Raw genomic sequence first — 51,441 nt, 5'->3', positions numbered from 1 at the left:
TCGGGAGATGAAAGGCGCCGGCTCACCACGTTGGGTGACGCCCCGGCACGTTCACCGGTCACGACCACTTCCCCGAGTTTTTGTATGTCCGGGGAGAGACATACGGTATGTATGCTGCTTTCTTTGAATACCTCGTTCAAAGGCACACGCCGGGAACCGTAACCCAGGCACTGCACGAGGACCGTATCCATGAAACACGTTCCATGACCGAAAACAATCATTCCACGGGGGGAGCTGACAAGTAACCGTTCCCCGGTCAGGATATAGGCCCCTTCAATGGGAAGCCCGCTTTCCTGGTCAATGACCAGCAGAGTATCGCGTGTACCCGTCGATTGCCGGTCAGCCTGTACCCGTGCTTCCATGGGAGAAGGGAGGGTACATAGGCAGACAACAAGCAGGCACACATACTGGAGATATGCATGAAATGTCATACTTGAAAAAATATAAACGGGTTATAATCTGTTAAGACGGGACATGAAAAGCCCCTGCACGCAATCACAGTGATGGCATGCGAATCCCTCAAGGGAGTTATGACAAACACACAGGGGGTGCACGGAGGAAATGCGGGAAAAGAATGACGATGACATCTGTTTCCCCGGAGATAAGATACCTTACAGGCCTGCCAGTCGGAATATAATCGTATATAAAAATCCCTGCCTCGACAAACGGGGAGAGCGTAAAGAGACAGATGGTACAATTTTCAGGAGAATCGTGACGGGAGTGTCCCTGTTCGTTATGGGATACGCACGAATGTTCCCCGTGAACATGAAAAGCTTTCACGAGGAAAAAGGGCATCAATGTCAGCAACAACATACATGCTATGACAGCCCGCTGTCTCTGTCTTTTTTTCGTACGATCCATTAGTTTGCAAAATTAACGGTTTTAATCATCACTCGCAATACCTACAAATAATGATTTGCAAGCATAAACACCATGTATATTTGTTACGGATACCAGACAGACCGTTTTATTCCTCCAACCAGTCGTCTGAGAGCCCGAAACTCCTGTCACAAAACAATTCAGCCAGACCTGAGATTTGTTTGAAACGGAGTAACTCGTTCTTGTCCATGCCTATGTTGCGCATGATCCAGCTGTCGGACATACCCGATTTTGACAGTTCCGCCACAATACCTGTCATAAGTTCCAGCGAGTGCATTCCCCTGGCCCTGTTATGACGGATAGTCGAGGCCATCCTGTTCGAGATGTCTTTGTTTATGACCGTTACAGGCAGCAATCCGTTCTCGCGCTTGTAAATCCTGACGGATGTTTTCATAACCAGATAGCGGTGGTAACCGTCAACCAGCTCGTAGATATCCTCTTCTTCCCGGTAATAACACACGAGGGGCATCGTGTAACCGTCTTCCCAGATGGACAGTTCCAACAGTTTCATCTCCGGGGGAGCAACGACATTCGGGTTATAGCTGTTGGCCACGATTTTCTCGACTGGCACGGCCTTGACGTTATACGCCGGACTTTTAAAACTTGACATGACAATCACAATTTATATCTTTTCAAAACTCTCTCTTTCATCTCCCTCTCCCGTTTGGTCTGCGTGAAACCCATATACTTGCAGGTATGATCGTTTTTCAGGATGCAGACGCACATTCGTTTGTAAGTGGGTATTTCACGAAATTCAGGGATATCTATCTCGTCTATATACTCCATGCGGACGGGCCTCTTGTCAGTCCGGTATGCCGTGCATTCTTCCACCGTGAACGGTACACCGGCCGCACGCAGCTTCCCGATCGTTTCCTTTCCCAGGCAGCCTCCTTTTTCTCTCCAGAATTTCTGGCTCACCCTCAGTTTCTCCAGGTAGTTCTCCCTTGTCGCCCGGGGAAGCGTGTCAAGGAGGAAGTACATGTACTCTTTCCACGTGAACCCGTCCGGACAACTGATGGAGCGCCAGCCCATCGCAACCGTGTTCCCGTACATTCCGGCGAAACTGACGCCGTTGACCCGGCTGACCATGCGTCCCCAGGTATCCGGATCAATAACTTTATAAAGATGTAGGGTCGAAACGGCCTGTGAGATAAACGGGCTGGCCACCCTCTGGCGGGACAAGGGAATCCCGGCCTGGTAATACAAGTCATACAAACGGTTATAATCCCAACCATACCGGGCATACCCCGTCCACACGTCCGTTGTCTTCCAGTCGTATATCGGGTAGGCGTTATAAGTGTAATATCCTACACGGTGAGTCCACTTGTAGTTGGCCAGCTTACGGTAATTCTTGTCGGAATGAATCGCCCGCCACCGGTTGAAGCTCTCCTGCGTGCGGATCCCCACGAGGCAGCAAACACGCTTGCATCCCTTCTTACGACGTATCCAGGAAGGGAAAAGAGACTGGAAGTCGTAATCCCACAGGCTGTCGTTCCAGAAATCAAAATCTTTCACGGTAAGAGCGGTGCCCGGCATCTGGCGAACCCAGATATTCTGGTACCCCTCTTGCCAGGGACGCCAGTACTGCTGGTACATGGAAGTACATGTGGGTACCTTGAAGGGGACACAACAGTGGAACACTTCAAGGATATCCCGGTTGTTGGAAAACATCCTTTCCACGTACTCCGTGCTCTGGCGGTACTGCACCTCGTAATCCATGTGGAACACACCCAGTTTTCTACCGGGTGCATGCATGCGGATATAATCCATGCACAAATGGAGAAGGATACCGCTATCCTTGCCACCGGAAAAAGAGACATACACGTAATCAAAATAGTCAAAGATGATCTTCAATCTCCGGTTGGCGGCCTCGTGGACATCCATCCGGCACATCATGCCCCACCTCCTTCATGATAACGCATCTTGACATACTTCTTCCACTCGACACAGGGGATAAAATTCTTCATTGAAAAGTCTTCCACGTGGCGTTCGTGTACAACGGCCACAAGGGAACCATCAGAAGAAAAATCATGGATAATACGGTCCAATAACACCTCTATTACAGAGGAGTTATCCCCGCTAATATAGTAGTTATCTATGCAATTGTTTGTCAAGGTCATTTTCACGGGCATGAATCCCAACACCCTTTGCTCATCCATGGCAATGTACCAGACATGGTTACGCGTCGTTTTGAAAGGGTAATTATTATTTTGCCGCAATACGGCCGGGTTCATTACCAAAGGCGCGACAAGGTCAAAAAGCCGACCGTCCAATCCTTGTAACTTCAGAATGTTCATGATTCCAATCCGTTATTACTAAAAATCGAATGTGTACCTATTATGCGTTTGTCCATGATTTCCGGCATTATCATGCCGCAAGCACGTTACAAATGACTATCCGCAAACATGGATATCAATGGGGACGGGAATGATACCTCCTGAGTTTCCAAAAGGGAGAAAAACATAAGAATGAACAATAATGCCACGGGAACGATCTCCACACCCCATTCCCCTATCAGCTCAAAAGTCACGTGCAGGTCACATACCCTTCTTTCCGAAAACATATGACCGGAAAGGCAGGAGCAGAGAACACGGAAAAAACAATTCAAAATTTAGTACATGATATTAAAAAATTATACATTGAAAATCAGAGGAGCGACCCGCCAATCAACTGGTGATTGGCGGGTGCCCTCTGGTTTAAAATAAAAAATCACCTTACCAGATTCGGGTTTTTCTGGGAATCCATATCAGGATATGGAAGATACATCAGATTGTCACTCCATGTCCTGTTCGTATATTCTACAGACTCCTTTACCAAGATCCCGTCGGCGACTTCAACAGCCGTGTTCTCCGCTCTTTCCTTAAAGGTGTCTTTCAGTCTGTTCATACGGAACTGGTCCGCACGGCGTGTGACAAGGGCCACCCAGTAGCCTGCCACCTCCCAACCATGCTCCTTATAAGCCGCTTCGGCAAGGTCATCTGCAGAAAGTCCGGTGAGCGGTTCCAGTCCGGCACGCTCGCGGACATCATTCAGACACTTGAATGCCAACTCGTCCGTCTGCCCCGTCCTGGCCTTGGCTTCCGCATACCACAACAAAACCTCCGAATAACGAATGATTCTATGCCGATGGTCATTACACATGTTCTGACTGGCCGGTTTTGTATAATCATACGGGGCACTGGTATTCACTTTTGACGCAGGATCCCAGTTGACGGAGAATATACTGAACATGGGGTGATGTTCCGGAACGACAGGGGTACCGTCCTCCTTCAACTCCCACCAGTCAACCAACGTTCCGTCTTTCAGACGAATCTTGGGATCATAAGTCGCATCTTTTCTCGGACCGTCAGGAAACTCCTTCCAGAAACGAATTTCACCCCAGGCGTCTCCCCAGCCGCCCAGCGATTCAAACTGGTTACATGAAGTAAGCTCCGAATCCTGTGCCCAATCCACGAACGGTGAATAATTTATGCCGAGCACCGTCTCATTATTATAGTTATTGCTCATAGCATACACATCTTTGTAATCCTTATCGAGCTTATACTCGTATTCACCTCTGTTCACACCCTCAATGACCTCCTTCGCCTTTTCAGCAGCCTTTGCGTAATATTCCGTTTTGTTCATCGGCCAGCCGGCCATAGCCATATACACTGCTGCCAAAGTAGATTTGGCTGCCTGCCGGGTTACATACACATTCACTCCGTTCAGAAAGCGGGGGCTGCCACTGTAACCCGTAGGCAATACGGCCTCAGCTTCGGTCAGGTCCTGCACAATATGACCATACACTTCTTCCACGGGGGATAGAGGTTTGGTATAATCATCGTTGACATTGTCCAGATTCATCGGCAGCGGTCCCCAAAGTCGCACCAGGGTAAAATAAGCGTATGCCCTCCAGAATTTAGCCTGCCCGAGGGCGATATTTATCTCATCTTGAGTGGTAGGTGTTTTAGAGGCCCCCTGTATGATCAAATTGGCAGCCTTTACAATGGCATAATGCATGTTCCACGCATCTTTGACACCCTTGTTGTTGTTTGCTGCGGCAAACTTGTCCATTTCTGCGGCAGGCTGTTTGTTGCTCCCCGAATTGGTCGTTATATCATCCCCCTGCCACTGGGGCAGCTGCATGTTCGTATATACCTGTGAAAGATTGACTTTCTGGTAAAGGGCATATATGCTCATGTTCAATTCATCCTGGGTAGAGAAGAAGTTTTCCGGAGTGAGTTTTCCCCTGGGATCTTCCGTTAAGAAATCACTGCACGACATCAGTGAAAATGACAGGGCAACCATAGTGCCTGCTATTATTTTTATTTTCATAAGTTCTTCTATTTTAGATTTAAAAATTCATCCGGAGACCGAATGTGAATGTTCTTGGGGAAGGATAGGCTCCCATGTCAATACCCGCGTCAACGTCAACGCTGCTGTTCGAGAAGGTAGTACCGGCCGGATCCATCCCCTTGTACCCGGTTATTGTAAAAAGGTTCTGACAGCTGAAAGTAAGCCGCAAATCAGCGAATCCCGTTGTCTTTTTGGGGAAAGTGTATGAAAGACTGATATTCTCCAGACGAAGGAAGTCCGCGTTCTCCAGCCATTTGGTTGAAACCGGCTGCAGATTATTTCCACCTTCGGTCAGGCTCGGGTATGTTGCCGAAGAGCCAATCTTGTCGAATCCCTTCAGATAGGCGTCTGCCAGAGTTACAAAGCGGGAATTCCCTTCGGCCGAAGCCATCGTATATCTTACAAGATTCAAACGTTTGGCTCCGAAAGATCCGTTGAAGAACAGGTTCAGATCCCAGTTTTTATAAGACAGGGAGTTATTCCATCCCAGGGTGAAATCGGGATTGGCCTTGCCGATGACCTTGCGGTCGCCACCGTCTATCATCTGATTTCCATCTACATCCGTGTAAGTGTCATGTCCCTTTTCATCCAAGCCGGTCCATTCATATCCCCAAAAAGTACCGATGGCCTCACCCGGCTTGATAATGGTGGCATAATCAACCATACCGGCAGCCGGACTGGAGCCGTTGATGAAATCATTCTCACCACCGGAAAGGCGTTCCACGCGGTTCTTCAAATAAGTACCGTTCAAGGTGGAGGTCCATTGGAACCGGTCATTCTGCATAATCCGGGCGGTCACGCTCAAATCAATACCACGATTACTGATTTCGCCGTCATTCACCCAAAAAGAGTTACCGCCGACATATCCGGGGATACTTCTTTTAAGCAACGCATCTGTAGTACGCTTATAGAAATAGTCCACACTGAAATTCAGCCGCCTGTCGAACAGGGAGAACTCCAGACCCAGGTCGAACTGCTTGGTCTTCTCCCACGTAAGCTCGGGAGTTGCTATGTCATTTGCCCAATAACCGGTAAAATTACTGTTGGTTCCAAAATTGTATGCAGTAGCACTCATAAGGCCCATGGTCGCGTAAGGACTGATGGCCTGGCTACCCACAATACCATAACTGGCGCGAAGTTTAATGTCCTGAACCGAGGAAACATCCTTCATGAAATCCTCATTGCTCAACGTCCAAGCTGCGGCAATAGAAGGAAAGTACCCCCATTTCTTTTTGGCAAAGCGAGAAGAACCGTCGGCACGAAATGTTCCGGTAAGCATATAACGATCCTTAAAATTGTACATGACACGGGCCACTCCCGACATCAGCGCCCATTGCTCGTAACCATTGTTTGCATCACGAGAGGAAGCCATACCCACATTCCACCAGCCCACACCCTCGGTCAGCAGGTTGTTACCGGTTATACCCATTGTCCTGGTTTCGGAGGAGGTCACCTCATATACAGCCGTGGCTGTCAGATGATGGTCATTCCAGGAACCTGTATATGTCAGATTGTTGGAGCTTTGCAGCATCAGACGATAAGTATCGTTATTGCCCATACCACTCTTGGTCCCCACTCGTTTGGAGCTGAAACTATAACTTTTCCCGTCATAATAGTCCACGCCATTGGTTGTGGTGAATGTCAGCCCCTTCATTATATCAAGGCGCAAATCAACACGTCCGTTGAAAACATTGGTCATTGTCTCTCCCGACTGCAACTTTAGGATACCGACCGGGTTGGAAGCTATGGAATTATAAGTATCGGTGTTATAGTTCCCGTTTTCGGCCATCATCGTCATGGTAGGCGAATAGTTCAAAGCAATCCAGATCGGATTATCCTTACCGGAGGCAAAAGATCCCCCGCGACGCACACCGTGGGAAGCATTGATGTCAGCCGTGATATGCAGCCAGTCGGTAAGCTGTGAGGAAAGATTCGCCTTCGCCTGATAACGCTCGTTCTTCGATTCAATGACCACACCTTCCTGGCTCATGTAGTTGGCGGAAATGTAATATTGGGTCTTCTCGCTACCATTGGAAAGAGCCAACTTGTAATTCTGGGTGATCCCCGTACGGAAAATCTCATCCTGCCAGTCGATGCCCGCCGTTCCGTTCTGATAGGATTGCATCTCTTCGTTTGAGAAATCAATACCTTTGACCTCCTTGAGCGCCAGAGCGTAATCGTATGCTCCAAGGATATCGTATCTCTTATATACATTGGAAACTCCCACTGATGCGTCGAACATAATTTCACGCACACCGGCCTTACCACTCTTGGTAGTGATCAGAACGACCCCGTTCGAACCCCTGGAACCGTATATGGCAGTGGACGATGCATCTTTGAGAACCTGCATCGAACGGATGTCCTCGGGATTGATACCGTCCAAACCGCTTTCGCGGACGATTCCGTCAACCACATACAAAGGGTCGTTGCTTTTGCTGATGGAGTTAGCACCGCGGATGCGGATTTTCACGCTTCCCCCGGGGACGCCGCTGTTCTCAACATGAACGCCACTGACACGCCCCTGAAGAGCGTCTGCAACCTGGGTTATAGGCTGGTCCTTGAAATTTTTGTTGTCCAGCACGGCTACGGAACCGGCCATATCCGCTTTTCTTACAGCACCATAGCCAATAACAACCACCTCGTCAAGGACTTCGGCATCTTCCTTCAAAACGATGTTTAACGGTTCACCTGTCCAGGCTATTTCCTGGCTCTGATAGCCGACATAAGAAACAACAATTATATCCCCTTTTTTTACGTTCCTAAGGGAAAAATCACCGTCAAGTCCCGTAATGCTGCCGTTTGTCGTCCCTTTGACAAGTACGGATGCGCCGATAATGCTTTCGCCATTGGCATCTTTGACAACTCCTTGACAGATATCACTCTGTTCGATAATTTGTCCCCTCAGGGAAGGGTAGTCAGGGAACGCATAAACCTGCATCCCACACAATAGCGAGAGCGACAGAATTGCTCCCGCTGTTTTTTGAAGTGTATTCATAAATTATTTAGTTAGGAAAAAAAGTTCGATAAGAAACATGTTCAGGCGTTATGCTCTTTTCAATACAAGTTCTGTATTCTACCCGGATCATATCTCCTTGGTTGAAACGCTGAAAGTTTCAATAAGGGTATTACCATCTGTTATATATTCTTTTTCCAAACGGTTAACCTCCTTGTCGTCAATGTAGCCTATTACTGTTATATGAAGCCGTTTACCCGCCTCCGAGATACTGGAAACCGAACCGGCACAGGTCATGAAAAACGCATTCCCATTTGTACAACAAGACATAGTTGCCGTCCTTATTTGGGCAGAATAGGAATCACCAATGTATTCTCCCTTGTCATTGTACAACTTGGCGGGACCACCCTTGTCAGCACCACCGATACTTACACTCACTTCAAATGAATCTGTGTCACCGGACTGTTGGATTACAATTTTATGAATTCCTGTCTGAAAATCAGATGCGTTTTCCGTTCGTTCATTGTCACATCCTACAAATATAAATCCGGCCAAGAGCAATACAACACTCCATAATGTGAATTTACTTTTCATATTTATATTTACAACAATAATTGATAAAAATAATATATCTATAAATCTTGCCAAGAAGAATATTAATCATCTAAGGCAAACAAATTATCTAATTAACAACAATATATTTATTGAATATAATACGCGGCCCATTATTCATTGTGCAAATGAAAAACAAAATAAAATATTATTGATTATCATTTTAGCCCTATAATTTATCAATATGGCCTAATAGTTTGGAATATATAAACAAAATATTATACAATAAGATAAATACATCAAATAAAAATACCTTAGATTTATATTACAAAGGAGATGATTATGGCAAATTTCTATGTTTCATGTAATGTGTCAAAGTATAATAAGAGAAATAGAGAGGAGCTGTAAGGTTATTTTAGGACAAGTCAGGGTGAGAAGTAAGAGAAAAACGACTTTTTCCAATCATTGGATGCGTAAATACCCCAATTTGATAAGGGATTATATACCAAAGGCTCCCAATCAATTATGGGTAAGCGACATTACTTATATTGAGATGGCAGGGTGTTTTGCTTATCTAGCACTTGTAACAGATGCCTATTCTCATAAGATCGTTGGTTGGGAGCTTGCTCCATCACTTCGTGCTTGCAATGCTCTTGCTGCCTTGAAAATGGCTTTAAATAGTTTACCGGAAGGATATTCCGGGCTTATTCATCATTCAGACAGAGGAAGCCAATATTGCAGCGCCAGTTATGTTAATTTGCTAACGCAGCATAAGGTACAAATTAGCATGACGGAAAGTGGCGATCCACTTGAAAATGCAATAGCAGAAAGAATAAATGGCATTCTGAAAACAGAATGGATATACGATGTTAAGCTAAAATCATGGCAGGAAACTATTAACTTCATTAGTCGAATTATTGATTTATATAATAATCAAAGACCGCATCAGAGTATCAGTTATATGGTTCCTGCCTTGGTTCATCAAACAAATATTAAAACGGAACGCAAATGGAAGAATTATTATCGAAAGAGGAATGTACTTAATGAAGAAGTCTCTATCTTTGAGCCGAAGTGTAAAGGCACAGCAGGACTAAAACACTCAATTCCTGATAATGTCAAGCTCATATAGGACAAAGTAATATAATCTGTAAAGTTTTTCTAGGACAAGATAATTCATTGGTGCAAGGTGCAGCTATATCTGTATATAGCTGCACCTTGCACCAATGAATTACATCCTAAAAATCAATAATTTACATTTTTAGTAACAAGAATAGGTGCAAATCCTTTTTTGCACTTATTCTGTTACTTACACTTTTCTTGTTTTTTTCCGTTTACACAGAAAACTAAAAATCTCCTGTTTTTTTCTTTTTCGGTCAAAATTAGTATATTTGTATCAGTTCTAAAAGTGAAGCAAAGCAATGCACTGAAATTAGCACCGCTACCAAATCGCTACCAATTACCAGGCTTATCGCTCTTTACGCTTTATCAATCAGCCGATTAAAAGAAAATCTTAGTTTTTCCACAAAAAATATTCCGGTGAACAATCAGAATGCCATTCAGATTGTGATGGAAGAAGATTCTGAAATTCTGGAAGAAGTAGTGGTTGTGGCTTACGGTACGCAGAAGAAGATATCTTCTACGGCTGCTGTATCAAGCATGAAGACAAAAGATGTAGCGCAAAAGCCGGTTATCAATATTTCTAATAGTTTGGCGGGCCGTATGGCGGGAGTCATTGCAAAGCAAGGATCGGGAGAACCGGGAGCTGATGGTTCTGATTTGAGAATCCGTGGTGTGGCTACGTTAGGCAACCAATCTCCATTGGTCGTAGTGGATGGAGTTCCCCGTGACTTTTCACGTATCGATCCGAATATGATCGAGGATATTACTATCCTGAAAGATGCGGCTGCCGTAGCTCCTTATGGTATGGCCGGTGCCAATGGGGTAGTATTGGTGACTACAAAAAAGGGAAAAAGCGGTGCCCCGGTACTTTCATACAATAGATATATCGGTTTTCAGAACCCGACCCGCATCACTGACCAGGTTAATTCGTATGAATATGCTTTGATGAAAAACGAAGCGGCTATGAATGCAGGTTATCCCAATTATTATGCTTACTCACAGCATGATCTGGAAATGTACCGGAAGACCTGTGCCGGAGATCCGGATGCCGATCCTGACCGCTATCCTAATAGCAACGGTCTGCGTGACTTGGTACAAAACAATTCTGTGATTACGAATCACAACTTACAGCTATCCGGTGGTAGCGATAAATTCCAGTACTATGTGTCTTTAGGATATTCTTATCAGGAAGGAATGTGGAGCACTACCGATTACCAGCGTTTCAATTTGTTGGCTAATTTAAGCGTGGATGCCACCAAATACACGAAAATCAGTTTAAGCCTGGGTGGATGGCACGAAAAGAAGAATTATCCGGGTGCCGATACAGGCGACATCATGTATCAGGCTTATCGTACTCCTCCTATCTCAGCTATTCAGTACTCGAATGGTCTGTGGGGACAATATGTAGGTAAGTCACTTTTCGGGCTGACTTATCGCAGCGGATACCGTCAGGAGCCGGCCGACCAACTGAATACTTCTCTCTCTATAGAGCAGCAACTTCCCTTCATTCAAGGGTTAAGCATCAAAGGAGTAATCAACTACGACCCGTATCGTGTGAAGAAAAAGAAATATCTGACACCGATACCTGTATACACACTGGATGCATCACAAACTCCGTATCAATTCATGGAAGGATTTCAGGGACCGGAAAAACCGAATCTTGAACAATCATTTGAAGAAAGCGTGAGCATGACTTATCAGGGAATGATTAATTACTCACGGACTTTCGGCAAGCATACGGTTACCGGACTCGGAGTTATTGAAGCACGCGAAAGAAACGTATGGAACATGAGTGCCAAACGTCTGAACTATAATATTGACATGGATGAAATCAATGCGGGAAGCAGTGACCCTGCCGATATCAGCAACGGCGGTACGTCCTGGAAAGAACGTCAGGTAGGTTACGCATTCCGTTTGGGGTATAATTATGATAACCGTTATATGGCGGAAGTTTCCGGTCGTTATGACGGACACTACTATTTTGCTCCGGGCAAACGTTTTGGTTTCTTCCCTGCTTTCTCACTGGGATGGAACTTGCGGGAAGAATCTTTTATGAAGGACATCGAATGGATGGATAAACTGAAATTACGCCTTTCTTATGGTGAGTCCGGAAACTTGGCTGGTAGTTCTTATCAATATATGAGTGATTATGGATTTGGAAATGCTGTAAATCTTGGCGGCGTACCTATGATGGGTATGTGGGAAAACTTACAGGGAAATCCGAACATCACTTGGGAAAAAGCCAAGAAGTTTGACTTCGGTGTGGAATTTTCCGTATTGAACGGTATGCTTTCTTTGGAAGCTGACTATTTCTATGAGAAGCGTTCGAATATGCTGATGGCTCCGAATGCATTGGTTCCGGCAGAATATGGTATTCCTTTGTCACAGGTCAATGCGGGAAGTATGCACAATCAGGGTATTGATTTATCTCTGAATTTCAACAAGCGTATCGGCAAAGACTGGATGATCAGTGCAAAAGGTACTTTCACTTTCGCACGTAATATTCTGGATGAAGTATTTGAGACGGAAGCTACCTTCAATAACCCGAATCGTCGCAGAACAGGACGTCCTGACGGAACAATGTTCGGATACAATGCTTTGGGGTATTTCACTTATGATGACTTCAATCCTGACGGTTCCTTAAAGGCAGGCATCGCTACTCAACCCTGGGGGCAGGTATATCCGGGTGATTTGCGCTACGAAGATTTAAGTGGTCCTAACGGCGTGCCTGATGGAAAGATTGACGAGCATGACCAGACTGTAATCGGTTTCTCTAACTGGGCGCCCGAAATTATTTTCGGTCTGGCTCCTACTGTTCAATGGAAGAACTTCGACCTGAACGCATTGATTCAAGGGGCTACCCGTACCAGCATTTCATTGGGTGAGACTTTGGTAATGCCTTTCTTTGATTCTGGTTCGGCTACTAAGTTACAATTCAGTGATCACTGGACGCCGGATAACACGAACGCACCCTATCCCCGTCTGACCAGTGAAGTAACGGTGAATAACCATCGTCAACCTTCTTCGTGGTGGGTACGTGATGCTACTTATATCCGTTTGAAGAGCATTGAAATCGGTTATACCTTGCCTCGTTCGGCACTGAACTTTATTGGTATCAGCTCTGCCCGCGTATATGCTTCCGGACAAAACCTCTGGACATGGACTCCGTTTATGAAAGAGCTGATCGACCCGGAAGCCAAATCCGCTAATGGCAAATACTATATGCAGCAGGCTGTATATGCTTTTGGTTTGAATATTACTTTTTAATTAGTTAACCATCATAACAAGATAGAATATGAGAATACATAATATAATAAAAACAGTTTGCCTGGCAGGCTCATTAGCCTTGCTGTCTGCCTGTGAAGACTGGCTTGAAATAGAGCCGAAAGACCGTTTTGGAGATACAACGGTCTGGGGATCGGAAGAAAATGCCGATATGTTTCTGAATGATATCTATAATCAGTTGCCGCATCTGAACAATGAAACACAGAATCTGGACCAATATTCGGATAATTCATACGTAGGTGCGGAATGGATGAATGCCCGTACAACGATTTATACCGGAGCATTATCTCCTACCAGTTGGATACCCGGCCCTTGGGATATGTGGAAATGGGGACGTCAGAACAATGACGACGCCAAAGGACAGTATGAACGTATCCGCTCCTGTAATCTGTTCATTACAAAAGTAACAGAATCCGATTTCTCGGCAGATTATAAGAAAGAACGTCTTGCAGAAGCGCGTTTCTTGCGTGCCTGGTTCTATCATTATCTCTGGATGGCGTACGGTGGTGTACCTATCATTACGGAAGTGCTGGATAATAACGTGAGTACGGATATCTTTTATCCGCGTGAGACTGCACAGAAAACATTTGAGTTTATCGACAAAGAGTTGGACGAGATTAAAGATGATCTTCCTCCACGTCGTAGCGGTTCCGATCTGGGACGTGCTTCCAAAGGAGCAATTCTGACGCTGAAAGGATGGGTGGAACTGTTCCATGCCAGTGAATTGCGTAATCCGGGTAAAGACAAGAAACGCTGGGAAGCAGCTGCGGCTACCTTGAAAGATGTAATTGACTTGCAGGTCTATCGTCTGCAACCGACTATTCTTGACCTTTGGACAGAAGCTACCAACAATAACGATGAAGTGATCTTCGACTTCCAGATGTCTAAGCAGAATGGCGGGCGTCGTGAAGGCCTGTTCGGTCCGGTGTTTGTAAAAGGAGTACAGTCCAGTTGGGGAAATATGCAGCCTACACAGGAACTGGTTGACGACTATTGCATGGCAAACGGATTGCCTATCACTGACCCTGCATCCGGTTACAATAAGAATAATCCTTATAAAAATCGTGAGAAACGCTTCTACCAGAGCATCCTGTATGACGGATCCATGTGGCAGGGGGAAGAGATTATCACTCGTGTAGGCGTAGGTAGTCCCAATGAGATTGATACTTCTTCGGATAGTGACGTTACGAATACGGGATACTATACTCGTAAGACGATTGACGAATCCGTGAATGGAGCGGACAATCTGCAAATGAGCAACGGAATGGCAAATTATATTTTCTTCCGTTATGCAGATGTGTTGCTGATGTATGCAGAAGCTTCTTTGGAAGCCGGAGATAAACCGACTGCCATCGAATATCTGGATATGGTGAGAACACGTGGAGATAATATGCCTTCTATCAACGATACTTATCCGCAGGGAATCACAGAAAATCAGTTGCGGGAAATCATTCGGAGAGATCGTCGCATAGAACTGGCGTTTGAAGATAAGCGTTGGTGGGACATTCTTCGCTGGAAGATTTGTGATGGTGAAAACGGAGTGATGAATAAACCGATTGGCGGTATGAAAATAGAAGATACCAATGGAGATGGTGTGTGGGAATACAATTATCATGAAGTTGGTAAACGTACCTTCCTGCCACGTATGTATTATCAGCCCATTCCGCAGTATGTGATAGACAAGAATCCGGTGATCCGCGAGCAAAATGGTGGTGAAGACGGATGGGTAAACGGGCAGAATCCCGGATATTAATAAAGAATGTAAACCTTGAAAGATTATTCGTATGAAACTAAATAGATTTGTCATGGCGGCAAGTGCGGTACTTTGTTCGTTTGCCTTGCTGAGTGGATGTAGTGATGATGATGTTTGTAAAGTATATATTCCGGAAGCCAAAACTTTGCAGATTAAAAACTTCGATTTGGGTGAAGAACTGAGAGAAGTATTTCATGTGGCTGTGACTGCCAGTGACTATGTGACCCGTTCCGGTAAGGAAGTGGGAGGAGATGTAAAGGTACAGTTGACTGTGGATGAGGCGAAGGTGCAGGAGTATAATTCTTTGTGTGGGACAGACTATCCTTTACTTCCTTCCGATTGCTATACGCTGACAACAGAAACTGTGATTCCGGCCGGGGAGAGTTCTTCTGCCGATCTGGTGCTTACGGTAAATGCACAGGGAAAAATCCAGCCGTTTGATTCTTATTTGCTGCCGGTCACTATCACTTCGGTAGAAGGTGCGCAGGCGGATCATATTCAGCAGACGGTATATTACCTTTTGAGTGGTGCGGAAGATGTATGGGCGATGCCATTGGCCGATCGCAGTGCATGGCAGGTAGTAGAAGTTTCTTCGGAAGAGACGAGCGGCGAAGGATCAGAGAACGGTCACGCTATCCACGCTTTTGACGGACTGAAAGGAACTTTCTGGCATACACAATGGAAAGGCAACGAGCCTCAGCCACCACATCATATCGTAGTAGATATGGGGCAGGAAGTGAAAATGCTGGGCTTTCAGTATGTATCCAGAGATCATGGTGAAGCATGGCCGCAGGAGATGACGATGGAAACCAGTCTGGATGGCTCGAAGTGGGAGTCGGCAGGAACTTACAGCGACCTTCCTGCGGGGGCAAAAGAGGAATTCCGTTCCTATTTTCCGGGATTTAAGCAGGCACGTTATTTCCGTCTGACAATAACTGCCGTGTATAGTGGCAAATGGGCAACAGCGGTAGCAGAGATTAATGCGATTTCTATTATTAAATAACAGAAAAAACGATTACCATGAAAAAATACATTTATATACTTTTGACGTTCTGTCTGTTAATCTCCTGTATGGAAGATCCGACGGCAGGTGTGGTCGTTCCTAAATATACTCCGTCTACCGAGAATCCGGGAGGTCCGGGTGAAGAACCGGGTGATGGGCTGATAGATCCGGCAGAACCGCTGGACAGGGGATTTATACATCTGAAAGGTCGTGAACTGAAATCTCTGAACTCTATTTCCATCACAGGGCTGAATGATGGCGAGAAAGTAATTCTTTCCACTTTGGCAGGGCTTGCAGCAAGAGTGACGGGCGATCAGGTTTATATCAATGAAGGCGGTCCTTCTTCCGTATGGTTGAAGCAGATGCAGAACAAGTACGGAATTCCGGTAAATACTTATAACGCTTTGGCTCCGTTGGTGCAGCATTATGTCGAAACCGGAGTGATCAAGGGATATATTGTCTATACGCCCTATTCGGAAGGACAATCTCATTCGATCAATGTAGCCACTTCTTTATGTGGTTTGCTTCGGGGGATTGCGGTACCGGAATCTCTTGTCGATAAGGTAAAGGCAATGGGAGTGACAACCGAACTTATGGACGTAAGGTCTTATGATGAGAAGTGGTTGTACGAGAATTATAAAGACCAGTTGGACAAGAGTCTGGCAGCCGATATGAAACCGGAAATCTTCCATCACCTGCGTGATTATATCACAATGACCAATGCTTTTGCTTTTTATGACTACAATGCGCGCGGGGATTGGTCATGGCGTACTTCTATACTGAAGGATCTGGATAAAGGAGCTTATTGTTTCGGTTATTATGATCTGGATGAATGGGGCATGGTGAATAATGCTTCTCAACTGGGTGTTTCTATGTTGCCGACCGATCAGGCGGCTAATTTGGCCACGTTGAGTAGTATATATGATACAACAGGACTGAAACAGCGTCCGGCAACTAAAGAAGTGGTTACCGAAGAGAATGTGCACTATGTGACATTCCTCGTCAGTGACGGTGATAATATCGCGTTTAACCTTTGGGGACAACAAGGATACATGGATCATGACCTGCACGGCCAATTCCCGCTCGGATATACCATTTCGCCTTCTCTGTACGATTTGGCTCCGGCTGTTTTACGCTGGTATTATGAGAATAGCAAAGAAGGCGATTACTTTGTAGCGGGTCCGAGTGGCAGCAGCTATATATTCCCGAGTAAGATGTCGGATGCCGACCTGGACGATTATCTGGCTAAGTTGAATGAGTATGTCGATAAGTCAGGCTTGAATATCTGTAATATTCTGGATCAGAAGATTATGGATAATCCGAAAGTTTACAATAAGTATCTGGCTCAGCCTAATATCGATGCGATTTTCTACACAGGATATGGAGAAAAAGGAGATGGAAGAATCAAATTTTCGGATAATGGCAAGCCGGTGATTGAGCAGAGAAGCGTATTATGGGAAGGCATCGACGGTGGCTCGAACAGAGGTGAAGAATCGACTGTCATTTCTCAGATCAATAGCCGCTCTGCCAATCCACATAGTGCCGACGGATATACTTTTGTATTTGTACATTGCTGGACAAAGAACCAGCAAAGTATCAAAACCGTCATTGATGGATTGAATGACAATGTGCGTGTTGTTCCGGTCGATCAATTCGTGCAGCTGGTGAAACAAAATCTGGGTCCTAAATAAACGAATATACTCGTAAGTTATTTATTATGAACATAAAAGTATTAGTTGCATCGGCAGTTGCTGCGTTCAGTTCTCTGCCGGTCATAGCTCAACAAGCGCCAGCTCCTTGCGGGTTGGTTCCGAGTGCCCGTCAACTTGAATGGTACAATCGGGAGATGATCGCCTTCTTTCATTTTGGAATCAATACATTTGAAGAATATGTGAATGAAGGAGACGGGAAGGCAAGTACGGCAATTTTCAATCCAACAGCCCTGGATTGCAGGCAGTGGATGCAGACATTAAAAGCAGCGGGGATTCCCGCTGCTATTCTGACTGCCAAGCATGCCGACGGATTTTGCTTGTGGCCTAGCAAGTACACAGATTATAGTGTGAAGAATGCAGCGTGGAAGAACGGTAAAGGAGATGTAGTCCGCGAGTTTGTCGATGCTTGTGAAGAGTATGGATTGAAGGCGGGAATCTATCTGGGACCTCATGACCGTCACGAACACCTTTCACCTTTATATACGACCGAACGCTACAAAGAATATTATGCCCACCAGCTTGGCGAACTGATGAGTGATTACGGCAAGATATGGGAAACATGGTGGGATGGCGCCGGAGCCGATGAATTGACAACGCCTGTTTATCGTCATTGGTATAAGATTGTCCGTGAGAAACAGCCGGATTGCGTTATCTTCGGTACAAAGAATTCTTATCCGTTTGCTGATGTCCGCTGGATGGGGAATGAAGCGGGAGAAGCGGGTGATCCTTGTTGGGCGACGACTGACTCAGTAGCTATTCGTGATGAAGCTCAGTATTACAAAGGTTTAAATGAGGGTATGCTGGATGGTGATGCGTATATTCCGGCAGAAACAGATGTTTCAATACGTCCCAGCTGGTTCTATCATGCCGAAGAGGATAGCCGTGTGAAGAGTGTCCGTGAACTTTGGGATATCTACTGTACCTCCGTGGGGCGTAATAGTGTATTGCTTCTGAATTTCCCGCCCGACAGACGTGGTTTGATTCATTCGACCGATTCGCTGCACGCCGCCTTGTTAAAACAGGGGATTGATGAGACTTTCAGTACGAATCTGTTGAGAGGAGCCAAAGTGAAAGCGACCAATGTACGGGGCGCAAAGTATAGTCCGGAAAAAATGCTGGACAATGAGAAAAACACTTATTTTGCCGGAAAAGACGGAGAGGTAAAAGCGGATATAATTTTTACCTTGCCCAAAACTATTGAGTTTGATTGTCTGATGATCGAAGAAGTTATCGAATTGGGACATCGGACGACGAAGTGGAGTGTGGAGTACACTGTTGATGGCAAAAACTGGATCACAATTCCGGAGGCGACGGACAAGCAGGCCATTGGTCATAAATGGATTGTACGTCTGGCACCGGTGAAAGCAAAGCAGGTACGTTTGCGTATTCAGGACGGTAAGGCTTGTCCGGCTATCCATACTTTTGGCGTATATAAACAGTCACCGGTTTTCAAATTATAATATAAATTAGACTACTAAATGATGCAACGATTAAAAATCTTGGGAAGTGCATTGATTGCACTGTCGTTTTCCGCCTCTGCGGTTGTGGCGCAGCAGTTTGATCCGAAGCAAGGATATGAAATCCATACGGTCAACGGATTAGTGCTGGACAATCAGGAGAGTCTGGATACGAATACGAAAATATTTATCAGTAAGCAGGAGGCAGACAAAGAATCGCAGGTCTGGAACCTGATTCCATGCGAACAAGAGGGATGTTATACGATAACCAGTCCCTTGACTCAAATGAATGTAGATAATAGTGGTAAAGGAAAAGTAGAATGTTCCGTGATTCAATGGTCGGCAGACCCTAAAAATCCGAATCAGCAATGGAAAATAACGGCTTTGCCGAATGGAAATTACGTATTAACCAATGTCGGGACTGGCTATAACTTAGGATTTCCTGATGCCGGACTGGTCGGAGAGCCTGTCTTTCAGTTAGAACCGGAAGCTTCGAAAAGTAACCAGCAGTGGCAGATACGGAAATCGAATCTGAAAGTAGTGGCGGAAGCCTTGAAAACAACGAGTCATAATGACTGGGAAAATGAACGTATCTATGCAATCAATAAAGAAGAAGGCAGGGCTACATTTATTCCTTTCGCCAATTCGGAAGAGATGAAGGCGGATCCCGCTTATACCCGTCCTTGGGAGCGTACCCGCTCTTCCCGTTATCTGCTGTTGAATGGAAACTGGAAGTTTAACTGGGTGAAACAACCTTCGGAACGTCCGGTGGATTTCTATAAAACGAGTTATGATGTCTCTGGCTGGAAAGAGATTCCTGTTCCCTCCAACTGGGAGATGCACGGATATGGTACACCTATTTATACCAATATTACTTATCCCATCCGTAACAATCCTCCTTTTATACAGGGGCAGCGTGGATATACTGTAGAGAAAGAGCCGAATGCGGTAGGATCTTATCGCCGTGAATTTGCTCTTCCTGCCGACTGGAAAGACAAAGAAGTCTTTATCCATTTCGATGGAATTTATAGTGCAGCTTATGTATGGATCAACGGTAAGAAAGTCGGTTATTCGCAAGGGTCCAGTAATGATGCAGAATTTCGTATCACTCCTTACGTCAAAGCGGGTAATAATACGGTTGCCGTGGAAGTTTACCGCTGGTGTGACGGCAGTTTCCTTGAAGATCAGGATATGTTCCGTTTAAGTGGTATTCATCGGGATGTTTATTTGGTAGCCAGTCCGAAAGTTCGTCTACGTGACATTCACCTGACTTCTCAGATCAGCGACCGTCTGGATAAAGCGGAACTGAAAGTGAAAACGGATGTGCATAATTACGGAAAGAAAGTACAGGAAGCTACCGTACGTGTCTCTTTGCTGAATACGGAAGGAAAGCCTGTGAGTTCGTTTATCATACCTACCGGTAAGATAACTGGTGGACAGGAAAACGTCTGTGAAGGTACGACTACGATTCGCGACCCTCGGTTATGGAGTGCTGAGACTCCTTCTCTGTATACCGTCCAACTGGAACTGCTTGATGCCGCAGGCAATGTGCTTGAAGCGACGAGCCAGCAATATGGCTTCCGTAAGATAGAGATCCGGAATAATAAGGTGTATATCAACAATGCATTGATCCTTTTTAAAGGAGCCAATCGGCATGACATACATCCGCAGTTTGGAAAAGCTGTTCCGGTGGAAAGTATGATAGAGGACATTCTTCTCTTTAAGCGTTTCAATCTCAACACGATTCGTACCAGTCATTATCCGAACGATCCGAAGATGTATTCGCTGTATGATTATTATGGCTTGTACGTCATGGATGAGGCCGATATTGAGTGTCACGGCAATATGTCGCTGTCAAACCGTGAAAGTTGGGAAGGAGCTTACGTCGACCGGATGGTGCGTATGGTGGAACGGGATAAGAATCATCCTTCGGTCATTTTCTGGTCAATGGGCAATGAGTCCGGTGGTGGTCGTAATTTTGAGGCTACCTATCAGGCGGCCAAAGCGATAGACGACCGTTATATCCATTATGAAGGAATGAACGATGTGGCCGATATGGATTCCCGTATGTATCCTTCGATTGAAAGTATGATCGAACAGGACGAGCACCCCCGTAACAAGCCTTATTTCCTTTGTGAATATGCTCATGCGATGGGCAACGCCATCGGTAATTTGGAAGAATACTGGGATTATATTGAGCATCATTCGAAACGTATGATCGGAGGATGCATCTGGGATTGGGTGGATCAGGGCATTAATATGCCCGGACAGCCTGCCGATCATTATTATTTTGGAGGCAGCTTCGGTGATCGCCCTAACGACAATGATTTCTGTTGTAACGGGATTGTGACGGCTGATCGTCAGGTTACTCCTAAGTTGTGGGAAGTGAAGAAAGTCTACCAATATATCACATTGGAACCGAATGCTGAAAACAGTATCGGCGTTCGTAACCGCTATGCTTTCCTGAATCTGCATGATTTTAATCTGCGCTATGTGATTTTGAAAGATGGTGTGCCGATAGCGGAAGAAGAGTTCAGCCTACCCGATGGTAAGCCTGGAGAGCATCGTGCGGTGCAGATACCTTATTCCCGCTATTTAACTTCAGAAGGTGAATATTATTTGAACCTTGAAATAAAACTAAAGAAGGATTGCGTATGGGCAAAAGCCGGACATATCGTAGCTACGGAACAACTTTTGCTTCAAAAATCCCCGAATACCGGGCTACAGCCGGTAGCAGTTTCCGCCTCATCTAAAGAATCTCTGTTTAAGGTGGTGGAAGAGGAGAAGCGTTATTTGTTCTTCCGCCGTCCCGGTGTAGAAATCACCTTTGATAAGAAAGAAGGCAAGTTGACCGGTATCCGTTATAATGGCGATAATATGCTTCATCTGCGTGAAGGATGGTCGCTGAATACGTTCCGTTTTATCAATAACGATGTGCGTAAATGGCAGGATACCCAAACGGAGGTAATCAGTTTCGACTGGAAATGCTCGGAAGATAATCAGTCGGCAATTGTAACGATTCAGTTGCAGGAAACCGTCGGAGATGTGAAAGTGCCTTATACATTGATTTACCGTTTGTATGGTAATGGTGAAATAGATGTGGATGCTTCTTTTACAACGAATGATGACTTTAATCTTCCCCGTCTGTCGTTACAGGCCTTCTTTAATCCTTCGTTGGAGCAGTTGGAATGGTATGGTCGCGGTCCGATAGAAAATTATCGGGATCGGAAGAATGCGGCTTATGTCGGCAAATACCAGTCTGCTGTCAATGATATGAAAGAGAGTTATGCCCGTTCTCAGACGATGGGTGGGCGTTGTGATACCCGCTGGCTGACTTTGACCAATAAAGCAGGTAAAGGAATCAAGATTACTGCTGCCGATACATTTGATTTCAGTGCTTTGCACTATACGGATAAGGACTTGTTTGAAATCAAGTACGGTCATGCCTTGCCTGATATTTATCGTGCGGAGGTGGTGCTGAATCTGGATTGCATACAGCGTGGTCTGGGTAATGCCAGTTGCGGACCGGGTCCCCGTCCCGCTTATGAAATTCAGAAGAATACAGTTTATAAATATGCTTTCCGCATGTCTCCTTTTTCAAAATAAGGAAAGATTGACAGGATAACAAGGTCTTAATAGTTTGTAGAAAGAGTGAGCAGCCAAATCTTATAAAAGATGGCAACTGCTTACTCTTTTTTTGTATTTAAGGATAGATTCTGTGTTCTTTTCGTACTTTTGTAACATGGACTCTAAATTATATACCACGATGAAACAAAGAATTATATTATTCGGATTAATACTTGTAGGAACAGTAACTTTTGCACAGTCTCCCGTAGAAAAAGGCTTGAACACGATCAACCGTTCTTCTGCCGAAGCAACAATCGGTTTCCTTGCAAGTGATGAATTACAGGGACGTGAAGCCGGATTCCACGGTTCGTATGTCTCCTCTGAGTATATAGCATCTATCTTACAATGGATGGGAATCCAACCTCTGAACGAAAGCTACTTCCAGCCTTTTGATGCTTACCGCAAAGAGCGTCAGAAGAAAGGACGTCTGGAAGTTCATCCGGACTCTGTAGCGAAGCTGAAACAGGAAGTTCATCAAAAACTATCTATGAGGAACGTACTGGCTATGATTCCCGGTAAGAATATGAAGGAATATGTCATCGTAGGCGCTCACTTTGACCATTTGGGGATAGACCCGGCACTTGACGGAGATCAGATTTATAACGGCGCGGATGACAATGCTTCCGGTGTCTCGGCTGTATTGCAGATTGCCCGGGCATTTCTTGCAAGCGGACAACAACCGGAGCGAAATGTAATCTTTGCCTTTTGGGACGGAGAAGAAAAGGGATTGCTCGGTTCTAAATATTTTGTACAGACTTGCCCTTTTGTTTCGCAGATCAAGGGATATCTCAACTTTGATATGATAGGTCGCAACAATAAGCCGGAACAACCGAAACATGTCGTCTATTTCTATACAGCTGCTCACCCCTCTTTTGGAGACTGGCTGAAAAAGGATATTAAGAAGTATGGTTTACAGTTGGAACCGGACTATCGTGCCTGGGACAATCCGGTAGGGGGCAGTGACAATGGAACGTTTGCCAAAGCAGGTATTCCTATTATCTGGTATCATACGGACGGACATCCCGATTATCACCAGCCATCCGATCATGCTGACCGGTTAAACTGGGATAAGATAGTGGAAATCACCAAGGCTTCTTTTCTTAATATGTGGAAGATGGCCAATGAAGCTTCATGGTAACTCAGCCTCACTGAAAGGCTGTTTTACATCTTGCAATAAAGGGCGGAAGGAATCAGTTTGAATAACCATGCCACATATTTCCATCTTTTGGAGATAAAGGCGACTTTTTTCCTGTCTGATATAGCCTTTTTGATTTGTTTTACGGCTTTATCGACAGGAGTAACCCAAAACAATCCTTCTCCTTTCGCCATCGCTGTATCTACAAATCCCGGACGGATGTCAGTGGTGTAGACAGCAAAGGGTAGCTTTGCCGCCTTTTGCCGCAGTCCCTCCATGTAATTGATTTGATAGGCTTTTGAAGCATTATAAGCTGGTGCTACACCGCTGCCGCGTGTTCCGCCTACTGAGGAAATGTTAATCAGATGCCCGCCTTTCTGCTGTTCAAAGTACCGGAACCCCCAGTCGGCGATATTGGTAAATCCCACTACGTTGGTCAATAAGGTCGGTTCTTCGAGCTGATAGGAGAGCTGCGGATTCAGTTCCCCCGTTCCGGCACAGATAATCAGCATATCCATGTCTCCCATTTCTTGTACAAGCGTTTCCAGTGATAAAAGGGTCGTTTCTGTGTGAGTGATGTCACATACCTGATAGAATAGTTTATCTTTATCTTGTGCGCAAATTTCTTTTAATAGATTCTCACGGCGACCGGTGATGCCGATAAGGTAGTCTTCACGGGCATACTGTTCTGCCAATCCACGACCGATGCCGGAGGTTGCGCCTACAATTATTATTTTCTTCATGAATTAAAATAGACTATGTTTGCCTGCAAAGGTAGGGGAGGAGTCTGAATAAAATCTTGATTGAAATCAAGAATTTACTTCCGAACTACTTTTCTCCGGATACGGCTCAATGTTTCCGGACGAATCAGGAGATAGGAGGCAAGTTCTTTTAAAGTAATCAGTTTCAGCAGGTCGGGACAGCGGTTGATAATATCCAGATAACGTTCTTCCGGTGTCAGACTGTACATGGAGATCATCCGATCATATATTTCCCACAGAAGAGTTTCCGCAATCCGGCGTCCCAGTTTTTGGTGGTCGTTGTTAATGTCGTAGAAATCTGCCAGTTGGGAATGGTTGATCACATACACCGTACAGTCGCATAACGCTTGAATATCTACATTTGATTGGTCCTGCAACTGGAAAGCCGGATAATTCCCGACAAAAGAATGGTCGAATGTATATCCGACAATGCTGCTTTCGCCCAGACTGTTGACGCAACAATAGCGGAAAGAGCCGGAAACAACAAATCCCATGATCTTACAGGCTTCTCCTTGCCGTACAAAGTACTCTCCTTTTTTATAAGAAGTCTCTTTTCCCTGCTGTAATGTAAAATCTACAATAGGGGAATAGTTGATATGGGAAGTATATTTATTGAAATCTTCCACAGTACGACAATGATTAACCTTCGTTTATCACTTGGAATCCGGCAAGTTTCAAATCCTCCCAATAACCGGGATACGATTTGGAAACAACTTGCGGGTCAGCAATCAGCAGCTTAGGGAAGGTGATTACTGCCGGTGCGAATGCCATCGCCATCCGGTGGTCTTCGTAGGTCGCAATCACAGGAACCGCTTCCGGTTCGCAACGTTCGCCGTTCCACATCAATACGCTGTCATTTTCTTCTTCGATGAGGTATCCCAGCTTTTTAAGTTCGGTTCTCAATGCGGCGATGCGGTCTGTTTCCTTTATTTTCAGACTCTGCAAGCCTGTGAAGCGGAAAGGGATATTTAATAAAGCGCAAGTTACAACGAACGTCTGTGCCAGGTCCGGAATGTCAACGAAGTCTTCTTCCAGTCGTTCCGGTGCCTTGCCTGTTTTTTTGATCTTTACGCCTTGGGGAGTAAACTCCGTCGTGATCCCCAAACGAGAGAATACTTCCGCTCCCCGACTGTCTCCCTGATAACTGTTGCGGAATAATCCCAACAGTTCAATCTCTGCTTCCGGAGACAAAGCGGCAATCTGATACCAGTAAGAAGCAGCGCTCCAGTCGCTTTCTACGGTGAAGGGGACACTCTGATACGGTTGCGGAGCTACGGAGATGCTGCTGGGCGAAGTCCATGCCGCCTTTGCTCCGAAGTCCTGCATTAATTGCAGTGTCAGATTGATATAAGGACGGGAAATGATTTCTCCTGTCAAGTGCAGTGTCAGTCCGTCTTTGAGCACAGGACCTATCATCAGCAGGGCGGATATATACTGTGAACTGACGTTTCCCTTCAGCGTGATTTCATTTCCTTTCAGCTCTGCGCCCTTGATGCGAAGAGGCGGATATCCTTCGTTATGGGTGTACTCTATTTCAGCTCCCAACTCGCGAAGGGCGTTGACCAGAATCTGTATCGGGCGTTGCTGCATACGGGCGGTGCCTGTGATAATCCGTTCTCCCGAAGTGGCACTCAGATAAGCGGTCAGGAAACGCATGGCGGTTCCGGCTGCCATGATGTCTATAGTCTCTTTACCTTCGGTCAGGGCTTTTATCATGACTTGGGTATCATCGCAATCGGACAGGTTTTCCGGTGGATAAATGCCTTTACCCAGCGCATTGATGATGAGTGCACGGTTGCTGATACTTTTGGAAGCTGGCAACTGGATTGTTGCCTTTACCATGGAAGGGGAAATAAGTTTATAGAGCATCATTCTAAGTATATTCTTTGTTATGGAGTACAAAAGTAGAGATTTATTCGGAGACTTCCAACAGCTTCTGACTCTTATTGAGAGAGTTGAAATAATATCTGTACCGATGTTTCTGCTGATATTTGGTTTATCAATTAACAGTTTATAATGAATAGTTTGCGAAGAAACTTTATATTTGTGGCAAATAAAATAACTAATTTATGAATATACCGAATATCCGTTTGCTGAATCAGCAGTTATTAAATCCACTTTTCCGTGAACCTAAAGAGTTGGTGTCTTGGATGGGAGCCATGCAGGCACAGAACTATTCCATGGTGAAGTGGGCAGTAGGGATGCGTCTGAAATCGGCTACAATTCAAACAGTAGAGAAGGCGTTGCGTGAGGGAGAAATTCTGAGGACTCATGTGATGCGTCCTACGTGGCATCTGGTGGCGGCAGAGGATATCCGCTGGATGCTGAAACTTTCCGCGCAACGTATTATTTCGGCAAATGATTCTTTTGCGAAAGGATATGATCTGGACATCCCAAACGAACTCTATACGAAAGCGCATGACCTGTTGGAGAAGATTCTTTGTGGAAAGAAAAGCCTGACAAAACAAGAGATTGCCGAACACTTTAACCGTTCGGGGATTGTGGCGGACAATCACCGTATGACTCGCTTTATGGCACGTGCGGAGCAGGAAGGCATCATTTGTAGTGGCGAGGACAGAGGAAGCAAATGCACGTACGCACTTTTGGAAGAACGGGTTCCGCCGATGCCCGAACTGACGAAAGACGAGTCTTTGGCGCGCTTGGCACGGAGTTATTTCCGTAGCCATTCTCCGGCAGTTTTGCAGGATTTCATTTGGTGGTCGGGGCTGCCGGTTTCGGATGCAAAACAGGCTGTTTATCTGATTGCTTCGGAACTGACAACCGAACAATGGAAAGAACAGACATGGTATATTCATGACACCTGCCGGACTCGTGGCAAACTGTCGGGACATATACATCTTTTGCCCTCCTATGATGAATATCTGCTGGGATATAAAGACCGGACGGATGTTCTGCCCCTTGAACATTATCCCAAAGCGTTTACTAACAACGGACTGTTCTTTCCGATTGTCCTTCATAACGGTCAGGTCATAGGAAACTGGGATAAATCGGAAAAGAAGAAAAGTGTCGACCTGAAATATTCATGGTTCAGACAGGTGGCCGATATGGATGAAGAAACGTTGGAACGGGAGCGGCAGAAGTTTGCCCGTTTTTTGGGAAAATAGCTTGATGGGACACTGGTAAAGTGGGAGTGTTTAGTGGAAAGTTCCGTTAGGATATGGAACCGGGTTCTGTTACTATCCATTAGCCGACGATAGTTACTCATTAATCACATAAATAGCGATTTTTTTTCGTTGCACCTAGGTGAAACGAAAGAGTCACCTAGGTGCTTCAGTTGTTTAACCAAGGTGAGACAATTGTTGTACCTAGGTGCAACGGAAGAAAATAGCCAAGAATGACGATTATTTTGGCTGATGGAATACTTGTTTAGCCATACATCTCCCTAAAGGGTAATTGTTCTGAGTGAATCGCTATTGATTGGCTCAACAAGACTGTCCGTGAAGTGTGATTGTGTACCATCATTTTGCTCCGCCATCTAAGGGAGCTTGTTGGAAGAACTGTCTTTCTTTATTTGTCGGCTTGTTTTTTAGCCCATTCCAGTCTCCGCTGATCTGCCAAAGGAGTTACCTTAAACTCTTCGAATGTGGCCGTGAATCCCTTTCCGTCCGGGCAGGCTCCCATTAATCCGACCATAACCGGACAATTATCCTGCAACCAGCAAGTACGCATCATCGTATATTCCTTATCATCGCGGGAGAAGAAAATCTCCACTGCATCCAGTCGGCGGACCGCTTTAATCCATAAAGAACGAGGAGCATCCGGCAGTTGCACTACACTCCAGTCGCTGGTGTGGTGGGTGACTACGGCACTTACATTCTGTTTGCCGTCTACGTATTCTACCCCTGCCTTTATCCAGTTCTCATGATCGATGCGCAACATCAATCCCATTTGGTCGAAAGTAGTCACATAGTTTCCGGTTATTTTCACTTTCACCTCAAACTCTCCGCCATAAGTAGCATAGTAGAAAGGTCCGTCGTCTACCGTAAATCCGTAGTGGGAAATTCGCCAGAAATCGGTTTTCGCCGGAACGTCCATCACTAAAGCCTTGCCTTCTTTTATTTCCCATTGCTGAGGCTCATTCAGCCAGTTCATTTTGTCCAGACTTTGTGCCATAGAAGAAGTTGCTGCCGCCAATAACGCGATTGACATGATTTTGATTTTTAAATGTTTCATGTTCGTTTCTTATTTATTTATCTTTGTGGTGCAAAGATAGGTCATGCCTGTCCTTGCGACAATACTGAATAATAACCATTTTATACGATGGACGTACTACAAAAAGAAATAGATGAAGTCTATGCTACGCATCCGACAGCGCACGAAGCACTGGATAATGGAATAGTGGAACAACACCAGCAGTTTGTCCGCTCATTGACGGAAGTTAATGGAGGGTGTGCTGTCATTTCCGATCTTTCGAACCGGAAAAGTTACGTTACTGTCCATCCGTGGGCGAATTTCCTGGGACTTACTCCCGAAGAGGCGGCTTTAAGCGTAATTGATTCGATGGACGAAGATTGTATCTACCGGCGCATTCATCCGGAAGATTTGGTAGAAAAGCGTTTGATGGAATACAAGTTTTTCCAGAAGACTTTTTCCATGTCTCCCGGCGAACGGCTGAAATATCGGGGCAGATGCAGACTGCGTATGATGAATGAAAAAGGCGTTTATCAATACATTGACAACCTTGTGCAAATCATGCAGAACACCCCTGCCGGCAATGTCTGGCTGATCTTCTGCCTTTATTCCTTATCTGCCGACCAACGGCCGGAACAAGGCATTTATGCTACGATAACCCAGATGGAACGTGGGGAAGTAGAAACATTATCCCTTTCGGAAGAGCACCGCAATATCCTTTCAGAACGCGAAAAGGAAATACTGCGCTGCATACGGAAAGGGCTGTCGAGTAAAGAAATAGCAGCGACTCTTTATATCAGTGTGAATACGGTCAACCGCCACCGACAGAATATTTTGGAAAAACTTTCTGTCGGCAACTCGATAGAAGCCTGTCGGGCAGCGGAGCTGATGAAATTGCTGTAATATTCCTTGAATTTATCCGGGATTTATCCAGATAGAGTATTTATCCAAGTAAAGATAGCAGATCATCGAGTCTTTTCACCTGTTTCAAGCGTTCGTGTGCGAACGTTTCCGTTACTTCATGCTTCCACATGACTTCAAAAGGAATATGTACTCCGTATCCACCTAAAGATAAGACCGGCTGAATATCCGATTTAAAAGAATTGCCGACCATCAAAAGTTCGGAAGGAGCTATTTGCAGAATACTCAATAGCCGGAGATATTCTTTTTCCGTCTTGTCGGACATCACCTCGATATGGTCAAAGTAAGGAGATAATCCCGAACGTTCCAGCTTATTCTCCTGGTCCAGCAAATCTCCCTTTGTAGCTACTACCAACTTGTATTTTCCCGTTTCTTTCAGCGTTTTCAGCGTTTCCTTGACTCCCGGAAGTAATTCGATAGGCATTTTCAACAAGGATTTCCCTAAATCGACAATTTGCCGAATAATGTCGGCTGCAATCTTTCCGTTGCTGATCTGTAATGCTGTTTCGACCATTGAAATGGTAAACGCCTTGGCGCCATATCCCAAAATTTGCAGATTATTCATTTCTGTTTGGAATAAGGCGGCTGAGATTTCTTTGGAGGTGCCATACGGTTTCAGCAAATCCGTATACTGTTTTTCCACTTCCTGAAAAAAAGGTTCGTTACTCCACAGCGTGTCGTCTGCATCAAAAGCTATGACTTTAATAAGTTCTTTCATCGGTCTTGTCGTTAATGGGGGACGAGAATCGTTCCGTTATATTTTGCGGCAAAGTTACTGTATTTTCATATAAATCCCTATCTTTGTTACCCGTTTTAAGTTTGAATTTTAATAGGAGATACAATAATGAAAATAGGAGATAAGGTGCGTTTCCTCAGTGAGGTAGGCGGTGGAATCGTAACAGGATTCAAAGGAAAAGACTTTGTACTGGTGGAAGATGCGGATGGTTTTGATATCCCGATGCCGATACGTGAATGTGTCGTGATTGAGGCGGATGATTACAATATAAAACGCAAGCCTGCCGCGACAGCTCCGAAGCAGGAGGAACCCGCGAAGCCGGCCAAACCGGAAATGCTGGTTATACAGCGCCAGCCGGAAGTGCGTGGCGGTGATACGTTGAATGTGTTTTTGGCTTATGTGCCCGAAGATGCCAAAGCGATGATGACTACTCCTTTCGAGGCATATTTGGTGAATGACAGCAATTACTATCTGTATTATACTTATCTGAGTGCGGAAGGAAAGGCTTGGAACAACCGTTCACATGGACTGGTAGAGCCGAATACCAAACTGTTACTGGAAGAATTCACCAAGGATGTATTGAATGAAATGGAACGGGTAGCTGTCCAGCTGATCGCTTTCAAGGATGGAAAGCCTGCTGCCATCAAACCTGCTGTCAGCGTAGAGCTGAGGATTGATACGGTGAAATTCTATAAACTGCATACATTCAGTGCTTCCGATTTCTTCGAAGAACCTGCTCTGATTTATGATATTGTGAAAGATGACGTGCCTGCCAAGCAGGTATATGTGTCGGCGGAAGAGATTCAGTCAGCTTTGTTGCAGAAAAAGTTTGTGGATAAACCCAAGTCGCAGCCTATTATGAAGCCCAACCACGGTCAGAGCGGAAAAAATGGGATTATTGAAGTAGACCTTCATATTGATTCTCTGCTTGATGATACGCACGGAATGAGTAACAGCGAAATTCTGAACTACCAACTGGACAAATTCCGTGAAGTAATAGAGGCGAATAAAGAGAAGCGTGAGCAGAAAGTTGTGTTTATTCACGGAAAAGGAGACGGAGTGCTTCGGAAAGCCATTATTGATGAATTGAAACGGAAACACAGCAATTACCGTTATCAGGATGCCTCTTTTCAGGAATATGGTTTCGGGGCTACCATGGTGACTATCAAATGATTCCGGTGTACTTGTAAATGATGCTGAAAATGTATTTGCCGGAATAAAGTCCGGCAGGTGGGATGAGATAAAAAGAAGGGTGGAGAACTTGACCGGTCTCCACCCTTTCTCTTGCTATATGATTCAATTTTACTTACTTAGGTCGATGCCTTTATTCAGTAAAGTAAGGTTCATCAAAGCGGCATATTTAGCATATTGTTCAGCGCTGAGCGTCTTTCTCATAAGTTTCAAGTTGCCGTATACAGCGTTGCGCAATTTTGCTTCTTTATCTTTCTTGGCTGTAGTGGCTCTTGACATCTGTTCTGAGAAATAATCGCAGATGTTTGCTACTTCTTCGCTCTGAACAGAGTTTAACTGCAAATATTTACCTAATTTATTTACGTTGATGTTACCTTCCCATTTTGCAGTTGTAGGTTGGTTTCCTGCTGCAAAAGTCGAAGCAGCGAGGCAGAGTGCTGCCACTAATGTTAATCCTAAACGTTTCATAATACCTACTTTTTAATTGTTATACCTAAAAACTATTCCTAAAAAACAAATCTAATACCTATTGAAAACTGATCTAATCGCTTAGTTTTTTCTTTTTACCTATGCAAATATAGCGATATGTTTTATAGCATAAAAATAAAGAAAAGGAAAAGATTTTGTTTCGGTTGATTTCTTGATGTAAATCAAGAAATCAACTGCTTTTTGATACAAAAAGACCTTATTCTGAAACATTTTTGCAATACGTGTGCGGAAACGAAAATGTAATATAACTGAATTTTAAGGAATATTGCTGTTAAAATGATATTGAGCAAAGGAAGGTGACGAGAAATGGAACACTGAAATCAACTACAAAACCATGAAAGATAGAAATGATTACGAATTCTTTTCCGGAACATCGGGTGATGATGGGAAGAGTAGTGTCCATTGTGGTAGCTCCTCCTACAGAAATAGGGGCCAGCTTGCCGAAATACTTCACGAGTAACGGGGCTCCCAGCAATGCTATGATTTCACGCATGATGTTGGATAACAATGCGATTGTTCCCAATTCCGGACCTTTATATTCGGTGATGAATATACTCGAAAGGGAATAGTAGCCGAATCCGGCTCCCACTGCCATACAGTCTGAAGAGGTTCTTTGGCTCATGAAAATGCCTGCTACGGCGCATCCTGCCAATGTGCCCAGTATCGTCATGACGGGGAGAAACATCAGGCGGGGATTCAGAGAACGGAAACTTTTCAGTGTATTGGGATCATTACCGATACTGATACCTACGCAGAACATCAGTCCGCAAAGGGCGTAATAGCTTAGTTTGCTATCCGTAAAATCGTAAGGAATCAGATGATAAAACCCGCAAAGGGTACCGAGAATGAAAAATGAGACGATGATCAGACTTCCTTTCATGCTTCCGTCTCCTTCCCTCTATTCCTTATATATAATAGGTACCAGAGTCCCCATGCGCAAAGTATACTGCCGGTCACTGCCGCCAGTGTGATAATGAGTGCTTCGAGTCCCAATGTATGCAGTCCTTTGATGATAGCCTCGTTTCCTCCTACATCAATCCCGAGGAGGAAGAGCAGGACCCATATCAGCAGGGTGATTATTTTATGTATCCAAGATAGTCTTTTATTACGTAACAGGAAGCCAAAAAGCATTCCTGTCAGCATAATTCCGATGATGATAAACATAGTAAGTGCCTGTTTTTGGCTGCAAAGATAATTGAAATAGATCGTTGTTCCTAATTAAAGTCGGTGGAGACGTTCGTAAAATGAAAGGAAACTTTCAGCGAATTTGGAATAAAAACAGAAATTGAAGCCTGGTTTTTAGTAAGATGTCTAATTTAAATTCATATATTTATAGCCGTCAAATTAATGTAAGATATATGCGGAGACTAAAACTATATTATTTGTTTTTCCACAGTACGTTGAAAATAAACGTTCCGCTGTCTATATTAGGTGCACTTATTGTATCAAAAGCTGACTGGAGCTTGTTTTGGGAAGCTTTTCCTTATCTATTGGGTGGCTGGGGAATTGTTGCCAGTTTGCTTTATAAGGAGTTTCTTGAAAAGGAAGCCTACTTTTTCTATTATAATTCCGGAATTCTGAAACGGAATTTGATTGTCTTTGTGTTTGCTGTATATTGGTCTGTACTTTGGATTGTAAAATTATGCATCACTTGCTTGAAATAGATAGTATTATTAAGAATTTCGGTACCAGGCAACTGCTGACTGATGTTTACCTGAAAATAAATACAGGTGATGTTATTGGATTGTTCGGCAGGAACGGTACGGGAAAATCCGTGTTGATGCAAATAATCTTCGGAACAATGAAAGCAGACCGGAAATTTATCCGGTTGGATGAATGTAAGGTCCTTTCGGCTCCTTACCAACATGCAAGGACAATAGCCTTCCTGCCGCAACAAGGCTACTTGCCCAAGCATGAAAAGATAAAGAAATTGGTAGACTGTTACCTGGATGCTAATGTCGTTCCCTATTTTTATGAGGATGATGAAGTTGCCCAGTCGTGTATGGAACGGCGTGTCTCCCAACTTTCCGGAGGTGAACGGAGATATTTGGAAGCTAAGTTGCTTTTGCTGGGCAATGCTAAATTTGTCCTGTTGGATGAGCCTTTCGATTATTTATCCTTTCATTTGGTAGATAAACTGATCGGGTTAATAAAAAAACATTCGGAAGAGAAAGGGATAGTGATTGCTGATCATAATTACGAAAAAGTCTTAGAGGTTGTCAATCGACTTGTCTTGATTCGGGAGGGAGTATTGATGGAACTAACTGATAAGCGGGGATTGGTGGAGCAGGGGTATCTTTTAGATGAAAGTTACTTATGAATCCTGCTCCTATATTTATTTTTGCAAGTCATTTCGGGTTATTTTCCCTGATTCGAACCGTTTGAGATACTTCCGTGCTGATACCTATCATTCCCGTACCTCCATGTACATTACTGGGATATCTGAGAGGTTCGTTAATTGTTTCGTCATAAACGTCGGAATCGACTAGATTGAGTGCTTTCAGATAGTAATATTCTGTTTCCGTGATACTCAACAAACGGATGATGACATCCATTCCTTCATAATATCCGTTGTAATTGTTGTTGTATGGGATGGCGGGATCGTTGTAGACCGTCATTGTATAGGAGGTATCTCTAAATCGCGAATCATCAAAGACACCATAAATGTTTTTAGCTGTGTCGAACAGTCCGTTGTCTTCGTCATCTCCTGTGGAAGGTTGACCGTCTGTCAGTACTATGTCTTCGCGTCCGATAAATGAATAACTGATATGCTTTGTCCAGTGAAGATAATCTTCTCCTCCTTCTTCGTGGTTGTATCCCCATAGTCGCATTTGTTTATCTACTACAATGCGGTAGAAGTTTGCCTCGTTCGGGCGGTCTTTAAAAGTTATTTTGTAGCGCATGTAGTCTTGAGTATGTCCGTTTTGTGTTAGCGGGACGGTGAGCGTGTCGATGTTTTCTATTTTATCAAGGCGTTGCGGAACGGTGATTTCTGCCCAGGCATGATATTTGCCGTCATCGGTCATGGCATCAATACGCACTACTTCTCCCGAAGCAAATTTGCCTGTGATGTTGAACCGGCATTGCTTGTCATACTCAGTTTCCATCGGGAGTGGGCGCAAGGTCTCTCTTAACTCTCCGTTGACGTGAACCTCTACAGTGGCATTTTCAATGTGGTTGGCATAGTCTTTTCCCGTCAGGTTAAGGAATAAGACATTTGTCATACTGTCAGCGTTAATGAATGCATTCATTACCAATTTAGGAGGATTATCCTTTATATTAAAAGGGAGTTCATTTTCACAAGATACTGTCACCAGTATTATAACTAGCAGGATAAGCGGATGATATATATAAGTTTTCATGTTAACTTAGAATTTGTAAGTGTAAGTAAAAGATGGAATGCAGGGGAGCAGGGTATATTTTTTGATCACACTTTTTCCATCGTCATTATGAGAGCGAAATACCCATGCCGGATTCATGGAGTTGTATGCATTATAAAGACTGATGTTCCAGATACGCATTCCGTGCTTGGTCTTTTTATTGAAATTAATCCCTATGTTCAACCGGTGGCTCGCAGGTAGCCGGTAATTATTGCGATGTTCTATGTAATTGGCCTCTCCAACATTAGGGGAATTGTTATAAATAGGATTGTAGTAGTTATCGAATCCCAGAATAAAGCCATTGTTTGCTCCATTGCCAGGACGGATGATGGTTGTTTTTTCTTCGGGAATAGTACTGGTTCCTCCTGTGTAAAACACCCACGAGGCACCGATGTCAATGCGTTCGCTGAATTTATGGTTGAGAGTCAGATTAATATTATGGCGCCGATCATATTTGTATGGAAATCGCTCTCCATTGTTGATAGCACCTTTAGCAAATTTGCGGTCGCTTTTGGATAAGGTATAAGACAACCAGCCTGTTGTCTTCCCGAGCGTTTTTTGAGCCATAAATTCAATTCCCATCGAACGTCCTTTCCCCATTTCAACTTTGCTTTCCCATCCGGTGGAAGAACCGAAAAAACTGACTCCGTCTTTATATTCCAGCACATTGTACATGTCTTTGTAATAGCCTTCTACTGAGAACTCCCAACCTTTGATACCTGTATAATATCCTCCCAATGAATACTGGTGAGATCGCATCGGTTTGATTTTTTTTGTGACAGGCACCCATAAATCAGTAGGCATAGCGATGGGCATGGAAGAAAGCAGATGTACATATTGGCTCATCTTTGTATAAGATGCCTTGAGGATTACGTCTTTACTTAGTTGATAACGTGTTGAGACACGCGGCTGCAAAGAGAAATAACTTTGTTTTTGTACTTGAAACAGAGAAAAGTGTAATCCAAGATTAAGCCGTAGACGAGTACTGATTTTTAGGTTATCTTCTGCATAAGCTGATACTTCATGTGCATAAATCCGGCTGTTGTTCATACTGTGGTAAGTAGTGTCGCGAAATGCCTCAGAGTCTACCTTGTCTGATATTTTGGAGGTCATCACTTCCGGACGAAAACGGTGATAGATATATCCTGCTCCAAATTTAATATGGTGCATAGGAGATGGGTTGTAATCAAAATCTATCTGATAATTCCAGTCATTGATACCTGAACGATAGTCTGAAGAGTATCGGTTGATGAAGGTTGTGTTATTGGTGAGTGAATATTGATTATTCGAATATGCACTTACATTGAATAGGTAGTTGTTGTAGGAAACTGTCGTGTTGCTAAACAGGCGATTATTGAAAATGTAGTTCCATCTGGCGGAAATGATTGTGTTTCCCCAGTTCATTTTACTTCCGTCCTTGAAATCGCTATTATCATCATATTGGGTAGCGAAGTGATCTTTCCCGTTATAAGCACTCAGATATAAACGGCTCCGGTCGGAAAACTTGTGATTGATCTTTGCATTGATATCATAAAAGTAATAGTTGTATTTCTCATCATCGGGCATGAATGGCTTGGCTATTAAATCAATATACGAACGTCTGGCGGATATGTTGAATGATGTTTTGTCTTTCACAATCGGTCCTTCCAAATTTATTTTGCTGGTTAGCAAGCCGATACTGAGTGTCCCATGATATTTTTTCATATCCCCGTCATTGGTGCGTACGTCAATGACGGAAGAAAGGCGTCCGCCGAAGCGTGCAGGAAAGGAACTTTTAAATAAAGTGACCTTTTTGATAGCTTCAGGAGTAAAGACGGAAAAGAAGCCGAACATATGGTCTACGTTATATACCGGAGTTCCGTCAAGTAAGATCAGATTTTGGTCGGGACTGCCACCACGTATATATAATCCAGCCGATCCGTCTACTCCTGCCTGTACTCCGGGCATTAACTGAATGGCTTTCATTACATCTGATTCTCCTAATATACTTGGAGTATTCTTGATTTGCACCATTGGAATCTCGACAGCTCCCATCTGTGTGGCAACTGTCCCTGCTTCTGCTTTATCTGAAACGACCACTACTTCTTCTAATTGTGCGTTTCCTTTCATACGAATATTCAGCAGAGTATCTTGAGCAAGGGTGAAATGATGTGTTTCTGTGGTATATCCCAAATAAGAGAAACGTAATTCCGTTTCTCCTTCGGGCAGAGTGATACTATAAAAGCCGTAAGGATTGGTAGTAGTGCCTTGATATTGATGACTCTCAATGATATTAGTACCAATCAACGTCTCGGAAGACGTCCCGTCGGTAACATATCCGCTGATAGTAAACTTGCGGCTTACCGGCTTTTGCACCCTTTTCTTTTGCAGGAGAATGTATTTCTCAGAGAACTTGTAACTGATCGGTTCATCCTTGAATACGAGATCCAGTATCTCATGCAAAGGCATATCTTTCGCTTTCAGATTGATTTTATGGCTGATGCTGATTTCTTCACTGTAGATAAAAGAATATCCTGTAGAATTTTCGATTAACTTGACGAACTCCTTCAATGTAGCATTTCGCAATGTGATTGTGAGTCGGGCATTTGCATTCTGTGCGTATGCCTGTGCGGTGATAAGGATCACCATACCTATCAGAACGAGCGTTCTGACAGGCAGGTGTCCTTGGTGAATAGTTCTCATTTAGTCTAGTTTTTAGTAATAGTAATCTGTTGAGTGTTTCGTGAATAGTTGAAATAACCGGCATTATGCAGTACAGATAAAATCGCATCCAAGTCTTCTCCATTACGGAATCGCGCTGTGATCCGATAATTTTGCAAGGTTGAGTCGGCAATGTGAATCGTTGTTCCGAATGAGTTGGAAAGTTCGCGGGCAATCTCCTGCAACGGCAGATCATCGAATATGAACTCTCCATGGCGCCATGAAATTTCATCTCCGGCATTCTCCAGTACCTTGCGGGTAAGCTTTTGTTCCACCTTATTATATATAGCCACCTCATTCGGTTTCAGCACCATGCGTACTGAGTTGTTTTTATTGCTGACTGCAACCGACCCTGTTAATAAAGTCGTTTTTACATCCGGATTGTCGGGATAGGCGTCCACATTGAAGTGAGTGCCCAATACTTGAACGTCAATTGTTTCTGTCTGCACTATAAACGGATGCTTTGAGTCTTTACTTACTTCAAAATAGGCTTCTCCGCTCAACTCCACTTCCCGGTCATCCGATTTGAACCGTTCCGGATAGGAAAGGGAAGAATAATGGTTTAGCGTGACGGAAGTGCCGTCGGGCAGACGGACGGTACGTGTTTCTGCCAAAGTGCTAACAGTCTGTATGGTTGCCGGCTGCATGTACAGATAAGCTGTCCATACCGATAGAGACAGTAAAACTACTGCTGCCGCTGCCGCAAATGTGCGTGTCAGATACAACCGGTGGTTGCGGAAATTCAGCTTTTTCTCCAGCTGCGGATAGCTGGATGCTGCTGAAAAACGTCCTCTCGGTGAGCGGGTGGAAGCGATGAGTTTGTTCAGTATGTCTTCTAATTCTCTATCGGTATATTTCATATCTTTTTCTATTTAGCTTTCTTTCTAATTCCGTTTCAGCAGAATCGTCAGCTTGCTTACACTGCCTTCTTTCCACTGGGGAGTACAGGATAAGGTAATGTTCTGCTGTTTCAGTACCATCTTTTTGGGATATAACTTAATGGTGGTCGTTGCCGATTTCTGTCCCGCCTTGATGGTGACTTTGGTTTCTGTCAGTTTCATAATCGGTGCCTGTCCCGCCGGCAAAGCAGGAGTGGCAAGTAGCACTGTCCTGTCTTCTTTGGATTTGTCGGTGGCAATAATTTTAATCTGCAACTCACTCTCGGATTGATTCTTGTCACATTCTACTGTTCGGGTAGATTTTTCAAATCCTACATAATCCTTAGGATAATTGTCATTGTCGTTGTTGCAGGAAAATAGGCTCAGGCATGCTGTTAAAAGGACAAAGAGTCCAACGTTTGCGTCATTAAACTTTTTCATCATTCAATCTTTTTTAGTGATTAATCGGTTTATTTGCTGATAAAGACCGGAGATTGACAGAAACTCCCTACGCCTTTTGTGCAAATAAAAGTTAATATAAAAAAGAAGTGCTGAACGGTTCGGGTGATATCCGGTTACCCACTGGACGAAATCATCTCTTTCAGCCGGGTGACAGCTTTTTGTAGCTGGGCATCAACTGTCTTTATGCTGATATCCAATTCTTCTGCTACTTGGGCATAACTTTGTTTTTCTTCACGGATACGGATGAATATTTCCCGGCAACGTTCCGGAAGCCGGTCGAGTGCTTTCACATAGATTGCAAACAGTTCTTCACTGATTAATGACTCTTCCGGAGAATAACTTCGTTCCTGTGGCTCCGGCAGGGAATCGGAATGGATGGTGGCGTACTTCGACTCTTTTTCCAGATAATTGAGAGAAGCGTTCTTGACCAGAATAAAGCAATAGTCCTCGATGTTTTTCACATCAAGAAGGGTGTCGCGCTGCTTCCAGAGTTTGAGGAAGATGTCGAGTACGATTTCCTGCGACCATTCTTCCTGTTTCACATAATAGTAGGCTATGCGGAAGAGTCGGTCGTAAGTCATGTTATAGAAGTCGCGGAAGGCTGTTTGCGAGTCCAGTTCCTTCATTTGCCGTAATAACTTCCTTACTTCTGATTCGGTCATCGGCTGATCGTTTAGTTTTTTAATTTACCCAAAGCAAGTCGCTCATAATGCTGTCGGAGATGAAAATTCCTTCCCGTGTCAGGCGTAAAGCCCCCTCGTGCACTTCCAGTTTCCCATTTTCCAGATAGGGGGCAGACATTTTCCGGCAATATTCCCACAGTTCATTACCGAACTCTTGTTTTAGTTTTTCTATAGGTGTTCCCCATACGGTGCGTATGGTGGTAATGATAAATTCGTTGTAACGGGTCGTTTGGTTTAGATTTTCTGTCTCAAAGTCGCGTTGGTTTCTTTCTATACCTTTTATATATAGGTCGATGGAAGATACGTTCCATTCGCGTGTTGCTCCATTGAATGAATGTGCGGACGGTCCGCAGCCCAAATATGGTATTCCCCTCCAGTACGAAGTATTGTGACGGGAGTATTTGTCGGGGCGGCAGAAATTGGATATTTCATAATGCTCGTATCCTGCATTCTGCAAATGTTCGATCAGCAATGTAAAGAACTGCAGACTGGAATCTTCGTCTACTTCCTCTATCTGATGCTGCTTCAACATATTATATATAGGTGTATCTTCTTCGTAAGTCAAATGGTAAGCAGAAATATGCTCTACATCCAGGCGGATAGCTTGCCGGAGGTCGTTTTCCCACCGTCCCTTTGTTTCGCCCGGCAGTCCGTAAATCAGATCAATGCTGATATTCTGAAATCCCGCTTCTCTGCACCTGCGAACAGCTTCGATGGCTGTTTGGGAATTATGGCGACGTTTCAGTAATCGTAGTGTCGTATCATCAAAAGTCTGTATCCCCATGCTGATACGGTTGAAAGGGAGCGAGGATAACATCTTTAGATATTCCTGTGACAGATCGTCCGGATTGGCTTCCAGAGTAATCTCCCGGCAGTGTTCCATTCCGTAATTTTCCCGTATAGTTTCAAAGATGCGTTTAAAATCAGCTTCCTCCAGTTGAGAGGGAGTTCCTCCTCCGAAATAAATGGTTTCTATAGGTTCGCCTTTCAGATATTCTTTCCGCATTCCCAGTTCATGGCAGAGGGCGTGCACATAACGCGTCTTTAATTCGCTGCGGGTAGTCGAATAAAAATCGCAATAGATGCAACGTGTCTTACAAAAGGGGATATGAAGATAAATACCTGCCATAGTAGATGTTTAGTTTGTTACCAATTGATTATAGCCTGCAAATTTAAACCTTTTTTCTGAGCTATTGATACAATTAACGGGAATTAGGTATAAGTTTGGCCTGCCTGGTAACCATAAAACGGACCTTATGTTACATAACATTGTTTAGTAACACTGTCATAAATATTGCTTTTCCCCCAATAAATCCCTAATTTGCGCAACACTAAATTAATGGTATGCGAGAAACATACTGAGTAATTACTAAAATCTTATATATTATGAAAGTATATCAGACTAATGAAATTAAGAACATTGCCTTGTTGGGAAGTTCTGGCTCTGGGAAAACCACTCTCGTGGAAGCGATGCTTTTCGAGAGTGGTGTTATAAAACGTCGCGGATCTGTTGCCGCAAAAAACACAGTTAGCGATTATTTCCCTGTTGAACAAGAGTATGGTTACTCCGTTTTCTCTACCGTTCTCCACGTAGAATGGAACAATAAAAAGCTTAATATTATAGACTGTCCGGGTTCGGACGACTTCGTTGGCAGTACGGTAACTGCACTTAATGTGACCGACACAGCAATTATTCTTCTCAATGGCCAATACGGCGTCGAAGTCGGTACACAAAATCACTTCCGATACACTGAAAAATTGAATAAGCCAGTTATTTTTCTAGTCAACCAGCTTGATAATGAAAAATGCGACTATGATAATATCCTCGAACAACTGAAAGAAGCGTATGGATCTAAGGTGGTTCCCATCCAGTATCCTATTGCTACCGGTCCGGGCTTTAATGCCTTGATTGACGTATTGTTGATGAAAAAATATTCGTGGAGACCCGAAGGCGGTGCTCCTACGATTGAAGATATACCGGCAGAAGAAATGGATAAGGCTATGGAAATGCATAAAGCATTGGTAGAAGCCGCTGCCGAAAATGACGAAGGACTGATGGAGAAATTCTTCGAACAAGATTCTCTGACAGAAGATGAAATGCGTGAAGGTATCCGTAAGGGCTTGATCGCCAGAGGTATGTTCCCTGTATTCTGTGTTTGCGGTGGTAAGGACATGGGCGTTCGCCGTCTGATGGAATTCCTTGGCAACGTAGTTCCTTTCGTGTCTGAAATGCCGAAAGTGGAAAACACAGATGGTAAGGAAGTGGCTCCGGACGTAAACGGTCCCGAATCTTTATATTTCTTCAAGACGAGTGTCGAGCCGCATATCGGTGAAGTATCTTACTTTAAAGTAATGAGCGGCAAGGTTCGTGAAGGTGATGACTTGCTGAATGCCGACCGTGGTTCGAAAGAACGTATCGCTCAGATTTATGTCGTAGCCGGTGGTAACCGTGTGAAAGTGGAAGAACTTCAGGCGGGTGATATTGGTGCTGCCGTAAAACTGAAAGATGTGAAGACAGGCAATACACTCAACGGTAAAGACTGCGATTATAAATTCAACTTTATCAAATATCCGAATTCTAAATATTCTCGTGCTATCAAACCGGTGAACGAAGCGGACGTGGAAAAGATGATGACCATCTTGAATCGTATGCGTGAAGAAGATCCGACATGGGTGATCGAGCAATCGAAAGAGTTGAAGCAAACACTGGTACACGGACAGGGAGAATTCCATTTGCGTACGTTGAAGTGGCGTCTGGAAAATAATGAAAAACTTCAGGTTAAATTTGAGGAACCGAAGATTCCGTATCGTGAAACGATTACGAAGGCTGCCCGTGCCGACTATCGTCATAAGAAACAATCCGGTGGTGCTGGTCAGTTTGGTGAAGTTCACCTGATCGTTGAACCTTATAAAGAAGGTATGCCTGTGCCCGATACTTACAAGTTTAATGGACAGGAATTTAAGATTACCGTGAGAGGCACTGAAGAAATTCCATTGGAATGGGGCGGTAAGCTGGTATTTATTAACAGTATCGTAGGTGGCTCTATTGATGCCCGTTTCTTGCCTGCTATTATGAAAGGTATCATGTCACGCCTGGAACAAGGTCCGTTGACAGGTTCGTATGCCCGTGACGTACGTGTAATCGTATATGACGGTAAGATGCACCCGGTAGACTCAAATGAAATCTCCTTTATGCTTGCCGGACGTAACGCATTCAGTGAAGCCTTCAAGAATGCCGGTCCGAAGATTTTGGAACCGATTTATGATGTGGAAGTATTTGTTCCGTCCGACAGAATGGGTGATGTGATGGGAGATCTTCAAGGGCGCCGTGCCATGATTATGGGTATGAGCAGCGAAAAAGGTTTCGAGAAACTTGTTGCTAAAGTACCTTTGAAGGAAATGTCTTCATATTCGACAGCGCTTAGTTCACTTACCGGCGGACGTGCTTCATTTATCATGAAGTTTGCTAGTTATGAACTTGTTCCGACAGATGTTCAGGATAAGTTGATTAAGGATTTTGAAGCTAAACAAACAGAGGAATAAACTATAATTCTCTCAAAACTGTTAAAACCGTTGTCTTTTTTAAGTAAAAGGCAGCGGTTTTTGTTTAACTATGATTAATAAAGATGGAAAATCGCAAGGAAAAGATTTAATTTTTTATTAAATTTGCAAACCAAAGGAGGAGTTATATTGTTGTAGTAATCAGAATACAACCTAAATAGCTCTTTACGGTTAATTTCCGGGAACTTCCGGTTAAATCAAGTTAATGTGTTAGGAGTGTTAATTAGGGAGTGTTAATTTTGTTGCTATGAAGAAGTCAACAATTTGGATATTAAGTATTGTAATGGGGCTTTCTTTCCTTAGTCTGTTGTATTTGCAGGTCAGTTATATAGAGGAAATGATGAAAACCCGGAAGGAGCAATTTGATTCGGCTGTGCGCAACAGTTTGGATCAGGTTTCCAAGGATGTAGAATATGCAGAAACTATGCGCTGGTTGGTTGAGGATATTTCGGATGCTGAAAGAAAAGCGCTGACTGAAAACAATACTTCATTAGGGCAGAATAATGTAGTTCGGGGGACACAGCGATTTCAAGTGAAGTCACGGGATGGCAAGATTATTTCTGACTTTGAATTGAGGGTGATGAAGATCAAACCGTCTGAACTTCCTAAAGCGATGGTACGTGGACGAAACACGATTCCTCAGACTTCTAATTCGATGTTGGAAGCTATCAAGAATCGCTATATGTATCAGCGGGCACTGTTGGATGAAGTAGTGTTGGACATGATTAGACGTGCGAGTGACAAGTCGATTGGTGATAGAGTACGGTTCAGGGACCTTGACGATTATCTGAAATCGAACTTATATAATAATGGTATAGACTTGCCTTATCATTTTGCAGTGATTGACAAGGATGGACGTGAAGTATACCGTTGTGCAGATTATGAAGCAAAAGGAAGTGAAGAATCCTATCAGCAGGCATTGTTTAAAAACGACCCGCCTGCAAAGATGAGTATTCTGAAAGTGCATTTCCCGGGAAAGAAGGATTATATTTTTGATTCGATCAGTTTCATGATTCCGTCACTGATATTTACGTTGGTGTTGTTGGTGACATTCATCTTTACGATTTATATCGTATTCCGCCAGAAGAAGTTGACGGAGATGAAGAATGACTTTGTCAATAACATGACGCATGAGTTCAAGACGCCGATATCGACTATCTCGCTGGCAGCGCAGATGTTGAAGGACCCCGCGGTAGCAAAATCACCGCAAATGTTCCAGCATATATCGGGAGTCATAAATGATGAGACCAAGCGCTTGCGCTTTCAAGTGGAAAAGGTACTGCAGATGTCAATGTTCGACCGGCAGAAGGCAACACTGAAGATGAAGGAAATTGATGCAAATGAACTGATTTCGGGAGTGATCAATACCTTTGCACTGAAAGTAGAACGATATAATGGTAAGATAACATCGAACCTTGAGGCAGCCGATCCTGTTATATTTGCAGATGAAATGCATCTTACCAATGTGATCTTCAATCTGATGGATAATGCGGTGAAGTATAAGAAAGCGGAAGAAGATCTGGAACTGAAAGTGAAAACGTGGAATGAATCGGGAAAACTGATGATTTCGATACAGGATAACGGTATCGGTATCAAAAAGGAAAACCTGAAAAAGATATTTGAAAAGTTCTATCGTGTGCATACGGGTAATCTGCACGATGTGAAGGGCTTTGGACTGGGGCTGGCTTATGTGAAGAAAATTATTACCGATCATAAGGGGACCATTAGAGCAGAAAGCGACCTGAACGTAGGAACTAAATTTATTATTGCATTACCTTTATTAAAAAATAATTGATATGGACGAGAAACTGCGTATTTTATTATGCGAGGATGACGAAAATCTTGGCATGCTTTTAAGAGAATATTTACAGGCAAAAGGTTATTCTGCTGAGTTATATCCTGATGGAGAAGCCGGTTATAAGGCTTTCTTGAAGAATAAATATGACTTGTGCGTGTTTGACGTTATGATGCCTAAAAAGGATGGCTTTACGTTGGCACAGGATGTCCGTGCTGCGAATGCTGAGATACCTATCATCTTCCTGACTGCAAAAACGCTGAAAGAAGATATCCTGGAAGGATTTAAGATTGGTGCGGATGATTATATCACGAAACCATTCAGTATGGAAGAGTTGACTTTCAGAATTGAAGCTATCTTGAGACGTGTTCGTGGAAAGAAGAACAAAGAAAGCAATATCTACAAGATCGGTAAGTTTACTTTCGATACTCAGAAACAAATTCTGGCTACAGAAGGCAAGCAGACGAAGCTGACTACCAAAGAATCTGAACTTCTCGGACTGCTTTGTGCACACGCTAATGAAATTCTGCAACGTGACTTTGCTCTGAAGACTATCTGGATTGATGATAACTACTTCAATGCCCGTAGTATGGATGTGTATATTACGAAGTTGCGTAAGCACCTGAAAGAAGATGACTCTATCGAGATTATCAATATTCACGGAAAAGGCTATAAGCTGATCACACCGGAAGTTGAATCTTAATGAGTACTCCGATAACCAAAAATAAAAAATCCCGGAAACATTCGTTCCCGGGATTTTTTATTGATTTCTAATAAATTAATCAGCGATCTTCTTATTAATGACAATATAAGAAATGAGTCCCAGTACTACGAGGAATACTGAACTGCCCAAAACCGCGTTGTTGTTTACATTGCCGGTAAAGGAACAAGCCAACAGGATGACCACTCCGATCAAGATTAATATCAATCCCAAATTCTTTAATAAGCCTTTCATGCGTGTGTATTTTAATAGATTATAATATTCCAGTCACAAATTAAAGCATAATTCTTTAACGGGCGAAATAATTTAGGTGAAAAATCCATTATAAAGACAGATTTAGTGGATTTTATGAATTAAACGATTGTTTTTCTGTTTAGTCTTTGGTATTGTAGAATACCTTTTTTAAGACCTCTTGCCCGATGCTCAGTTCTTCGAGAGTGATGCCATGCAGAGCTTCCTTCAGTGTCTGCCCCGCAATGATGCGTGCTTTCTCTTCCAGTTCTTTTCCGTCTTTTGTCAGGTGGATCAGATTGGTGCGGCGATCTTTTTTGTCGGAAATACGTACTACAAGATGCTGCCGTTCCATGTTATCTATGAGGCGGGTCATACTGGGTTTGTCTTTAAAAGTTGCATTGCACAACTCTTGTTGTGTAACGCCGTCTTTTTCCCATAGAAAAATGAGAACCGTCCATTGTTCCGGGCTGATTTCCAGACCGTTCTGACGGAAATTGCGATATAGCTTCCGGTTGATTGCTGCGGAAACCTTACCATTTAGGATGGCGAATATAAGCCGGATATCGAAATTAAATTGCTCTATCATGAAATTATTGTTTAAACAACTTTGCAAAGGTAAGCCACTTCCTGGATAATTCCTACATTAGGATACAAAAAAAGATTAAATATTTGTAGTTCAAAATAAAATGCCTAACTTTGCACCCGCATTTTAAAATAAAATAAATTATTTATTTAATTAAACGAGTATGAATCAATACGAAACCGTTTTCATTTTAACTCCCGTTTTGTCTGATGTTCAGATGAAGGAAGCGGTAGAAAAATTCAAAGGTATTCTTCAAGCTGAAGGTGCTGAGATTATCAATGAAGAAAACTGGGGACTGAAGAAATTGGCTTATCCAATTCAGAAGAAGTCAACAGGTTTTTATCAATTGGTTGAGTTCAATGCAGATCCTACTGTCATTGACAAGTTGGAACTTAACTTCCGTCGTGATGAACGCGTTATCCGCTTCTTGACTTTCAAAATGGACAAGTATGCTGCGGAATATGCTGCTAAAAGAAGAAGTGTTAAATCAAACAAAAAGGAGGATTAATCATGGCACAACAGACTCAATCAGAAATCAGATATTTAACTCCGCCCTCAGTAGACGTTAAGAAGAAAAAATACTGTCGTTTCAAAAAGAGTGGTATCCGTTATATCGACTACAAAGATCCTGAATTCTTGAAGAAATTCTTGAACGAACAAGGAAAGATTCTTCCACGTCGTATCACTGGTACTTCTTTGAAGTTCCAACGTCGTATCGCACAGGCTGTGAAGAGAGCTCGTCACTTGGCATTGTTGCCTTATGTAACTGACATGATGAAATAAGAAGGAGGAAAAGTATGGAAATTATATTGAAAGAAGACATCGTAAACTTGGGTTATAAGAACGATATCGTAAACGTGAAATCCGGATACGGTCGTAATTATCTGATCCCGACTGGAAAAGCTATCATCGCTTCTCCTTCTGCAAAGAAAATGTTGGCTGAAGACTTGAAACAACGTGCTCACAAACTTGAGAAAATCAAGAAGGATGCTGAAGCATTGGCTGCTAAGTTGGAAGGCGTTTCTTTGACTATTGCAACAAAAGTTAGTTCAACAGGTACTATCTTCGGTTCTGTAAGCAATATCCAGATTGCTGAAGCATTGGCAAAACTGGGTCACGAAATTGACAGAAAGATCATCGTTGTAAAAGACGCAGTGAAAGAAGTTGGTAACTACAAAGCTATCGTTAAACTTCACAAGGAAGTTTCTGTAGAAATTCCTTTCGAAGTAGTTGCTGAATAAGAGCAAATTTACTTCATATATTAAAAAAGCGATTTGTTCTGATGGATAAATCGCTTTTTTTTATCATCTTTGCTAGTAATATGAAATTCAACCGTTGTTATCTGAAGAGAATCGTTTTGCTGTTCCTGGTTGCTCTGGGAATCGGCAATGCTCTTTATGCAAATAACGAATTGAAAATACTGGCTGACTCTCTGCATAAAATGATAGATGCGAAGCCTCTCTTCGTCCAGAAGAAAGAGCAGCGAATCGCCCGGATTAAATGTTTACTGAAGGACTCTGGGCTGACTCCCGATCGGGAATATAAGGTGAATCTCCAATTATACAATGAGTATAAGAAATTTAATATAGACTCTGCCATTCATTATGTCGACCGGAACCTTGAAATCGCTCGTCAGTTAAATAGAAACTATTTGAAATACCAGTCTTCTTTGCAACTCAGCCTTGTATATTCCATGTGCGGCAGATATAGAGATGCAGAATTACTTCTCGAAAAAATGAAGCCATCAGAACTTCCTCGTTCATTATTAGCTACTTATTATGATACATATGCCCGTTTTTGGGAGTATTATTCGATTTCTGCTACCAATAATCAGTACGGAAAAAAACGGGAAGTTTATCAGGATTCACTGTATGCTCTTATGGATCATACTTCCTTTGACTATAAATTGTCACGGGCTTATTCTTATGCAGGACGCGATTCAACAAAGGCGATCAAGATTTTGGATGAGTTGCTGAATGCTGAGGAGATAGGAACTCCTAATTATGCGATGATTACTCATTCGTATGCCATGTTGAGCCGCTATTTGAAAAGAGAGGATGATGCGAAGAAATATCTTATGATGTCCGCCATTGCTGATATTCAGAATGCCACACGTGAAACGGCCTCCTTGCAGGCACTTGCACTGATACAATATGAGGAAAATAATTTAGCGGATGCTTTCAAATTTACTCAGTCGGCTATTGATGATGTAGTTTCCTCCGGCATTCATTTCCGGGCAATGGAAATCTATAAATTCTATTCTATCATTAATACGGCTTATCAGACGGAAGAAGCTAGGTCTAAATCGAATCTGATTACTTTTCTTATCTCAACCAGCGTTTCTCTTTTTCTTTTAATCGTGTTGGTTGTGTTTATTTATATTCAGATGAAAAAAACGTTGCGGATGAAACGGGCGCTGGCACAAAGTAACGAGGAGCTTCTGAGATTGAACGACAAACTGAACAGCATGAATAGTGAGTTGAATGATAAGAATGATGAACTGTGCGAGATTAATAATATAAAGGAGCATTATATCGCTCAGTTTTTCGACGTGTGCTTCAGCTATATTCATAAAATGGAGAAGTATCAGAATATGCTGTATAAAATAGCCATTAATAAGTGCTATGAGGAACTGATTAAAAAGCTGAAATCTTCCGCATTGATTGATGATGAACTTGATGCTCTGTATACTCGCTTCGATAGAGTCTTTTTGAATTTATATCCGACTTTTGTTTCAGATTTCAATGCTTTACTGAAAGATGACGAGAAGATCATTCTTAAGCAGGACGCTTTGTTGAACAGGGAACTTCGTATCTATGCATTGTTACGTTTGGGTATTACGGATAGCGGGAAGATTGCCAACTTCCTTCGTTGCTCTACAAGTACTGTTTATAATTATCGTACTAAAATGCGTAACAAGGCTGCAGTGGACCGGGATGAATTTGAAAATGAAATTATGAAAATCTGACCAATATAAACGAATTTGTGCCATCCAATAAATAAAATGCTTTCCAAACAATCTACATTTTTTATATTCCTAAATGATTGTAAGTTGTTGATTTGTAAGGTTTAATATTATTTTATAATCTACATAAAGTTGTGTAGACTAAATAAAGCGTTATTTATTTGGCTAGTTTTGCGATATCAGTTTTCGAACAATCTGCCTACAGATGAAAATTGATACCTTTTATGTTGTTTGTACTTAAATTCGCAATTTTTTATGGATGCACAATTTTCACTTGACACAAAAATAAAAGTAGGAATAATCGGTTTCGGTAGAATGGGAAGATTCTATTGGGAGGCGATGCGGAAAAGCGGGCGATGGGAGATTGCCTATATTTGCGATACAGATCCTACCACGCGCGAACTTGCTAAAAAAATATCTCCTGAATCTCGTGTAGTAGAGAATGACCAAAAAATCTTTGAAGACGAGAGTGTACAGGTTGTCGGGCTCTTCACATTGGCAGACTCAAGGCTCGAACAAATAGAAAAGGCTATTCGGTACGGAAAACATATCATCGCAGAAAAACCCGTTGCAGATACGATGGAAAAGGAGTGGAAGGTGGTGGATATGATAGAAAACTCCAATGTACTTTCTACGGTGAACTTATATCTGCGAAATTCTTGGTATCATAATCTGATGAAGGAATATATTCAGAAGGGAGAAATAGGTGAGTTGGCCATTATTCGTATTTGCCACATGACTCCGGGACTGGCACCGGGTGAAGGACACGAATATGAAGGCCCTGCTTTCCATGATTGTGGAATGCATTATGTTGACATCGTTCGCTGGTATGCCGAAAGTGAATATAGAACATGGAATGCACAAGGCGTGAACATGTGGAATTATAAAGATCCCTGGTGGGTACAATGTCACGGAACTTTTCAAAATGGCGTAGTCTTTGATATAACCCAGGGTTTTGTCTATGGACAATTATCGAAAGATCAGACGCACAATTCTTATGTAGATATTATAGGTACGGAAGGTATCGTGCGTATGACGCATGATTTCAAAACAGCTGTCGTCGATTTACACGGAGTACATCAGACACTTCGTGTGGAAAAACCTTTTGGTGGTAAGAATATTGACGTGCTGTGCGATTTGTTCGCCGATTCCATATTGACCGGTAAGCGAAACCCTCGTTTGCCTTTAATGTATGACTCGACTATTGCATCCGAATATGCGTGGAAGTTCCTGCAGGATGCTCGTATGAATGACTTGCCGGCTATTGGCAATTTACAGACTCTTGAACAAATACGCGAACGCAGAAAAAACATGAAAAATGGATATGGGTTGCTGCATAGTAATCCACCACAAATAACTAACTCCTTAAAATAATAAAACCATGTCAGACTTTTCAAGAAGAAAATTTCTTAAAACGGG

43 protein-coding genes and 1 pseudogene are annotated in these 51,441 nt (G+C 43.4%); 20 read left to right on the top strand and 24 right to left on the bottom strand.

Features of this window, described 5'->3' with window-relative positions:
• From DW640_RS24075 to DW640_RS19420, 8 genes and pseudogenes are all read right to left on the bottom strand, one after another.
• A pseudogene (locus tag DW640_RS24075) lies at positions 1 to 431 on the bottom strand (TonB-dependent receptor); the annotation flags it as partial.
• Between the two features lie 97 nt (positions 432 to 528).
• The gene (locus tag DW640_RS24070; protein ID WP_008640858.1) at positions 529 to 861 is read right to left on the bottom strand and encodes a hypothetical protein; all 333 of its coding nucleotides are present in this window, start codon (positions 859 to 861) and stop codon (positions 529 to 531) included.
• Positions 862 to 967: 106 nt separating this feature from the next.
• On the bottom strand, positions 968 to 1,489 hold the full coding sequence (locus DW640_RS19450; RefSeq protein WP_032561875.1) for a ParB/RepB/Spo0J family partition protein: 522 nt from the start codon (positions 1,487 to 1,489) through the stop codon (positions 968 to 970).
• Between the two features lie 5 nt (positions 1,490 to 1,494).
• The gene (locus DW640_RS19445) at positions 1,495 to 2,775 is read right to left on the bottom strand and encodes a DUF3440 domain-containing protein (RefSeq protein ID WP_032561876.1); all 1,281 of its coding nucleotides are present in this window, start codon (positions 2,773 to 2,775) and stop codon (positions 1,495 to 1,497) included.
• Positions 2,772 to 3,176, bottom strand: coding sequence for a hypothetical protein (locus tag DW640_RS19440; protein WP_005798039.1), 405 nt, complete (start codon positions 3,174 to 3,176; stop codon positions 2,772 to 2,774). The genes DW640_RS19445 and DW640_RS19440 overlap by 4 nt, the downstream gene beginning before the upstream one ends.
• A 412-nt stretch (positions 3,177 to 3,588) precedes the next feature.
• Positions 3,589 to 5,193, bottom strand: a complete 1,605-nt coding sequence (locus tag DW640_RS19430; RefSeq protein ID WP_032561877.1) for a RagB/SusD family nutrient uptake outer membrane protein — start codon at positions 5,191 to 5,193, stop codon at positions 3,589 to 3,591.
• A gap of 19 nt (positions 5,194 to 5,212) precedes the next feature.
• Positions 5,213 to 8,209, bottom strand: a complete 2,997-nt coding sequence (locus DW640_RS19425; RefSeq protein WP_032561878.1) for a TonB-dependent receptor — start codon at positions 8,207 to 8,209, stop codon at positions 5,213 to 5,215.
• An 87-nt stretch (positions 8,210 to 8,296) separates the two neighbouring features.
• Positions 8,297 to 8,761: a beta-barrel fold lipoprotein gene (locus DW640_RS19420; protein WP_012055839.1), complete on the bottom strand. Its 465-nt coding sequence runs from the start codon at positions 8,759 to 8,761 to the stop codon at positions 8,297 to 8,299.
• A 388-nt stretch (positions 8,762 to 9,149) separates the two neighbouring features.
• Here DW640_RS19420 and DW640_RS19415 point away from each other — a divergent pair, with 388 nt between their 5' ends.
• From DW640_RS19415 to DW640_RS19380, 8 genes are all read left to right on the top strand, one after another.
• A complete protein-coding gene (locus tag DW640_RS19415) occupies positions 9,150 to 9,848 on the top strand; it encodes an IS3 family transposase (protein ID WP_157454349.1) in 699 nt (232 codons plus the stop codon).
• Positions 9,849 to 10,105: 257 nt separating this feature from the next.
• Positions 10,106 to 13,105 (top strand): SusC/RagA family TonB-linked outer membrane protein, encoded by a 3,000-nt coding sequence (locus DW640_RS19410; RefSeq protein ID WP_370448855.1) that lies wholly within the window; start codon positions 10,106 to 10,108, stop codon positions 13,103 to 13,105.
• A gap of 28 nt (positions 13,106 to 13,133) precedes the next feature.
• The gene (locus DW640_RS19405) at positions 13,134 to 14,876 is read left to right on the top strand and encodes a RagB/SusD family nutrient uptake outer membrane protein (protein ID WP_008759713.1); all 1,743 of its coding nucleotides are present in this window, start codon (positions 13,134 to 13,136) and stop codon (positions 14,874 to 14,876) included.
• Between the two features lie 31 nt (positions 14,877 to 14,907).
• Entirely contained in the window at positions 14,908 to 15,879 is a 972-nt protein-coding gene (locus DW640_RS19400) for a BT_3987 domain-containing protein (protein WP_032813636.1), read from the top strand.
• Between the two features lie 17 nt (positions 15,880 to 15,896).
• Positions 15,897 to 17,570, top strand: a complete 1,674-nt coding sequence (locus DW640_RS19395) for a GxGYxYP domain-containing protein (RefSeq protein ID WP_117578852.1) — start codon at positions 15,897 to 15,899, stop codon at positions 17,568 to 17,570.
• Between the two features lie 26 nt (positions 17,571 to 17,596).
• The gene (locus DW640_RS19390) at positions 17,597 to 19,051 is read left to right on the top strand and encodes an alpha-L-fucosidase (RefSeq protein ID WP_008763973.1); all 1,455 of its coding nucleotides are present in this window, start codon (positions 17,597 to 17,599) and stop codon (positions 19,049 to 19,051) included.
• A gap of 21 nt (positions 19,052 to 19,072) precedes the next feature.
• The gene (locus DW640_RS19385; protein WP_233525459.1) at positions 19,073 to 22,654 is read left to right on the top strand and encodes a glycoside hydrolase family 2 TIM barrel-domain containing protein; all 3,582 of its coding nucleotides are present in this window, start codon (positions 19,073 to 19,075) and stop codon (positions 22,652 to 22,654) included.
• A 160-nt stretch (positions 22,655 to 22,814) separates the two neighbouring features.
• Complete coding sequence (locus DW640_RS19380; protein WP_072066170.1) at positions 22,815 to 23,813, top strand: M28 family metallopeptidase; 999 nt, start codon at positions 22,815 to 22,817, stop codon at positions 23,811 to 23,813.
• A gap of 23 nt (positions 23,814 to 23,836) precedes the next feature.
• Here DW640_RS19380 and DW640_RS19375 read toward each other — a convergent pair whose 3' ends face one another.
• From DW640_RS19375 to aroA, 3 genes are all read right to left on the bottom strand, one after another.
• Positions 23,837 to 24,553 carry an SDR family NAD(P)-dependent oxidoreductase gene (locus DW640_RS19375; RefSeq protein ID WP_117578850.1) on the bottom strand — a complete coding sequence of 239 codons (717 nt, stop codon included), beginning with the start codon at positions 24,551 to 24,553 and terminating at the stop codon, positions 23,837 to 23,839.
• Positions 24,554 to 24,627: 74 nt separating this feature from the next.
• Positions 24,628 to 25,197 (bottom strand): Crp/Fnr family transcriptional regulator, encoded by a 570-nt coding sequence (locus tag DW640_RS19370; RefSeq protein WP_008763969.1) that lies wholly within the window; start codon positions 25,195 to 25,197, stop codon positions 24,628 to 24,630.
• 13 nt (positions 25,198 to 25,210) lie between these two features.
• On the bottom strand, positions 25,211 to 26,440 hold the full coding sequence (gene aroA / locus DW640_RS19365) for a 3-phosphoshikimate 1-carboxyvinyltransferase (protein ID WP_072066187.1): 1,230 nt from the start codon (positions 26,438 to 26,440) through the stop codon (positions 25,211 to 25,213).
• A 200-nt stretch (positions 26,441 to 26,640) separates the two neighbouring features.
• Between aroA and DW640_RS19360 the strand changes: the two genes are divergently transcribed.
• Positions 26,641 to 27,696: a winged helix DNA-binding domain-containing protein gene (locus DW640_RS19360; RefSeq protein WP_048695592.1), complete on the top strand. Its 1,056-nt coding sequence runs from the start codon at positions 26,641 to 26,643 to the stop codon at positions 27,694 to 27,696.
• A gap of 403 nt (positions 27,697 to 28,099) precedes the next feature.
• Here the strand turns inward: DW640_RS19360 and DW640_RS19355 are convergent, their stop codons facing one another.
• The gene (locus tag DW640_RS19355) at positions 28,100 to 28,765 is read right to left on the bottom strand and encodes a DUF1349 domain-containing protein (protein WP_199610430.1); all 666 of its coding nucleotides are present in this window, start codon (positions 28,763 to 28,765) and stop codon (positions 28,100 to 28,102) included.
• Positions 28,766 to 28,852: 87 nt separating this feature from the next.
• On the opposite strand from DW640_RS19355, the gene DW640_RS19350 reads away from it, so the two are divergent.
• Positions 28,853 to 29,626: a response regulator transcription factor gene (locus DW640_RS19350; RefSeq protein ID WP_008763964.1), complete on the top strand. Its 774-nt coding sequence runs from the start codon at positions 28,853 to 28,855 to the stop codon at positions 29,624 to 29,626.
• A gap of 40 nt (positions 29,627 to 29,666) precedes the next feature.
• Here the strand turns inward: DW640_RS19350 and DW640_RS19345 are convergent, their stop codons facing one another.
• Positions 29,667 to 30,362: an HAD family hydrolase gene (locus tag DW640_RS19345; RefSeq protein WP_008763963.1), complete on the bottom strand. Its 696-nt coding sequence runs from the start codon at positions 30,360 to 30,362 to the stop codon at positions 29,667 to 29,669.
• Positions 30,363 to 30,488: 126 nt separating this feature from the next.
• On the opposite strand from DW640_RS19345, the gene DW640_RS19340 reads away from it, so the two are divergent.
• Positions 30,489 to 31,553 (top strand): DUF2027 domain-containing protein, encoded by a 1,065-nt coding sequence (locus DW640_RS19340; protein ID WP_117578848.1) that lies wholly within the window; start codon positions 30,489 to 30,491, stop codon positions 31,551 to 31,553.
• Between the two features lie 129 nt (positions 31,554 to 31,682).
• On the opposite strand, the gene DW640_RS19335 is transcribed toward DW640_RS19340, so the two are convergent.
• The 3 genes from DW640_RS19335 to DW640_RS19325 form a co-directional block, all read right to left on the bottom strand.
• Complete coding sequence (locus DW640_RS19335) at positions 31,683 to 32,039, bottom strand: hypothetical protein (protein WP_008763961.1); 357 nt, start codon at positions 32,037 to 32,039, stop codon at positions 31,683 to 31,685.
• Between the two features lie 292 nt (positions 32,040 to 32,331).
• Complete coding sequence (locus tag DW640_RS19330; protein ID WP_008759728.1) at positions 32,332 to 32,940, bottom strand: lysine exporter LysO family protein; 609 nt, start codon at positions 32,938 to 32,940, stop codon at positions 32,332 to 32,334.
• Entirely contained in the window at positions 32,937 to 33,224 is a 288-nt protein-coding gene (locus tag DW640_RS19325; RefSeq protein ID WP_117578847.1) for a LysO family transporter, read from the bottom strand. The genes DW640_RS19330 and DW640_RS19325 overlap by 4 nt, the downstream gene beginning before the upstream one ends.
• 478 nt (positions 33,225 to 33,702) lie before the next feature.
• Between DW640_RS19325 and DW640_RS19315 the strand changes: the two genes are divergently transcribed.
• Positions 33,703 to 34,380 (top strand): ATP-binding cassette domain-containing protein, encoded by a 678-nt coding sequence (locus DW640_RS19315; RefSeq protein ID WP_048695579.1) that lies wholly within the window; start codon positions 33,703 to 33,705, stop codon positions 34,378 to 34,380.
• Positions 34,381 to 34,408: 28 nt separating this feature from the next.
• Here the strand turns inward: DW640_RS19315 and DW640_RS19310 are convergent, their stop codons facing one another.
• The 6 genes from DW640_RS19310 to hemW all read right to left on the bottom strand — a co-directional run bounded on the left by DW640_RS19310 (position 34,409) and on the right by hemW (position 41,292).
• A complete protein-coding gene (locus DW640_RS19310) occupies positions 34,409 to 35,422 on the bottom strand; it encodes a DUF4249 domain-containing protein (protein WP_048695576.1) in 1,014 nt (337 codons plus the stop codon).
• 6 nt (positions 35,423 to 35,428) lie between these two features.
• Positions 35,429 to 38,122 carry a TonB-dependent receptor gene (locus DW640_RS19305; RefSeq protein WP_072066175.1) on the bottom strand — a complete coding sequence of 898 codons (2,694 nt, stop codon included), beginning with the start codon at positions 38,120 to 38,122 and terminating at the stop codon, positions 35,429 to 35,431.
• A 5-nt stretch (positions 38,123 to 38,127) separates the two neighbouring features.
• Positions 38,128 to 39,000 (bottom strand): FecR family protein, encoded by an 873-nt coding sequence (locus DW640_RS19300; RefSeq protein WP_061473209.1) that lies wholly within the window; start codon positions 38,998 to 39,000, stop codon positions 38,128 to 38,130.
• A gap of 24 nt (positions 39,001 to 39,024) precedes the next feature.
• Entirely contained in the window at positions 39,025 to 39,459 is a 435-nt protein-coding gene (locus DW640_RS19295) for a hypothetical protein (RefSeq protein WP_008763954.1), read from the bottom strand.
• A gap of 134 nt (positions 39,460 to 39,593) precedes the next feature.
• Positions 39,594 to 40,142: an RNA polymerase sigma-70 factor gene (locus tag DW640_RS19290; protein WP_061473208.1), complete on the bottom strand. Its 549-nt coding sequence runs from the start codon at positions 40,140 to 40,142 to the stop codon at positions 39,594 to 39,596.
• A 19-nt stretch (positions 40,143 to 40,161) separates the two neighbouring features.
• Positions 40,162 to 41,292, bottom strand: a complete 1,131-nt coding sequence (gene hemW, locus DW640_RS19285) for a radical SAM family heme chaperone HemW (protein WP_016268618.1) — start codon at positions 41,290 to 41,292, stop codon at positions 40,162 to 40,164.
• Positions 41,293 to 41,549: 257 nt separating this feature from the next.
• Here hemW and DW640_RS19280 point away from each other — a divergent pair, with 257 nt between their 5' ends.
• The 3 genes from DW640_RS19280 (at position 41,550) to DW640_RS19270 (ending at position 46,222) form a co-directional block, all read left to right on the top strand.
• Positions 41,550 to 43,706, top strand: a complete 2,157-nt coding sequence (locus DW640_RS19280) for a translation factor GTPase family protein (protein WP_008759735.1) — start codon at positions 41,550 to 41,552, stop codon at positions 43,704 to 43,706.
• 265 nt (positions 43,707 to 43,971) lie between these two features.
• On the top strand, positions 43,972 to 45,519 hold the full coding sequence (locus DW640_RS19275) for a HAMP domain-containing sensor histidine kinase (RefSeq protein WP_008759736.1): 1,548 nt from the start codon (positions 43,972 to 43,974) through the stop codon (positions 45,517 to 45,519).
• Position 45,520: 1 nt separating this feature from the next.
• On the top strand, positions 45,521 to 46,222 hold the full coding sequence (locus tag DW640_RS19270) for a response regulator transcription factor (protein ID WP_005678712.1): 702 nt from the start codon (positions 45,521 to 45,523) through the stop codon (positions 46,220 to 46,222).
• A gap of 75 nt (positions 46,223 to 46,297) precedes the next feature.
• Here the strand turns inward: DW640_RS19270 and DW640_RS23815 are convergent, their stop codons facing one another.
• Both DW640_RS23815 and DW640_RS19265 read right to left on the bottom strand, forming a co-directional pair.
• Positions 46,298 to 46,474 carry a hypothetical protein gene (locus DW640_RS23815; protein ID WP_008759737.1) on the bottom strand — a complete coding sequence of 59 codons (177 nt, stop codon included), beginning with the start codon at positions 46,472 to 46,474 and terminating at the stop codon, positions 46,298 to 46,300.
• 139 nt (positions 46,475 to 46,613) lie between these two features.
• Complete coding sequence (locus DW640_RS19265) at positions 46,614 to 47,060, bottom strand: MarR family winged helix-turn-helix transcriptional regulator (protein ID WP_008759738.1); 447 nt, start codon at positions 47,058 to 47,060, stop codon at positions 46,614 to 46,616.
• A 160-nt stretch (positions 47,061 to 47,220) separates the two neighbouring features.
• Here DW640_RS19265 and rpsF point away from each other — a divergent pair, with 160 nt between their 5' ends.
• The 5 genes from rpsF (at position 47,221) to DW640_RS19240 (ending at position 51,396) form a co-directional block, all read left to right on the top strand.
• Positions 47,221 to 47,565, top strand: a complete 345-nt coding sequence (gene rpsF / locus DW640_RS19260; protein WP_008759739.1) for a 30S ribosomal protein S6 — start codon at positions 47,221 to 47,223, stop codon at positions 47,563 to 47,565.
• A 2-nt stretch (positions 47,566 to 47,567) separates the two neighbouring features.
• Complete coding sequence (gene rpsR / locus DW640_RS19255) at positions 47,568 to 47,840, top strand: 30S ribosomal protein S18 (RefSeq protein ID WP_008759740.1); 273 nt, start codon at positions 47,568 to 47,570, stop codon at positions 47,838 to 47,840.
• Positions 47,841 to 47,854: 14 nt separating this feature from the next.
• Positions 47,855 to 48,298 (top strand): 50S ribosomal protein L9, encoded by a 444-nt coding sequence (gene rplI / locus DW640_RS19250; RefSeq protein WP_008759741.1) that lies wholly within the window; start codon positions 47,855 to 47,857, stop codon positions 48,296 to 48,298.
• Positions 48,299 to 48,378: 80 nt separating this feature from the next.
• Positions 48,379 to 50,025: a DUF6377 domain-containing protein gene (locus DW640_RS19245; RefSeq protein ID WP_048695597.1), complete on the top strand. Its 1,647-nt coding sequence runs from the start codon at positions 48,379 to 48,381 to the stop codon at positions 50,023 to 50,025.
• Positions 50,026 to 50,277: 252 nt separating this feature from the next.
• On the top strand, positions 50,278 to 51,396 hold the full coding sequence (locus tag DW640_RS19240; RefSeq protein WP_008759743.1) for a Gfo/Idh/MocA family protein: 1,119 nt from the start codon (positions 50,278 to 50,280) through the stop codon (positions 51,394 to 51,396).
• Positions 51,397 to 51,441 lie beyond the last annotated feature (45 nt).

The sequence above is a fragment of the Bacteroides sp. AM23-12 genome (assembly GCF_003434395.1).
Taxonomy (GTDB): Bacteria; Bacteroidota; Bacteroidia; order Bacteroidales; family Bacteroidaceae; genus Bacteroides; species Bacteroides thetaiotaomicron.
Note: the sequence above shows the minus strand (reverse complement) of the source record. Positions and strands in the feature narration are given on the sequence as shown.

Bases quoted from the DNA above. Each gene is read 5' to 3' on its own strand.
- DW640_RS24070 (WP_008640858.1), bottom strand. From the start codon at position 861: ATGGATCGTACGAAAAAAAGACAGAGACAGCGGGCTGTCATAGCATGT.
- DW640_RS19450 (WP_032561875.1), bottom strand. From the start codon at position 1,489: ATGTCAAGTTTTAAAAGTCCGGCGTATAACGTCAAGGCCGTGCCAGTC.
- DW640_RS19445 (WP_032561876.1), bottom strand. From the start codon at position 2,775: ATGATGTGCCGGATGGATGTCCACGAGGCCGCCAACCGGAGATTGAAG.
- DW640_RS19440 (WP_005798039.1), bottom strand. From the start codon at position 3,176: ATGAACATTCTGAAGTTACAAGGATTGGACGGTCGGCTTTTTGACCTT.
- DW640_RS19430 (WP_032561877.1), bottom strand. From the start codon at position 5,193: ATGAAAATAAAAATAATAGCAGGCACTATGGTTGCCCTGTCATTTTCA.
- DW640_RS19425 (WP_032561878.1), bottom strand. From the start codon at position 8,209: ATGAATACACTTCAAAAAACAGCGGGAGCAATTCTGTCGCTCTCGCTA.
- DW640_RS19420 (WP_012055839.1), bottom strand. From the start codon at position 8,761: ATGAAAAGTAAATTCACATTATGGAGTGTTGTATTGCTCTTGGCCGGA.
- DW640_RS19405 (WP_008759713.1), top strand. From the start codon at position 13,134: ATGAGAATACATAATATAATAAAAACAGTTTGCCTGGCAGGCTCATTA.
- DW640_RS19400 (WP_032813636.1), top strand. From the start codon at position 14,908: ATGAAACTAAATAGATTTGTCATGGCGGCAAGTGCGGTACTTTGTTCG.
- DW640_RS19395 (WP_117578852.1), top strand. From the start codon at position 15,897: ATGAAAAAATACATTTATATACTTTTGACGTTCTGTCTGTTAATCTCC.
- DW640_RS19390 (WP_008763973.1), top strand. From the start codon at position 17,597: ATGAACATAAAAGTATTAGTTGCATCGGCAGTTGCTGCGTTCAGTTCT.
- DW640_RS19385 (WP_233525459.1), top strand. From the start codon at position 19,073: ATGCAACGATTAAAAATCTTGGGAAGTGCATTGATTGCACTGTCGTTT.
- DW640_RS19380 (WP_072066170.1), top strand. From the start codon at position 22,815: ATGAAACAAAGAATTATATTATTCGGATTAATACTTGTAGGAACAGTA.
- DW640_RS19375 (WP_117578850.1), bottom strand. From the start codon at position 24,553: ATGAAGAAAATAATAATTGTAGGCGCAACCTCCGGCATCGGTCGTGGA.
- aroA (WP_072066187.1), bottom strand. From the start codon at position 26,440: ATGCTCTATAAACTTATTTCCCCTTCCATGGTAAAGGCAACAATCCAG.
- DW640_RS19360 (WP_048695592.1), top strand. From the start codon at position 26,641: ATGAATATACCGAATATCCGTTTGCTGAATCAGCAGTTATTAAATCCA.
- DW640_RS19355 (WP_199610430.1), bottom strand. From the start codon at position 28,765: ATGAAACATTTAAAAATCAAAATCATGTCAATCGCGTTATTGGCGGCA.
- DW640_RS19350 (WP_008763964.1), top strand. From the start codon at position 28,853: ATGGACGTACTACAAAAAGAAATAGATGAAGTCTATGCTACGCATCCG.
- DW640_RS19345 (WP_008763963.1), bottom strand. From the start codon at position 30,362: ATGAAAGAACTTATTAAAGTCATAGCTTTTGATGCAGACGACACGCTG.
- DW640_RS19340 (WP_117578848.1), top strand. From the start codon at position 30,489: ATGAAAATAGGAGATAAGGTGCGTTTCCTCAGTGAGGTAGGCGGTGGA.
- DW640_RS19335 (WP_008763961.1), bottom strand. From the start codon at position 32,039: ATGAAACGTTTAGGATTAACATTAGTGGCAGCACTCTGCCTCGCTGCT.
- DW640_RS19330 (WP_008759728.1), bottom strand. From the start codon at position 32,940: ATGAAAGGAAGTCTGATCATCGTCTCATTTTTCATTCTCGGTACCCTT.
- DW640_RS19325 (WP_117578847.1), bottom strand. From the start codon at position 33,224: ATGTTTATCATCATCGGAATTATGCTGACAGGAATGCTTTTTGGCTTC.
- DW640_RS19315 (WP_048695579.1), top strand. From the start codon at position 33,703: ATGCATCACTTGCTTGAAATAGATAGTATTATTAAGAATTTCGGTACC.
- DW640_RS19310 (WP_048695576.1), bottom strand. From the start codon at position 35,422: ATGAAAACTTATATATATCATCCGCTTATCCTGCTAGTTATAATACTG.
- DW640_RS19305 (WP_072066175.1), bottom strand. From the start codon at position 38,122: ATGAGAACTATTCACCAAGGACACCTGCCTGTCAGAACGCTCGTTCTG.
- DW640_RS19300 (WP_061473209.1), bottom strand. From the start codon at position 39,000: ATGAAATATACCGATAGAGAATTAGAAGACATACTGAACAAACTCATC.
- DW640_RS19295 (WP_008763954.1), bottom strand. From the start codon at position 39,459: ATGAAAAAGTTTAATGACGCAAACGTTGGACTCTTTGTCCTTTTAACA.
- DW640_RS19290 (WP_061473208.1), bottom strand. From the start codon at position 40,142: ATGACCGAATCAGAAGTAAGGAAGTTATTACGGCAAATGAAGGAACTG.
- hemW (WP_016268618.1), bottom strand. From the start codon at position 41,292: ATGGCAGGTATTTATCTTCATATCCCCTTTTGTAAGACACGTTGCATC.
- DW640_RS19280 (WP_008759735.1), top strand. From the start codon at position 41,550: ATGAAAGTATATCAGACTAATGAAATTAAGAACATTGCCTTGTTGGGA.
- DW640_RS19275 (WP_008759736.1), top strand. From the start codon at position 43,972: ATGAAGAAGTCAACAATTTGGATATTAAGTATTGTAATGGGGCTTTCT.
- DW640_RS19270 (WP_005678712.1), top strand. From the start codon at position 45,521: ATGGACGAGAAACTGCGTATTTTATTATGCGAGGATGACGAAAATCTT.
- DW640_RS23815 (WP_008759737.1), bottom strand. From the start codon at position 46,474: ATGAAAGGCTTATTAAAGAATTTGGGATTGATATTAATCTTGATCGGA.
- DW640_RS19265 (WP_008759738.1), bottom strand. From the start codon at position 47,060: ATGATAGAGCAATTTAATTTCGATATCCGGCTTATATTCGCCATCCTA.
- rpsF (WP_008759739.1), top strand. From the start codon at position 47,221: ATGAATCAATACGAAACCGTTTTCATTTTAACTCCCGTTTTGTCTGAT.
- rpsR (WP_008759740.1), top strand. From the start codon at position 47,568: ATGGCACAACAGACTCAATCAGAAATCAGATATTTAACTCCGCCCTCA.
- rplI (WP_008759741.1), top strand. From the start codon at position 47,855: ATGGAAATTATATTGAAAGAAGACATCGTAAACTTGGGTTATAAGAAC.
- DW640_RS19245 (WP_048695597.1), top strand. From the start codon at position 48,379: ATGAAATTCAACCGTTGTTATCTGAAGAGAATCGTTTTGCTGTTCCTG.
- DW640_RS19240 (WP_008759743.1), top strand. From the start codon at position 50,278: ATGGATGCACAATTTTCACTTGACACAAAAATAAAAGTAGGAATAATC.